Origin of the sequence: Streptomyces sp. NPDC048612, assembly GCF_043199295.1 — a bacterium.
Taxonomy (GTDB): Bacteria; Actinomycetota; Actinomycetes; order Streptomycetales; family Streptomycetaceae; genus Streptomyces.
In genome coordinates this window covers 146816-202796 of the sequence record NZ_JBICVV010000005.1, presented here as the reverse complement: position 1 = coordinate 202796, position 55981 = coordinate 146816, and the positions used below count along the sequence as shown (strand labels likewise).

Here is a 55981-nt window from a genome sequence, read left to right as displayed (position 1 = left end):
AGGCACTGTCCCATCACCGGGCAGCGGCGGCAGACCGTCTTGGCCTCCTCGATCTGGAGCAGCGCGGGGCCGGTGTTGCCGACCGGAAAGAACAGCTCCGGGTCTTCTTCGCGGCACACCGCGTCATGACGCCAGTCCATGGTTGACCTCCGTTCTCCGCGGCGGGGCGCGGTTGGGTGAGTGCGGGCCCGGTGCCGGGGCGGCCCGGCTGATGCGGCAGCCTCCTCGCCCGGACACCTGCTGTCCTCGCGTGCCCGATCCTGCGCACACAATGCACCGCTGTCCCCAACGAACACATTCCTCCGCAAAGTGATCACAATTCGGTCCGTCCCGGGCCATGGCGAGGGGCCGCCCCCGGGCTCGGCCACGACGCGGGACCGGGGCCCCACCCTCCACAGGAACAGGGCAGATGTCGAGGACCAAGGTCAAGCAGCCCTGCCGAAAGGTCACTTGACCACCGTGAACAACCGTGAACTGATGGGGCCCGTAGACGACGGGGAGGGGCGACATGCTGGACGGGCTGACCGAGTACTGCACGGAGGCGCTGGCGGAACACGGGTGTCCGTCGGTCTCCGTCGCGGTGGCCGAGCGCGGAGCGGTGGTCCTCGCCGCCGCCTACGGGGCGGCAGACGTCGCCACCGGCCGTCCGGCCACACCGGACACCGCGTACGGGCTGGCGTCCGTCACCAAGCCGATGACGGCGACCGCCGTCTGCCACGCGGCCGACGAGGGGCTCCTGGACCTGGACGCACCCGTGCCGCTCCCGGGCGCCGACCACCGGCCGGCCGCCCCCACCGTGCGCCAACTCCTCCAGCACCGCGGCGGCTTGGGACCGTACTACGCCTGGGACTACGGCGACGGCGAGCGGGTGCCCGACCCGGACCGCTACACCGTGCCCTTCCGCACGCCGGGCACCGGCTTCGGCTACGCCAACCTCGGCTACCGCCTCCTCGGCCGACTGCTGGAGCGGGCCACCGGCCAGGACCTGGCCACCTGCGTCCGCGAACGGGTCTTCGCGCCCCTCGGGCTCACCGGCTGCCACCTCGGCCGGACCTACCCGGGCCCGGCACCGTCCGCGCTGCGGTACTCCTCCGGCGGACGCGCCTACCCCGACTACGACTGCGGCCACCCGGGCGCCACCCTCGGCTGGGCCCCGGCCGGTGAGCTGGCGCTGTTCGCCCAGTCGTACGACCGGCTGCTGAAGCCGGAGACCGCGGCGGCCGTGCGGCAGGCGCTGCCGGTCAACGAGCATCTGGGGTACGGCCTCGGCTGGTGCCTGTCCTCGGGCGACGGCCCGCTGGTGCAGAGCCACGGCGGTGGCGGGCCCGGAGTCGCCGCGATGACCCTGGTGATACCCGAGCGGGCGCTGTCCGTCGCGGTGCTCACCAACTCCACGGACAAAGCGGCCCGCGACGCGATCCTCCGCCATGTCCTGGCGGAACTGGCCCCGGACTGCACCACCGAGTCGATCACACCGGTGACCCCCGATCTGCCGCGCCCGATGACGCTGCCGGAGGGCGCCTGGACCGGCCGGATCAGCGCACCCGAGCGGGAGGTGCCGGTCACCCTCCGCGTGCTGCCGGACCGTCGGGCCGAACTACGGCTGGCCGATACGAGCGCCACCGCCCCGGCGGACGCCTCGGAAGCCTGGGACCTGCGCGCGGCCTTCCCGCTGCAGCTCCCGACCGCGGACGCCCGGATCAACAGCCCCGAACTGGTGCTGAACCTCAGCCTCGTGGAGGGCGCGCTGACCGGTGTGGCCCACGCCTGCAAGAACGGCGACGCCGAAGGCCGGCTCGGCAACTTCCTGAGCCACCCCTGCCGGCTGGAACCGGCCTGAGCGGCCGTCCCACAGACGACGGCGGTCGACGGCCCGCGGGCCGTCGACCGTTCATCCCGCTTCCAGCAGCTCCGGGGACGACCGGAACCCGGCCCGGCGCAACCGGGCCGGCACGGGAGCGTCAGCGGCGCGAGTCTGCCGAACCCGGACGTCTGTGGTCATCGGACGAGTCTCGCGCACCCGGGCCTTCTCCCGCTGCCGAATTCCTGACGGTGCGGGCCCGCTCGCGGCGGCACCGGGCGCGGGTGCGCCGGCGGGCCGTCCCCCGCGCCGCCGGCCGCAGCAGCGAGGCGGATGCGGGAAGCCGCCGCCGGGACTACGGTCGACGCCTCGGCCCGGCGCAGGCCGGTCGGGCCGCTCTGACCAGGAGGTGGAACCGGATGCTGGTACTCGGGCGTTCGCAGGTCGAGGAGTTGCTCGATCTGGACGCGCTGATCGACGCGTTGGCGTCGGCGATGACGGATCTCAGCGCGGGCCGCGCGTCCAGTCCGGACCGCGTCGCCGCGACGGTGCCGGAACGGGACGGGTTCCTGGCGGCCATGCCGGGCTTCGTTCCGTCAGCCGGGGTGCTCATGAGCAAGCTGGTGTCCGTCTTCCCGCACAACGGCGGCACCCCGGTGCCGACCCACCAGGCGCTGATCGTCGCCTTCGATCCGCACACCGGCGAGCCCACGGCGCTGCTGGACGGTACGGCGATCACCGCGGCGCGGACCGCCGCCGGTTCGGCGCTCTCGGCGCGGCTGCTGGCCCGCGAGGACGCCTCGGTGCTGGCCGTGCTGGGCACTGGAGCGCAGGCCAGGTCGCATGCCGAGGCGATGTGCCGGGTGCGCCCGATCCGGCAGATCCGGGTGGCCGGCCGCGACCGGACGAAGGCGGCCGCACTGGCCGGCGAACTGTCCGCCACGCTCGGGGTCCCGGTCGAGGCGGCGGCCGGTTACGCCGAGGCGCTCGACGGGGCCGACATCGCCGCCGCGGCCACCCACGCCGTCGACCCGGTGATCCGCCGTTCCTGGCTGACACCGGGCGTGCATGTGACCTCGGTGGGCTTCAACCCGGAGGGGCGGGAGGTGGACGACGCCACGGTCGCCGAGGCGCTGGTGTGCGTCGAGTCGCGGCAGGCCGCGCTGGCCCCGTTCCCCGCGGGCAGCAACGACCTGCTGCGCCCTCTCCGGGACGGCGTCATCACGGACGACCACGTCCACGCCGAGCTGGGCGAACTCCTCGCCGGCAGCACACCGGGCCGCTCCTCGGACGACCAGATCACCCTCTACAAGTCGGTCGGCGTCGCGGTGCAGGACGCCGCGGCCGCGGCCCTGGTCGTGGCGGCCGCCCGGGAGCGGTCGGTGGGGGAGGAGATCCGGCTGGCGTGACGCGGCAGGCAGCGCCCGCGTGCTGGGCGCCCGTTCCACAGGCCGTGGGACGAGCGCCCGGGGGCGGCTTCCTGTGTCAGCCGTGCAGCCAGGACAGGTACCAGTCCCGGAAGTCGGGGCCGGGGCTGATCTGCCCCCAGGTCATGTCGTCGAACCAGACCTGACCGGCGGACGGCCCGGTCACGACGAGCCGGACGAATGCCCCGCACCCCGACTCGGTGATGACCAGCGACCCGGCCACCCTCGTGCGCTCCGCCTCCTCGTCGCATCGCTCGGCCGGACTGCCCTGCCACTCCTCGGAGAGCGGGAACGGCGCCGACAGGAAGCCCGGACGCCGGTCCAGTTCCCGCAGATCGTCGACGGCCTCGTCACTCTCGGCGGGGACGGGCTCGTCGAGTGGCAGCAGTCCGTATTGGGGGCCTGCCCCGGAGCCGCCCACCTGGGCGAGGAACGTCCGGTAGGCAGCGGGCAGTCTGACGGCGTACCGCTCCTCGAAGGCGCGGAGCGCCGCCTCGGGCAGCGGCGGGCTCAGCCGGTAGCGGTGCTCGTCGGCGCCGAACCGGGCGCACTCCGGGTCCTGCTGCGCCAGTTCCCCGAGCCGGGCCCGTATCGCGTCCGTGTCCCAGTCCCGCGCCGGTCCTCCCTGAGGACCTCGATTGCTCTGCATCTGCCGGCTCCCTCTTCCTGTGCCGACAGTATTCTCGCAGGTCAGCGCCCGTACGTTCGCCGGCACAGCCGCAGCAGATCCGCCCGGACCCGGCCGGCGGCCATCCGGCAGACCACCCCCGCGTCCATCGTCGAGCGGGGCCGCGGCCGCCGGAGCGTACGGGGCGGTGTCTCCGCGTGGTGCCGCTGCCTCGGCGCCGTGTGTACCGGCACCCGACGCGGCCTCGACGGTACGGAGTGAGCGGGCCGCGGCACCGGCCGCCCCACGGACCGCCGTTCCGCCCGCTTACCCGGCGGGGTGTGCCGGGCACCAGAATGTGCCTTCCCGGACGCCGCGGACCGCTTCGCTCGCTTCCGTACGGAAGCGACATCGACCAGCCGCTCCCGGGGCGACCCCTCGGTGGGCATCAGCAGCGGTGAGGGCCGGGCCGGGGCCACCGTGCGTCCGCCCGGTGCGGGGCCGGGGTCGTGCCGGGGAGCGTCGGCGGGAAGGGACATACAGCCGCCGACGGCCAGGAGAACGGTTGTCGCTGCGACGAGGCGAAGGAGGAGAGGGCGCACGCCTTCACGGTGTCGGAGGCCCGTGAGCTGTCCAAACGACGCGCCGGGCCTCCACGCGGACGAAGGACACATACGAACTCCCGTGGCAGTCCCGCGCCGACGCGCAGCGGGCCGGACGCCAGGGCTGCGGCCGGTCCGTCAGGATCTCAACGCCCGTCGCTCACATGGGCAGTGAGCGCAGCCGCACCGGTCCCGGCGGCCACTCCGCCCCCTCTCGCAGGGGCGTCCACAGGGTCTCCAGTGGCATGACCGCGGTGGTGTCCCCGGGCTGCTCGACCTCCACGTCCGCATCCAGCCGCCGCCAGCCGAGCCGCTCGTACAGGGGCAGGAGAGGTGACCGGCAGAAGAGGAGACCGTACCGGGGGCCGATCGTGCGGGCGTGCTCCAGGGCGGCGGTCATCACGCTCCGCGCCAGTCCCTGTCCGCGCAGGCCGGGGGCGACGGCCACCCCGCCGACACCGACCGCCCGGGTCTCCATGGAGCCGATCGACAGCGGCACCGTCACCAGGCCGGTGTGCGCCACGAGACGGCCGTCCCGTTCGATGCCGAAGTGCTCCTGCTTCGCCCGCCACGTCAGCCCGGTCCAGGCGACGCCGAAGGCGTCCTCGCCCTCACCGAGGATCTCGGTCAGTTCCGTCTTGGTGAACCGCGTCAGCCGGACCACGGCCGGTGGAGCGGAAGGCAGATGTGCTGTCATTCCCCGCATCATGCTGCCCGCACCCGTCGGCGGCAAGGCTGCCACCACGTCACCGGCCGCTGGTCGCCGCCCAGTTCACGGTGGTGTGGAGGCACAAGGTCCGGCCTGGCGCCTCTCCGGGAGGACTTGCCTCGGTGGCGCCCTACAGCCCGAGGTCCGGTCCGAAGACCTCGTAGTGGATCGCCGCGGACGGGACGCCGGACTCCAGCAGTTGCGCCCGTGCGGCCTTCATGAACGGCACCGGCCCGCACAGATAGGCGGTGGTGCCGGCCGGAATGGCCAGCCGCGTCAGATCCATCAGCCCGGTGCGCACGGTCACCGCGTCGACGGCACCGCCCGTCTCCCGGCCCGCGCCCTCCTCCTCGTCCGGCGCTCCTTCCTCGTACCAGATGTCCATCGTCGCGTCGGCGAGCTTGCCGGTGAGCCGCCGGAGATCCGTACGGAACGGGTGGGTGGCGGGGGAGCGGTCGGCGTGCGCGGTGAGGATGCGGCGCCGGGAGCCGGTGGCGGCGAGATGCGTGAGCATGGCGGCCATCGGGGTGCAGCCGATGCCCGCCGAGGCGAGGAGCAGGGGCCCGTCGCCGTCCTCGGGCAGCACCACGGCACCGAACGGCGGGCTCACCTGGAGGATCTCGCCGCCGTGCACCCGCGAGTGGAGGTACCCGGACACCTCGCCCGCGGGGCTGTCGGCCGGGGCACCGGGCCGCCCGCCGGCCGCCACCCGCTTCACGGAGATCTGGAGCCCGCCGTCCGGCTGCCCGGAGAGGCTGTACTGACGTATCTGCCGTGCGCCGTCCGGGAGTTGGACCTGTACGGAGACGTACTGGCCGGGCCGGGACGCCGGTACGGGGGCACCGTCGGCTGGCCGCAGGAGGAAGGTGGCCACCTCGTCGGTCTCCTCGATCCGTCCGGCCACCCGGTAGGGCCGCCACACCGCGCCGTCCCGTACGCCGGCCTCCGCCGCGAGCCGCTGCTCGACGGCGATCAGGGCATGCGCCATCAACCAGTACACCTCGTCCCAGGCCCGCACCACGGCGTCGGTCGCCGCCTCGCCCAGCACCTCGGCGATGGCCGCGAAGAGGTGTTCCCGCACGATCGGGTACTGCTCGGGACGCACCCCGAGAGAGGCGTGCTTGTGCGCGATCCGCGCGAGCAGCGTGTCCGGCCGGCTGTCCGGGTGTTCGAGGAGATGACGCGCGAAGGCGGCGATGGACCCGGCGAGGGCCTGCCGCTGGCTGCCGTTGGCCTGGTTGCCGCGGTTGAAGAGATCACGCAGCAGCTCGGGGTGGGCGGTGAAGAGCTTCTCGTAGAAGAGCGCGGTGATCTCCCCGATGGCTCCGCTCACGGCGGGGAGGGTGGCACGTACGGTCTCGGCGGACTTCGGCGACAGCATCGACGGCTCCGGATTCTCGAAGGTGAGGAAGGAGGAAACTGGCATCTGAGATGCGTATTTTTGTCCGTGGTAACGGTGCGGCGTGCGGGCGGGGTTGGGGGGGGCTTCCGGCGGCTTCAGATCCACCGGCCCCTGGCGGGCGCCGGGTGACTCAGTCCCGGTCGGGCGTGGATGTCAGGCTGAGCAGCAGTGGACCGGTCGGTGATTCGACCAGGTCGGCGATGGAGAGCGGATCGAGTGAGACGTAGAACGCTTCCTGTGCCGTCCGCAGCGCGCCGCGCAGCCGGCAGCCGCCGCGCAGTGGGCACGGTGGATCGTCCTCGCACCCCACGACATCGTCGACCCCCTCCAGGTCCCGCACCAGCCGACCGAGTGACCCCGTACGCCCCGCGGTCGTCAGTGTCAGCCCGCCACCGCGTCCGCGCCGCGCCTCGACGGCGCCGAGGTGCTGGAGTTTGCTCACGACCTTGGCGGCGTGGGTGTACGGCACCTGGACGGCGCTCGCCACCTCGCGGGTGGTGGGCGCGTCACCGGAGTCCCCGAGTACCGCCAGGCGCATGGCGACGCGGAGGGCGATGTCGGTGCTTTTGGTCAGTCGCACACGAGCACTCTATAGAAGTTGCATCCAAGATGCCAATTAAGTCCTCGGGGTCCCGATCACGCGCCGCGCCCTCCCTGCCCCGCCGCTCACTTCCCCCCGGCGGACTGTTGTTGGAGGTAGGCGGCGACGTCGGCCACGTCGTCGCCGATGGACAGGACGCCGTTGATGTCGGCGTCGGGGGTGGCGGCGCCGTTCACCCCGGCGAAGAAGACGTCGAAGTGCCCCTTACGGGTCTCCAGGTAGCCGCCGGTGGTTTCGGCGCCCACGGCCAGGCGGTCGTTGAGGAAGTCGCCGCCCGCCGCGGTGCCGGTCTTGGCGAAGACCTTGCCGCGCGAGGGGCAGCTGCGGCAGGAGTCGGCCAGTGAGCCGTCGACGCCCAGGATCGGCAGTGCGGTGCGGAAGCGCCGTGCCTCGGGGGTGCGCTGCCAGTACGTCAGGATCTGCGCCACGGCACGAGGGGTGGTCCGGTCGGCCGGGTTGCCGCCGCGGCCGTCGGCGAGCTGTACGGCCTTGCGGTCCACCTGCGCGCCGTCCAGGAACTTGGCGAGGACCGGGAATCCGTCCGCGCAGTCGGTGCTCCCCGCACTGGTGGCCATCAGGCACACCCCCAGGTTCGCCCCGAGGTTGTGGCTCACCTTGAAGATGAGCTTGGCGTACTGGGCGAAGACGGGGGAGGTGTAGCGGGCCACGGTGGGGGCGCCCTGGTAGGTGCGCGGCAGCCGGCGGACGGGGTTGGGGCCGACGGCCTTCGCGCGGACCTCGACGCCGGCCCGCTGGAGCGCCTCGATCAGGGCGGTGCGGCCGAAGGCGTTCGGGTCCTTGACGGGCGAGATCCGCAGGACGGGGGCCGAGCCTTCGGCGATGGTGCCGGACAGCTGGATACGGGTGCCGTCGGCGGAGCTGCGCACGGTGATGTCGGACGGCCGGCCCGCCGCGACCGTGCGGACGGAGGAGGTGACGTGGTAGGGCGCGACCTTCGGGCGCCAGTCCAGCCCGGCGGGGGTGCCCGCCGCGGCGCCGGGCGTGGTGAGCAGATCGATCACGTTGTCATTGATGATCAGCGGTGTGGGTACCGGATCGAGGGCGGGGTCCGGCCGGAACAGCCGTGCGTCGACGACCACATCGCCGTCGACCCGCCGGATTCCCGCGGCACGCACCTGCCGGGCCAGCTGGTCGATACCGGCCAGCGGGTTCTCCGGCGTGAGGGTGGCTCCGGGGATGTCGTTGGCGTAGGTGTGGTCGATGGTGGTGTAGGCGACGGTGCCGTCCTTGCGCGTTCTTCCGCCGAGGGTCAGATCGCCCTGGGCGACCAGGTCCAGGTCGCCCTTGAGGGTCGCGTTCCGGCGCTGTCCGACGGCGTGCACGGGCGTGACGAAGTGGTGGTCGCCGCCCAGGGTGTGCCAGGCGCCGCTGACGCTGAACAGCTTGGCCGTGGAACCGGGGATGAAGAACTGGTCGGCGTACTGGGACTGGGTCACCTTGCCCGTCCGCGGGTTCTGCTGGAACAGCCCCCACTGGGCGTGCCGGTACTCCGGCTTCCGCATGATCGCGGTGATCCGCGGGTCGAGCGCCCGGGGCGTGGCGGACGGCGCCGCCTGGACCAGACCGGTGATGACGACGCCGACGGCCAGCAGCACGCACAGGGTCCCGGCGATCCGCCGTCGGGCCGGCCGCGGTGTGACGGAGGGGGGCATACAGACTCCACCATTGGTGTTGTTCTGCGGCATATCTGTCGATATGCACCCCCTGACGGTACTGCCCTCCCCCACCGCGGGGCCGCAGCGCGTCGGCCGGGGTCCCCCGGACGCCTCAGCGCGCCGCTCCGGACGGCGGGCGTGGGGCCCGGGTCAGGCCCGCCGGAGGAGGAGTTCGGTGTTGCGGTCCGCCGGGGTGCCGGCCATGGCCTCGTGGACCGTGCCGGTCATGCCGGCGAGACCGGGGGCGTTGTAGGACAGCTCGCGGTAGAGGGACGCGAGCCCGACGGACGACAGGTCGTCGAAGTCCGTGCGGTGCGGTGCGGCGGACTCGATGAGGGTGGTGAACAGGGACAGCGTCCCGTCGTGGTTGTCGGCGAGTTCGACGACCCGGGCATGCTGCGGATAGTCCACGTGGGAGGCGGTGTTGACCTCCCAGAAGGAGCGGGCGGCCGTCGGGTGGGCGTGCGGGGTGACACGGTTGACGTGGCTGTGGCCGTTGATCCACGCGACCACGTTCGGGAACCGGCTCAGCAGGGCGATGACCTCCTCGCCGTCGTGCCGTGTCTCCTCCGCGCGCGCCGCGTCGGGCCGCCGGGTCATGCTCGGGCTGTGATGGTGGCTGAACACCAGGATGTGGGCGTCATCGGCGCCGGCGTTGCGTACCGGCCGGCCGTCCGTGTCGTAATGGCGGGAGCTGTGGGCGGCCAGCGTCCGTTCCAGCCACCGGAGTTGCTCGGTGCCGAGTGACCCTTCGTAGTGGCCGCTGCGGTAGGTGGTGTCGATGCTGATGCCGATGACTCCCTCGGCGACGGTGAAGGAGTAGTGCATCCGGTCGCCGTCGAGGTGGTTGTCGGTGTAGCCGTGCCCGACGGGTCCCGCACCGGCGAAACCCGGGTCCAGATGGGCCCGCAGATACTCGTGCGGGGTGGCCATGCGCCGGCGCTCGTCGGGTGTCACGGTCCGGGCGCGGGCGGCGTTGCGGGCGAGGATGTCCTTGAGCACGGTGCTCTTGGGATCGTCGCCGGAGTCCAGCACCCTCGCGAACGCGGCGACATCGGCGTCCGGTACGGAGAACAGCTTGCGCGCCCCGGTGATGTACTCCGTCAGGACCGGGTCCTGCGGGGCCAGACAGCCGCCCGGCAGGTCGTCGTGGTTGCCGGGCGTCGAGTACCAGGGCATCCGCAGACCGGGACTGACGACCGGGCGCATCGCGGCGTCGAGGTAGCCGGGCAGATGCGGCAGACCCCGCTTCTTGTCCTGGTCGCGCAGACCGTCGTCCGGGTGCCAGTACAGCGGGAGACCGGAGTTCTGCACGCCCTCGAAGGAAGCCGGGTCCCCGGTGTTGGGGGTGATGCGGCCGCCGCTCATCAGGGTGAGGAACCACTCCAGCTCCACCATCGAGTGGTTGTCGATGTTGTCACCCGTGGACATCACGAACGCCGGTGGGCGGCCCGTGTGCGGTCCGCCGCCGAGCGCGTTGGCCTGCTCCACCAGCGAGACCGAACCGGCCACCGACAGCGCCTCCTGGGCCCGCCACGACCCCGGCGACCCGGCGCGCAGGAACTCGGTGCGCAACGGGCTCTGGACATCGACCACATGGAGGTCGGTGAACTGGAGGAAGCACGCCAGGGCGGTCCGCCGGTCCTGGCGTCCGGACGCCGCGGCGGCGAGTTCACCCCGGACGACGAGCGGCCAGCCGGGGCCGGACGTGAGGCGGCGGTAGCCGCCGGTGCCGACCGGGCGCGCCGTGGTGTCCAGCGTGGTCGCTCCGTACGGCGCCGCCCGGTGAGCGGCGGGGCGGGCCGGCGCCGGGCGGGGCGGCGTCTGTGCGTGCCCGGCGTCCGGTGCCGCGCTGCTGCTGCGCCGGCCCGGCAGTGCCCAGGTGGCACCGGCCGCGGCGACGGCGGCACCGGAAGTGAGGAGAAAGTGACGGCGGTTGGTGGGGATCTGGATCATACCGGCCATGCGGCCCTCCGTGCCGTGGCGGATGCCCGACCACAGCGGTGTCACCAAGCGGAATGTCTCATTCCAGAGAGTGGGCGGGGAGCGTGACCGGTAGCTGAACGAACCCGGAACGCGGTACACCCATTGCCTGTCGGCTGCCCCCGGCCGCCCGGCGCCCGTCACGACCAGGAACCCCCGGCCCGGAGAAGCTCACATGGCCACGCGATGTCCGGTACATCTGTCGCAGGGAAACCGGGGGAGAAACCGACGCCCCGATGCCCCGGCGTCCCGATGACCGATGACCGAGTGCCGCCGTCCGAATGCCGAGCTCGCCGCCCGACGACTGCTCCCCGCCGTCCGCCGTCCGCCGTTCGTCGACCGCGACAACGACAACGACGCGCGCACCTGTCTCCCGCCCTGTCCGGCCCCGTCTCCACACAGCAGGAGAGCCCATGACCAGCAGCACTACCGCCCCTATCCGGATCACGTCCTACGGCGCCCGCTGGGGTGCCCCGCCCCGGCATGGCACCGGCGCGCTCGTGCTCGACGTCCGGGACCGGATGTGGGACCCGGCCGACTCCGCGATCACCGCGTCACTGGTGCCACTGACGGGTCTGCACCGCGAGGTCCGTGACTACGTCCTGTCCGCCCCGGACGCCCGGCAGACCGTCGAGCACACCGGGCGTCAGCTGCTCGCCCTGCACCGGGCCGGCGGCGGCGAGACGGTGCACCTGTACGTCGCCTGCTGGTACGGCCGCCACCGGGCCCCGGCCGTCGCCCGCGCGGTCGGTGACTGGCTCGCCGAGCGCGGGACCGCGGCCGATGTCGAACACCGCGATCTCGCCCGCCCCTTGATCCACAGTGAACCCGTCAGACAACTGGAGGCCTGTGCCTTCTGCCGTATGGCCGCCGGTACGGAGCCGACCCCGCTCGTCCGGGACTGGCCGGAAGCCTTCGCGATCGAGCCCCGCCGTCCGGTCACGCCCGGACACCTCCTGGTCATTCCGCGCCGCCATGTCCGGGACGCGACGACCGACCCGGCGGTGACCGCCGCGGTGATGCAGCGCGCGGCGGAGCTGGGCGCGGAACTCGCCGGGGATCTGAACCTCATCACCGCCGTCGGCCGGGCGGCGACGCAGACGGTCTTCCACGCCCATGTCCATCTGATCCCCCGGCACCACGACGACGGACTGCCGCTGCCCTGGGCCCCTCAGGGGCGGTGAACTCCGCCCGTCCGCCGGTCCGCCCGTCCGCCCGCCCCGCACGGGGCAGCCGGGCCGGCCGGGTGAGGGCGGCCCCCGGCCCCCGGTCACCCCGCCAACGGCTCTCCTCCCTCCCAGGCCCCGGCCGAGCGGCGCCCTTCGCCGGTTGCCGGGGCCGGGCGGTGGCCCAGGTTGAGGGCGGTGCGCAGGTCGACGGAGGGGTCGAGCGCGGCGTCGATGCGGGCGTGGAGCAGGGGGCCGCCGCTGAAGCCGGTGGTGCCGAGCGCCTCGTTGAGCCTGGCGGCGGCCGCCGCGGTGACCGTGATGCCGGTGTTCATCCGCAGCGTCGCGGTGGCGGTGTCGATGGAGGGGGTGATGCCGGGCCGGGTGAAGGTGCCCACGGTCTGCCTCGGGCCGCCGTCGATCCGGGCCCGCAGGGCGCCCTGGCCGAGGTCGGCGGTGAAGTCGGTGATCTTGACGACCTTCTTGGTGCCGCGGTGGACCAGTGCGATCCCGGCGTCGGCGAAGCGCAGTTCACCGCCGACCTTGCCGCCGCTGTTGGTGACCGCACCGCCCTTGACGCGCAGGTTGATCCCGTCGGCGTCGTGGTGCGGAGTGACCGCGCCCTGCGCGTCGACGTCCGCGATCACCACGCCCTGCGCCTTGAGCGCGGCGAGCAGGGCGGGAGGGGTGGCGAAACGGGCCGAGCCACCCTGGACGGGGACCTCGGTGTGGCCGGCCGGGCGGGCCTCGGGTGACCGGCCGCCCGTCGGCGGGGCGGTGGCGGAGGTGGCGGAGGTGGCGGAGGACTGTGCCGGGGCGGGGGCGGCGGTGAGAACAGCGGTGGTGAGGGTCAGAACGGCAGCGGTGGCGAGATGGCGAGCGCGCATACGAGTCCCTTTCTCCGGTGCGGCCGGGTGCCGGAATCGGGCGCCGGGAGACCGACTGCCGGCGCCCGGCCGACGAAGCACCCGATCTGTGATCATCTCGTCACCCTAAGTGCTTGGCGCGTGCCGCGGGCGTCTGTCGATGCCGGTGGGTGCCGGTGGGTGCCGGTGGGGGAGCGCGGAGGTGATGGGGGCCGCCCTCGGCCCCGGGGCTGGGCCAGGAGCCTGAAATCCACGGCTCGGGGGAGTCGTACGGTCCGGGCGGCCGAATGCCGCGAACGGGGTGAATGTGATCAACGCTCTCGGGCTTCGCCCCGGGCGCGGCCGCCCTACGTTGGGAGCCATGAAGGTTCTCATCATCGGCGGCAGCGGGTTCCTGGGGACGGAACTGGTGCGCCAGGCGACGGCCGCGGGCTGGGAGACGGCCGCGACGTACCACTCCCGCCACGGCAGCGTCCCTGGGGTCGCGTGGTACCGGCTCGACCTGCGGGTCCCCGGGCAGCTCGACGAGGTGCTGGCCGCGGCCGCGCCCCGCGCCGTCGTCAACGCCACGAGCGGGCACAGCGAGTGGGCGGTCACCGCCGAGGGCCCGATCCGGGTGGCGAGGGCGGCGGCGCGCCGCGGTTGCCGTCTGGTCCACGTCTCCAGTGACGCCGTGTTCTCCGGCTCCCGGGTGCACTACGACGAGACCTGCCCGCCCGACCCGGTCAGCCCGTACGGCGCGGCGAAGGCGGCCGCCGAGACCGGCGTGCGGTTCCTGGCACCGGCCGCCGCGGTCGTCCGCACCTCACTGATCATCGGGGACGGCGGGTCCATGCACGAGCGACTGGTGCACGGACTGGCCGCCGACCCCCACGACGGCGTCCTGTTCACCGATGACATCCGCTGCCCGGTGCAGGTCGCTGACCTGGCCTCCGCGCTGTGCGAACTCGCCGTCTCCGACCGGGCGGGGACCTTCCACGCCGCCGGGGCGGAAGCCCTCAGCCGGCACGAACTCGGCGTGCTCATCGCCCGGCGCGACGGGCTCGACGCGACCCGGCTGCCCGCGGGGCGCCGGGCGGATTCCCGCATCCCCGGGCCCCTCGACGTCCGCCTCGACAGCACCGCCACACAGCGGCGCCTGCGCACCCGGCTGCGCGGAGCCCGGGAGTTCCTCCACGTCCGGTGAGGGGCGTGTGGCGCGCCGCCGTCCGACTTCGGTGGCCGGGGCGAGTCGTCTCCACCGGCCGTCCGGCGGCGGGCGCCCGCAGCGCCAACAACGCTGACCGGCCAGGAAATTGGCCGTAGGAGGGTATGGCCCCGTCGGTCACCCGTCGGTAACTTGTCCCTGGCCCGCCGGCGGTGTCCCTGCCGTGCGGCCGCTCGCCGGACCGCGCCGGTGAGTACGTCCGACGAAGCAGGCAGATGACGTGCAGCCGTTCCTACGTTCCGTGTGCCGTGTCCTGGCGATGTGCCTCGTCCTGACGGGGCTCGCCGTCCCCGGCGCGGTCGCGGCGCCCGCTGCGCCGGAGGCCTCCGCGGCCGAACCGTCAGCCGCGTCCGCCGGGAAGGCCGCCGAGGCGTGGACCGCTCCGCTGTCCACCCGAGGCCGCTACATCGTCGATGCCGACGGCCGGCGATTCCGGCTGAAGTCCGCCAACTGGGACGGGGCGCAGGGCTCCTGGAACGGCTCGGGCGACATCGACGACCCGGCCAACCACCATGGTGGCCAGAACGCGCACGGCATCCCCGTCGGTCTCGACCGCGTCCGTATCGCCATGCTGCTCGACGACTTCCGCGCGCTGGGCCTCAACAGCATCCGGCTGCCGTTCTCCAACGAGATGCTCCACGCCACGGCCCCGGTGCCGGACGCCGCGGTCGCCGCCAACCCGCAGCTGCGCGGCAGGACACCACTCCAGGTCTTCGACGCGGTGGTCTCCGCCCTGACCGCGGGCGGCTTCGCGGTCGTCCTCAACAACCACACCAACACCACCCGGTGGTGCTGCGGGCTCGACGGCAACGAGCGGTGGAACAGCCGCCAGACCACCCGGCAATGGGCCGATGACTGGGTCTTCATGGCCCGCCGCTACCAGGACAACGGCCGCGTGGTGGGGGCGGACCTCTACAACGAGGTGCGCCGTGACGTCCTGGACGACCCCAACTGGGGCCTGGGCGACGCGCACGACTGGCAGGCCGCCGCGCAGGAGGCCGCCGACCGGATTCTCACCGAGGCCAACCCCCGTCTCCTCCTCATCATCGAGGGCATCAACTGGACCGGAGTGCCCCTGGACGGCCTCCCGCACGGCCGCCCCACCCTCGCCCCGGCCCGTACGCTCTCGCACACCCTCGTCACCTCCGGGAAACTCGTCTACTCCGCCCACTTCTACGGCTACACCGGCCCGCACCACAGCGGCGCCACCGGGATGGGGGAGACCCACGACCCCCGCTACCAGGACCTGAGCCGTGACCAGTTGCGCGCCGTACTGCGCGACCAGGCCTTCTACGTCTCCGAGGAGACCGGGAAGCACTTCACCGCGCCCCTGTGGATCAGCGAGTTCGGCACCGGTTCCGAGGAGTCAAACCCGGCCGCCCGCGCCTGGTTCGGCAATCTCACCGACTATCTCGCCGACACCGACACGGACTTCGCCTACTGGCCGCTCGTCGGCTGGAGCACCGACAGTCAGGGGCGGCCCGTCGGGGACACCTGGGCCCTGCTGGGCTACGACCGTACCGGCCGCCGCACCGGAGTCCTCGACGGCGGCGACTGGCGGGCCACCGCCTGGCACCGGCTCATGACCGCCCCGCAGAAGACGGGCCCGGTGCCGGCGACCCCCGCCTGGCACATGCTCACCACCGACCACCGCGACTTCGTCCAGTCCCTGAGCGCCCGGTCCCTGGGCGACTGGGACAGCGGCGCCCGCAAGGCGGCCTGCCCGGACGGTGAACGTCTCATCGGGATCAGCCACACCCGGGGCCGCGGGCTGTGCACCGACGCGCCCACGGCCGGCGATCTGCGCAAGCCCGGCAGCGTCCCCACCGTGGTGCGCGACGAGCGCCATGTCCCGGCCGGCGGCGACTGGGCCCCCGGCTACAGCAAACTCCAGTGCCCCGACGGACACTTCCTCACCGGCTACAGCCTGCGGGGCGCGAAGCTCTCCGCCGCACTGTGCACACCGGCCCGCACCGCACTGGGCACGGACGGGAGCACCCTCTGGTTCGACCGCGGGGACAACCGTCCGCCCGGCGACCCCGGAGGCGACTTCGCCCACGGCCACTACAAGGGGCAGTGCCCCTCCCGCTCCTATGCGGCCGGCCTCGCCTACACCAGCCGCCTCGGACACCTCGGCCGCCCCGACGCCCTGCTCTGCCGGCCCCTGACCTGACGGATAAGAGGTCGACGGGGACGGCGGGCCGGGATATCAAGGGACGCCGCCCACGACACCGGGACGGCCACGATCCCGAGCGATACGGAGGCACCCCGTGAGCCCACGCAGGAAGCATGCCGACGCGGTGCGGCTCGACGTCCCGCTGGTGCGCCGCCTGATCGGCGCGCAGTTCCCCGCGTGGGCGGACCTGCCGGTCACGGCGGTCGACTCCGCCGGGACCGCCAACGCCATGTTCCGGCTCGGTGACGCCATGGTCGTACGGCTCCCGCGCACCGAGGGTGCCGCCGACGACGTGGCAAAGGAACACCGCTGGCTGCCCCGGCTCGCCCCCGCGCTCCCGGTCGCCGTACCCGCACCGCTCGGGCAGGGCACACCCGCCGCCGGCTACCCCTGGCCGTGGTCGGTCTACCGCTGGCTCGACGGGGAGAACCCGGCCGTCGGCCACCTCTCCGCACCCCGCTCGCTCGCCGCGGATCTGGCGGCATTCGTCACCGCCCTGCACCGCATCGACCCCACGGACGGGCCTCCGTCCTACCGCAGCGAACCCCTGGCGGAACGGGACGCGGCGACGCGCGCCGCGGTGGCGGAACTGCACGGCCTGATCGACACGGACGCGGCGCTCGCCGGCTGGGAAGCGGCGTTGCGGGCGCCCGCCTGGACCGGACCGGCCGTCTGGCTCCACGCCGACCTGCAGCCCGGCAACGTGCTGACCGTCCGCGGCCGGCTCGGCGCCGTCATCGACTTCGGCTGCCTCGGCCTCGGCGACCCCGCCGTCGACACGATCGTGGCCTGGTACCTGCTGCCCGCCGAGGCACGCGGCCTCTTCCGCACGGCCCTGGGCGCGGACGACGCGACCTGGGCCCGCGGCCGCGGCTGGGCGCTGTCGGTCGCGCTCATGGAACTCCGCGCCTACCGCGACAGCAACCGGGTGATGGCGGCCATCGCCCGGCATGTCATCGAGGAGATCCGCGCCGAGGAGGCGCGGGCAGCCGTCTGAACGGGGGTGATGGCCCGGCCCGCGGGTGACCGTTGCCCGCGCTGATCGTTCTCCGGTGATGAAACGTATCGTCACCACCTCGCTCCTGGTCCTGTCCTGCCTGCTCCCGGCCGCTCCGGCGCAGGCCGACGGCCCCGAGCGGATGCCGCAGGTGGCAGGCCGGGGCCTGGTCTCCGCCTACCAGGCCCTGAACTACGACACCTCCGTCCGGCTCCGCGACGGACGCGGCGCGGGCCGCCATGTGCTGTGGCCCGGTAGCTGGAAGGTCTGCTCCCAGGCTCCGGAGGCGGGCACACCCCTGGAGGGCCGGCCGGCCACGCTCACCGTGGTCAAGAACCATGAGGCGTGCCCGGCCTGACGCCCAGAGCCGGTGGTGCCGCGCCGCTCAGCCGCGCGGGAGACGGCCCTTGCTCTCCATGGCGGTGCGGACCCGCTCCTCGGCGAGGCGGCGGCCGGCCGCGTGCGGGGTGATGTCCTGCTGCCGGGCCTCGTCCAGCACCGTCACGGTGTTGGACCGCAGCCGCGCCGAGACCGACTCGAAGATGCTCGCCGTGCCGGGCCGGAAGCCGGAGTAGCGGGCATCCATCGCGAAGGCGGCGGCGACCACACCACCGGCGTTGGCCACGAAGTCGGGGAGCACGGTGATGCCCCGCTCGGCGAGGACGCTCCGGGCGTCCGCCGAGGTCGGCAGGTTCGCGCCCTCCACGATCAGCTTCGCCTTGATCTCGTGCGCGGTGCCGCGGTGGATGACGTCCTGGAGCGCGGCAGGCACCAGGACATCGCAGTCCACGGTGAGTTCGGCCCCCGCGGGCAGCGCGGTGCCGGCCGGGTGGCGGGTGACGAAGTGGTCGCCGTGCTCGTCCCGCGCCGCCAGCAGGGCGCCCACGTCGAGCCCGCTGGGGTCGTACCGCACCCCGTGCGCCGTGGACACCGCCACGATCGTGGCCCCCAGCTCCGTGAACCGCTGGGCGGCCGCGCTGCCGACCGCACCGAAGCCCTGCAGGGCGACCCGGGACCCGGCCAGCGGCAGCCCCTGGTGCCGTGCCGCGGCGTCGGCCGCCTCCGCCACGCCGTAGCCGGTGACCCCGAGCTTGTCGTAGGCCACCCCGCCGAGGTGCTCGGGAGTGCCGACGGCGGCCCCGCGGTCGCCCAGCTCGTCCTGGATGATGGCGGCGTCACTCTCGGTCAGGCCCATGTCGAGCCCCATCACATACTCGCGGGGCACCTCGTTGGACAGCGCGCGGGCGAAGGCGCGCAGCACCGCCTCCTTGTCGCGGGCGGCCGGATCGGCGACGATGCCGGCCTTGGCGCCGCCGTAGAAGAGGTCGACGGCCGCCCACTTCCACGTCATGACCCGGGCCAGCCGCGAGACCTCCTCGACGGTCACACCGGGGCTCATCCGGGTGCCGCCCTTGCCGATGCCGCGGGCGGTGTTGTCGATCACCAGGACGCCCTTCATGCCGGTGCGCCGGTGCGAGACGACGACGGTCTTCTCGGGGCCCCACTCGTCGATGAGGGAGAGTGCGTCAGTCACGGGTGTGTTCCTTGTCGGTAGGAAGCGAAGGGGAGCCGGATCGGGCGGAGGGGGCGGCAGGGGGCAGCGCCTGGGCGATCAGCTGGGCGAGATGGGTGCCGCTGCGCGGGGTCTGCTGGGCGATCTGGGTACGGCAGCTGAAGCCGTCGGCCAGGATCTGGGTGTCCGCGGGGGCCGAACGCACCGCCGGGAGCAGGACCTGTTCGCCCGCGGCGACCGAGACGTCGTAGTGGCCGCGCTCGAAGCCGAAGTTGCCGGCGAGACCGCAACAGCCGGAATCGAGCGCGGTGTTGTCGATGCCCATCCGCTCCAGCAGCGTGCTGTCGGCGCCGAAGCCGGTGGTGGCGTGCTGGTGGCAGTGGGTCTGGCTGAGCGAGCGGGACTCGACCCGTGGAGGCTGCCAGTCGGGGGCGTGGTGGACGAGGAGTTCGGCGAGGGTGAGCGTGGCGCGGGAGAGGGCACGGGCGTCCGCGTCGCCATCGAGGAGTTCGGGGAGATCGCCCCTGAGGGCCGCCGTGCAGCTCGGCTCCAGTCCGACGACGGGGAGGCCGGCGCCGACGGCGGGGGCCAGGGCCGCGGTGGTGCGCCGGGCGACGCGGCGGGCCGTGCCGAGCTGACCGGTGGTGATCCAGGTGAGTCCGCAGCACTGGGTGCCGTCCGGGACCTGCACCCGGAAGCCGGCGTCCTCCAGCACGGCCACACCGGCCTGGAGGACCTCGGGGCTGAAGTGGTTGTTGAAGGAGTCGACCCACAGCACGACCGGGCCACGCCGGCCGTCTCCCTGCGGCGTACGGCGGCGGAACCAGGTGAGGAAGGTCTGTGGGGCGAAGCGGGGGAGTTCCCGCTCCGGGGCGATCCCGCCGAGGCGCTTGACGGCCGGGGCCAGCCGGGACGAGGTGAGCGCGTTGACCACTCCAGGGGCCCGTGCAGCCAGCCGTGACAGCAGCGGCAGCCAGCCCATGGTGTAGTGCGAGGCGGGCCGCAGCCGCCCCTTGTAGTGGTGGTGCAGGAACTCCGATTTGTAGGTGGCCATGTCCACCCCGACGGGGCAGTCGGCGCTGCACCCCTTGCAGGACAGGCACAGATCGAGGGCGTCGCGTACCTCGGTGGAACGCCAGCCGTCGGTGATCACTTCGCCCTGCGTCATCTCGTACAGCAGCCGGGCGCGGCCGCGGGTGGAGTCCTTCTCGTCGCGGGTGACCCGGTAGCTGGGGCACATGACATCGCCGCGGTGCGCGGTGGAGCGGCACTTGCCGACGCCGACACAACGGCGGGTGGCCTTGGCGAAGTCCCCGTCGTCGGCGTGGAAGGGGAACACGGTGGCCAGCGGCAGCGGCGTGCGGTGCGGGCTGACGCGCAGGTTGCCGTCGAGCGGCAGCGGCCGGACGATCATGCCGGGGTTGAGGCCGTTGTCGGGGTCCCAGACGCCCTTGAACTCCTCGAACAGGGCGATGACGTCGGGGCCGTACATCAGCGGCAGCAGCTCGGAGCGGGCCTGCCCGTCGCCGTGTTCGCCGGACAGCGAGCCGCCGTGGGCGGCGACCAGCCGGGCGGCGTCGGTGACGAAGGCGCGGAAGACGGCGGTGCCCTGCTCGGTGCCGAAGTCGAAGTTGATCCGGACGTGCAGACAGCCCTCGCCGAAGTGCCCGTAGACGGCGCCCTGGAGTCCGTGGCGGTCCAGCAGCTCGGTGAACTTCCGCAGATAGGAGCCGAGTTGCTCGGGCGGGACGGCCGCGTCCTCCCAGCCGGGCCAGGCCTCCGAGCCTCCCTCAGCCCTGGGGGGCTGGGAGGTGCCCCCAGGCATACGGGTGGCCAGCCCCGCACCGTCCTCGCGGATGCGCCACAGGGTGCGGGCGCGCGCGGCATCGGTGACGACCTCACTGCCGGTGCATCCCGCGGCCTGCCGCGCGGTCTCGGCCAGCTCCTCGGCCTGCCGGGGCAACGCGTCCGCGGTGCCGCCGAGTTCGGCGAACAGCCAGGCCCGCGCGGCCGGCAGGGTGTCGATCGCGGCCCTGGTCGCGGGCCGGGTGACGATGTCGGTCAGCGCGTGGTCGAGGCCCTCCAGCGCCAGCGGCTGATGCTTCAGCAGGGCGGGGACCGCGTCGGCCGCGGCACAGGCGTCCGCGAACCCCAGGACGACCAGGGCCCGTGCCGGGGGCGGGGACACCAGACGGACGGTGGCCGAGAGGACGACGGCCAGCGTGCCCTCGCTGCCGACCAGGGCCCGCGCGAGGTTGAAACGCCGCTCGGGCAGCAGCTGTTCCAGTGCGTAGCCCGACACCTGCCGCGGGAACTGCCCCAGTCCGGTGCGCAGGGTCGCCAGATTGCGCTGGGCGAGCCGGTGCAGGGACGCGATCAGCCCGCCGCGGTCACCGCCCGCGGCGATCGCCTCGTCGATCTCCTCCGTGGTCATCTCCCCGAGCCGGACCACCGTGCCGCGGTAGGTGGCCACCTCCAGTTCCAGGATGTTGTCCGCGGTGCGGCCCCAGGCGAGGGAGCGCGAGCCGCAGGCGTTGTTGCCGATCATGCCGCCCAGCGTGCAGCGGCTGTGGGTGGACGGATCGGCGCCGAAGAGCAGCCCGTGCGGGGCGGCGGCCTCCTGCAGAACGTCCAGCACGAGGCCGGGCTCGACGGTCGCGGTCCGGGCCCGCGGGTCCAGGGCGAGCAGCCGGTGGAAGTGCCGGGAGAAGTCCAGCACCACGCCCGGTCCGACGGCCTGCCCCGAGGTGCTGGTGCCCGCGCCGCGCGCGGTGACCGGCACTCCCAGTCGGCGGCAGACGCCGAGCGTGTTCAGGATGTGCCGCCGCTCGCGGGGGAAGACGACGGCCAGCGGGATCTGGCGGTAGTTGGAGGCATCGGACGCGTACTGTGCCCGGCGGCCGGCGTCACCGGCGACCTCTCCGCAGTCCCCCGCGCCGAGCGCTTCGGCCACCGCTGCCGCGTCGAGGCCCTGCGCTGTTGTGGTCACCGTGCTTGCTCCCTTGTGCCGACCGAGATCACGTTCCGCCTGGTGGGACCACGATGTGCGCAGGACGGGGGGTGGGACAAGGCCCAGCAGGGCGAAAGTATTGACGCTTGAGGGCAATGAATGCTTATGCTCGCCTCCCGCGTCCCTGGGAGCCTGCCGTGCTGAAAACCCTGCATCTGCTCACGCTCAAGGCCGTCGTCCGCAGCGAGTCCTTCGCCCTCGCGGCCCGCGATCTCGGCTACACCGCCTCCGCCATCTCGCAGCAGATCTCCGCCCTGGAGAAGGAGACCGGGCTGGTGCTCTTCGAGCGGGAGGCGCACGGCATCCGCCCCACCGCGGCGGCCCACCGGCTGGTCGATCTCAGCACCCATGTGCTGGCCGCCATGGACGATCTGGACCACCAGGTGCAGGAACTCGCCACCGGCGCCACCGGCCGGCTGCGGCTGGGGAGCTTTCCCACCGCCGACGTCCGGCTGGTGCCCTCGGCGCTGTCCGCCCTCGTCGAGACCCACCCGCGCGCCCAGATCCAGCTGGAGGAGGCCGAGCCCGAAGAGCTGCTCGCCGCGCTCAGCCACGGTGAACTGGACGTCGCGCTGGTCTACGAGTACGGGCTCAGCCCCCGCCAGTGGCCCGCCGGACTGACCCGCCATCACCTTCTCCGGGAGGACCTCCTGCTGCTCAGGGCCCGTGGCAGTGGCCTGAGCGCACAGTTGCCCCAGCTGTCCGGCGCTCGCTGGATCACCAGCCGGGAGGACACCGCCGGGGCGCGGTCGTTCGTCCGGCTGTGCGCCGCAGCGGGCTTCGAGGCGGCCGTCGCCTTCCGCAGCAACAACTACGCCGTGGTGCGGGAGCTGGTGTCCGCCGGCCTCGGCGTGGCCGTGGTCCCGGCACTGGGCCACCAGCCCAGCGAGGGCGTCGAGGCGACCCGCCTCACCCAGCGCTCCGCCCACCGCCAGGTGATGGCGCTGCACCGCGGTGAGAACAGCAACCCGCTGCTCCCGGCCGTGCTCAGCTGTCTGCGCCGCGCGGTGCCGTCCGGCGATCCGCATCTGCATCCGGCGGAGGCCGGCTGACGGCCCCGGACGGAGGCGGGCTCCGTCCCTCCCGGGGAGGGGGGAGGGACGGAGCGCCGGCAGGGGCGGCCGGCCGCCCGTCACGGCACAGGCGTGGGCTCGGCCTCGTCGGATTCGGACATGTCGTCCAGGGCGTCGAGATCCACCGAGCCTCCCGGCATGACCTGCCGGGTGCGCCGGTAGCCGTACGCCGCGTAGATGACCAGGCCGACGAGTAGCCAGCAGCCGAGCCGCACCCAGGTCTCCCACTGGAGGAACGACATCAGCCAGAGCGAGAAGACGATGCCGAGCACGGGCACCACCGGCATGCCCGGACACCGGAAACCCCGCTTGAGGTGCGGCTTCTTGTAGCGCAACACCAGCACGGAGGCGGAGACCACCACGAACGCCAGCAGCACGCCGATATTGGTGAGTTCGGCGACGGCGTTGATCGGCAGCACCCCCGCCAGCACGGCCGACACCGCGCCGATCAGCCAGGTGGCACGGTGCGGCACCTTGCGCTTGGGGTGGATGGCGCCGAACCAGGCGGGCATCAGACCGTCCCGGCTGAGGGCGTACCACAGCCGCGAGGCGCCCATCATGAAGGAGAAGGTCACGGTGACGATGCCGATGACCGCGCCGACCGCGATCACATTGGCCAGCCCGCTGAGCCCCACGCTCTGGAACGCGCTGGAGATCCCGCTCTTCGGGTTGATCTCGCTGTAGTGCTGCATACCGGTGAGCACGACGCAGACCAGCACGTACAGCACCATGGAGACCGCCAGCGACAGCATCATCGCCTTCGGCAGCTTGCGCCGGGCCTCCAGCGACTCCTCGGCGGCCGTACTCAGCGCGTCATAGCCGAACACGGCGAAGAAGACCGTCGCCGCCCCGGTGAACGCCCCGCCGAGACCGAAGGGCGCGAAGGGCTGCAGATTCTGGCTGTCGACCTTGGTGAAGCCGACCACGATCACCAGCAGCACGATCGCGATCTTGACGATGGTCAGCACCGTCTCCACCCGCGCCGAGGTGCGGGTGCCACGAGTGAGCAGCCAGGCCACGCCGAGACAGATCGCCACCGCGAGCAGATCGATCCGGTGGCCGGTTCCGGTGCCGGGGGCGCCCAGGGCCCAGGTGGGCAGATGCACGCCGACGGCCTCCAGCAGGAATCCCAGGTAGCCCGACATCCCGATCGCCACGACGGCGACGATGGCGGTGTACTCAAGGAGCAGGTCCCAGCCGACGATCCAGCCCACGATCTCCCCGAGCACCGCGGCGCAGTAGGTGTAGGAGGAGCCGGCTTTCGGCACCATGCCGGCGAACTCGGCGTAGGCGAAGGCCGCGCAGAGCGACGCGGCACCGGCCACCAGGAACGAGATCAGGACAGCGGGACCGGCCACGTCCCGGGCGACGGCCGCGGCCAGACTGAAGATGCCGGCCCCGATGATGGCGCCGATGCCGATCATCGTCAGCTGGGTCAGGCCCAGGGTGCGCACCATGCGCGCACCGGTGGGCTGTTCCTTCGGAAGTGTGCGCCTGAAGACCCCCTCGGGGCCTCTTCCCAGCAGCGCGGGGAGTGCGGATTTCGGGGTGTGATGGGGGGACATCGATCGCTCCCTGTCAGGCAGCGGCGGCACGACGGGCCACCGTCGTGGCGTGGGTCACCACTGGCCTGAAACCTTCACTCACGATCCGCCCCGGCAAAAGAGACCGCAGCGCGACAACTTGCGGTGCTGAGCACAAGGAAATCTGGCGAACCCGGGCCGCAGGGCGAGCAGGCCGGGCTCTTGTGTAGAGGGCACCTTGTTGCCCGGGGTGGGGCAACTCATGCCGGGCGTGCGGGTGTTGAGCGGGGAGCTGTCCATGGCGCGAACCGCTCGGGAGATCTCGCCGGGCGTCCGTCCGGGGTGGGTGTGTCAGAGCATGGCGAGCCGGTCCACCAGCAGCTCCACCCTCCGCTCGGTGTCCTCCGGCGGCAGCCGTCCCGCTCGGGTCAGGGTGGCCAGCCCGTGCAGGGCGGCCCAGAACACCTCGGTGAACAGCGCCGGGTGGACGCCGTCCCCGGCGACCTCGCCGAGGCTTTCCAGCAGGGCGGCGAACGCGTCCTTCAGCGGCTCCGGGGTGTCCTCGTCCGCGAACGCCAGGCCGCCGTCGAGCTGGAACATGGCGTCGTAGACCGCCGGGTTGCGTGCGGCGAATGCGAGGTAGGTGCGGGCGAGGGCGGTAACCCGGGCGCGAGGTCCGTCCGCGGCGGAGGTCGCGGCCCGCAGCGCCGCGGCCATCTCGGCGGCGCCGTTGAGGGCGACGGCGCCGATGATCTCCCGCTTGCCACGGAAGTGGCTGTAGAGGACGGGCTGGCTGTATTCGATGCGCTCGGCGAGCCGGCGGGTGGTGACCGCGTCCCAGCCCTGCTGCTCGGCGAGTTCGCGGGCCGTCGCCACGATGAGGCGCTCGCGCTCCACCCGTTCACGCTGCTTGCGTTCCTGTACCGACATGGTTCGACCCTAGCACCGCTAGACAAGCGAGCGACAGCAGCACTAGCGTTGCCTCAATATCTAGCAGCACTAGATTGCAGGAGGGTGTCATGCTCAACGCACTCGAGGTGTTCACCATCGTGGTCGTCGGCGTGATGGTGGGGGTGGAGTTCTCCGTCGCCTTCGTCATCAATCCGATCCTCAACGCACTCCCCGGCGACGCTGACCAACTCGGCCGCGCCCACGGGGGCCGGCTGCTCGGCGCGGTGATGCCGGTCTGGTACATCACCTCGCTCGTCCTGGTCGCGGTCTGGGCCGTCGCCGGGTGGCACCACCACGGCACCGGCCTCGTCGTCACCGCCGGCGCGCTGCTGATCCTCAGCGTGGTCATGTCGATCCTGCTGCTCGTCCCGATCAACAACCGGGGCAAGACGTGGACCCCGGACAACCGGCCCGCCGACTGGAAGCAGCAGATGAACCGCTGGGACCGCCTCCACTACGTCCGCGTCGCCGTCATCATCACCGCCTTCGCCCTGCTGGTCGCCGCCCTGGACGGCGCCGCGTAAAAACCGGCACTCGACGAGTCGCGCTACGACCCGCCCGCACTGGGCAGTTGCTGTCGGGATCACCGTGCGGACCGGTGGCAACGGCTCGATCCGAGCCCACTGCACGCCGCCCAACGCCGTCCCTGGACCGGCGATCGGATGATCCAGGCGAAACGGCCTAGTCGACGCCGGGCGCGGCGCTTTTCCTGCCCCGCGCATCGGCGACGGCGTACGGCAGTCCGGGGAGGAGCAGCACCGGGGCCGCCCACAGGGGCAGGGTGAACAGCGCCCCGTCGCCGCCCAGCCACAGGGAGAGCAGTACTGCGGCCAAGCCGGCGGCAAGGGCGACCGCCAGGGTCCTGCCGAGCCCCAGGCTGCCGCGCCGTAGCTCCCAGGCGACCGTGACCGCTGCGAGGACGGCCCAGAAGGCGACATCGTCCACGCGCACGACCCGTTCGGTGGTCCACCGGACCAGACACGTGATCAGTAGCAGGCAGCCGATCACGAAGCAGACCATCGCCGCCGTGCGCAGCAGTCGGCGGGCAAACGGAGTGCGGGCCCGCGCCCAGGACGCGGCGAACTCCTTGACGTCGTCACCCACGACGTCCTGGGGCGTGCGGCCTGCGGCCGCCGCGTCCTCCAGATGGGCGGAGAGCTCGTCGAGCATCTCCCGGACAGATCCGTCGTCGATGCCGCGGTACTCCCAGTTGCTGCGGCAGACCGCGAGTATCTGCCGGCTCGTCATGGTGCGCTGGTCCGTCATGGTGCGCTTTCCCCCGTGGATTCGGTGGCGTCCAGAATCCGCCCCACACGCCCGCTGAAGGCGTGCCACACGGCCCGGCCGCCCGCCAGTTCGGCCCGTCCCGCTTCGGTCAGGCGGTAGTACTTGCGTGGGGCACCACCGCTGGCCGACGGGGCGCGGAACGAGGAGATGACCCCGTCCCGCTCCAGTCGGGCGAGCAGCGGATAGATACTGCCTTCGCTCACGAGGTCGAGCCCATTGTCGGCGAGTGCCGCCACGAACTCGAAGCCGTAGCGCGGCCGTTCGGCGATCAGCGACAGCAGGCACAGATCGAGCACCCCGCGCAGCAGCTGACTACGACGCTGGTCACCGGTGGCGGGCAGCCCCTTTGTCATGCGGTACAAGATAGTGGCCATTGTCATGCGCCGCAAGATACTTGTGGCGCATGACAATGGGGCAATGGGTCTCTCCGAGGCTCAGGTACCCGCGGCAGGTCCGACTTCAGAAAGGGTCGGCCCGGGCAGTCCTAGTCGGCCGGGGTGTTCCGTGCCCCGGACACCGCCCGCAGGACGTCGACCAGAGCCGTCACCGTGGGGCGGTGCTCGACGGAGGAGCGGAACATCACCACGATGTGCCGCTCGATCCGCTCCCGCAGCCGCACCACGTCCAGCCGGGAGGCCCGCAGGCCGAGCATCAGGTCCGTCACCGGGCTCACCCCGATCCCGGCCTCGACGAGTGCCAGGGTGGCCGCGGTGTCGGTGACCTCGTGCTGCACCCGCGGCTCGACGCCCGCCCGTCGGCAGGCGGTGCGGACCGCGCGTCCGTAGTAACTGTCGGCCGACGGCAGAATCCAGCCGAGGTCCTGGGTCTCCGCCAGGCCGGTCACCTCGCGGCCCGCCATCGATCCGGCGGGCACCGCCAGCGAGAACCGTTCGCGGTACAGCCGCCGCACCCGCAGGGCGGGCTCACGCGGGATCGGCACGTCCGGGTAGTCCAGGCCGAGTGCCAGGTCCACCGCGCCGGACGTGACGGCGTCGTGCACCTCGTCGACATCCATGTCGCGGCTCTGCACCGTCAGCCCGGGATGGGCCCGCCGGGCCTCCTGCAGCGCCGGTGGCAGTAGCTCGGCGGCCGCCGTGGCGAACAGCCCCACCTGGAGGACGCCGGAGATCTCGTGCCGGGTGCGCTCCAGGGCCTCGACGGCCTCCGCCTCCGTGGACAGAATCCGCTCCGCGTGCCGCGACAGGGTCCGGCCGGCATCGGTCAGCTCCACCCGCCGCCCGACCCGCCGCAGCAGCTCCATGCCCGCCGCCTTCTCCAGCGCGGCGATCTGCTGCGACACCCCGCCGGGCGTGTATCCCAGGGCCTGGGCCGCCGCGGTGATCGTGCCGCGCCGGGTCAGTTCCACCAGGGACCGCAGCTGGGCACTCGTCCAATCCATATAGAGATCCTAATAGATCAGACGCAGTAACTGTTCGTAGACGTCAACGGTTGGAGTCCTGCACGATGACGGGCAGCTAGCTGATCAGCTCTTCTCGCCATGCACTGACAGCCCAGCCCCGGTGCCCGGCACACGCCCACCGGCACCGGGCCGGGCCCTCGGAAGGGATCGGCCTCTTGTCCATGTCATCCACCTCCCGCACCGTCCCGCCCACGGCCGACGTGGTGATCGTCGGCGGCGGTGTGATGGGCACCAGCATCGCGTTCCACCTGGCCGAGGCCGGGGTGACCGACATCGTCGTCGTCGAACGAGGTGAGCTGGGCAGCGGCAGCTCGGGCAAGCCGATCGGCGGCGTGCGGGCGCAGTTCTCCGACCCGCTCAACATCGCCCTGGGCAGCCGGAGTCTGCGCGCCTGGCAGGACTTCCCCCAGCGGCCCGGCGCCGACATCCGGCTGGACGGCGTCGGCTATCTCTTCCTGCTGACCAGCGACCGGCAGGCCGCGGACTTCGAGAGCAGCGTCCACCTCCAGAACGAGCTGGGCGTCCCCAGCCGCATGATCGGCCCCCGCGAGGCACAGCAGCTGTGTCCCTACCTCAGCACCGACGGGCTGGTGGCCGCCGCCTACTCACCGACCGACGGCCACGCCCGGCCCGGACTCGCGGTCCAGGGCTATGCGCGCGCCGCCGCGCGGGCGGGCGTGGCCTTCGCCCCGCACACCGCCGTCACCGGCCTCGACACCACCGGCGACCGGGTCACCGCCGTCCACACCGACCACGGCCGGATCGCCTGCTCCACCGTCATCTGCGCCGCGGGCGCCTGGTCCGCACGGATCGGCGAGATGGCGGGCGTCCCCCTCCCGGTGCGCCCGGTGCGCCGCCAGCTCGCCTTCACGGCGCCGCTCACTCCGCCCGCCCCGCGCATCCCCTTCACCATCGACTTCGCCTCCACGGCCTACTTCCACAACAGCGACGACGGCCTGCTCTTCGGCCTCGCCGACCCCGGCCAGGCCGACGGCTTCGACACCACCTGGACACCGGACTGGCTCCCGCTCTTCCGCGCCGCTGTCCGCCGCCGGGCCCCCGCCCTCGCCGGCCTGGAGACCACCGACGGCTGGGCCGGACTGTACGAGGTCACCCCGGACCACAACGCCCTGATCGGACGCTCCGGCACCCTGCCCAACTTCCTGTACGCCACCGGGTTCTCCGGCCACGGCTTCCTCCAGGCCCCCGCGGTCGGCGAGATCATGCGCGACCTCCACCTCGGCCGCGCCCCGTTCGTGGACGTCACCCCGCTCAGCGCCGACCGGTTCACGACCGGTGCCGACATCCGCCCCGAAGCACACGTGGTGTGAGTTCCCCCGACCGAAAGGCAGACCCGTCGATGTTCAGCCAGTGGCAACTGCGCGCCGCCTTCGCGCGGCGGCTCTCCGAGATGTACGGGCGGGAGGTGCCCGCCTACACCACGCTCGTGGACGTCTCCCGCGAGGTCAACGAGGAGGTGCTGCGCGAGCAGGGCGCCGACGCCGAGCGCCTCGGCTCCATCAGCCGGGTGACCGCGGAACGGCACGGCGCCATCCGGGTCGGCACACCCCGCGAACTCGAACAGGTCGCCCGCATCTTCGGCGCCCTGGGCATGCACCCGGTCGGCTTCTACGACCTGCGGGAGGCCGCCGCCAGCGCGGTCCCCGTCGTGTCGACCGCCTTCCGTCCCGTCGACGGCGGGGAGCTGGCCCGGAACCCGTTCCGCGTCTTCACCTCCATGCTGACCCCGGCGGACCCCCGGTTCTTCGACCCCGAACTCCGCGACCGGCTGGAGGACTTCCTCGCCGGACGCCAGCTGTTCCCCCCGGAGCTGCTGGCTCTCGCCGACCGCGCGGAGGCCGCCGGGGAACTGTCCGACACGGACGCCGAACGGTTCCTGCACCTCGCCGTGCAGGCCTTCGAACTCTCCCCGGAGCCCGTCGACAAGGCCTGGTACGAAACCCTGGAGCAGGTCTCCGCCGTCGCCGCTGACATCGGTGGCGTGCGCAGCACCCACATCAACCACCTCACCCCCCGCGTCCTCGATATCGACGCGCTCTACCGGCGGATGACCGAGCGCGGCATCGAGATGATCGACACCATTCAGGGGCCGCCCCGGTGGCAGGGCCCCGATGTCCTGCTGCGCCAGACCTCGTTCCGTGCGCTCGCCGAGCCGCGGGCCCTGCGCACCCCGGACGGCAGCGTGACCAGCGGCGCCCTGCGGGTGCGCTTCGGTGAGGTCGAGGCCCGCGGGATCGCCCTCACCCGCCAGGGCCGGGCCCGTTACGACGCGTTGCTCGCCCGGGTCGACGAACGCGCCGCCCGCGACCCGCAGGCCGACCGGGCCGACGTCGCCCGCGCCCTGTGGGCGGAGGCCTTCCCCGACACCGAGCGCGCCCTCGCCGCCCAGGGCCTGGCGCACTTCACCTACCACGTCGCGTCCGACCGCCCGGCCGACGGCAGCCGCCCGCCCGCCGACCTCGACGCCCTGCTGGAACAGGGCTGGGTCCGGGCCGAACCCCTCGTCTACGAGGACTTCCTGCCGCGCTCCGCGGCCGGCATCTTCCAGTCCAACCTCAGCGACGAGGGCTCCAGGCACCACGACCGCACTGGCATCGCCTACGACAGCGCCTGGCTCTCCGGCGCCATCGGCCGTGAGGTCCTGGACCCCTTCGACCTCTACGAGGAGCAGCAGAACCGCTCCCTCGGGCGGGTCGCCAGGGAACTCGCCCTGGACGGCCTGCCCGGCTGACCCGGCTCACCCGGCCGATCCGTCACCCCACCCCTCCCCACCCAAGGAGCATCATGACCGCCACCGCCCTCCCCACCACCGAGGACCTGCGCACCCGCGCCCTTGCCGCGCTCGGCCGCGTCGGCGTCACCGTCCCGGAAGGCGAGGACTTCCACGCCCGCAGCCCCATCACCGGGGAAGACCTCCTCGGCCTGCGGGCCGCCACCGCGGCCGACGCCGAGGACGCCCTCGCCGCCTCCCGCGAGGCGTTCCTGACCTGGCGCACCACCCCGGCGCCCCGGCGCGGCGAACTCGTCCGGCGCCTGGGGGAGTTGCTGCGTGAGCACAAGAGCGACCTGGCCGACCTCATCACCATCGAAGCGGGCAAGATCCGCTCCGAGGCGCTCGGCGAGGTCCAGGAAATGATCGACATCTGCGACTTCGCGGTGGGCCTGTCCCGCCAGCTCTACGGGCGCACGATCGCCTCCGAGCGCCCCGGGCACCGCCTCGCCGAGACCTGGCACCCGCTCGGCGTGGTCGGGGTGATCTCGGCGTTCAACTTCCCCGCCGCCGTCTGGTCGTGGAACACCGCCGTCGCCCTGGCCTGCGGCGACACCGTGATCTGGAAGCCCTCCGAGCTGACCCCGCTGATCTCGCTGGCCTGCGACCGGCTGCTGGACCGGGCCGCCGAGGAGACCGGAGCCCCGCGCGAGGTGCACCGCCTGCTGCTGGGCGACCGCGCCGTCGGCGAGAAGCTGGTGGACGACCCCCGGGTCGCGCTGGTCAGCGCCACCGGCTCGACCCGCATGGGACGCGAGGTCGGCCCCCGCGTCGCCGCCCGCTTCGGCCGCACCCTGCTGGAACTCGGCGGCAACAACGCCGCCGTCGTCGCCCCCTCCGCCGACCTCGACCTCGCCGTCCAGGGCATCGTCTTCGCCGCGGCCGGCACCGCCGGGCAGCGCTGCACCACCCTGCGCCGCCTCATCGTCCACCAGGACATCGCCGACACCCTCATCACCCGGCTGACCGCCGCGTACCAGAAGCTCCCCATCGGCGACCCCTTCGACGAGACCACCCTCGTCGGCCCCCTCATCACCCCGCAGGCCCTGGCCACCATGCAGGACGCCCTCACCCGCGCCCAGGCGGAGGGCGGCAAGATCCTGGCCGGCGGCAACCGGCGCCTCACCGACGCCGCGCCCCACGCCGGCTACGTCGAGCCGGTCATCGTCCGCGTCGACGCACAGACCGACGTCGTCCGCGAGGAGACCTTCGCCCCGATCCTGTACGTGCAGACCTACGAGACCCTGGAGGAGGCCATCGCCCTGCACAACGACGTCCCGCAGGGCCTGTCGTCCAGCATCTTCACCCGGGACCAGCAGGAGGCCGAGCTCTTCCTGTCGGCGGAGGGCTCCGACTGCGGTATCGCCAACGTCAACATCGGCACCTCCGGCGCCGAGATCGGCGGCGCCTTCGGCGGGGAGAAGGAGACCGGTGGCGGCCGCGAGTCCGGCTCCGACGCCTGGCGCGCCTACATGCGCTCCGCCACCAACACCATCAACTACTCCAGCCGGCTCGCCCTCGCCCAGAACGTCAGCTTCCTTTAGGCACCGGCCGCTTGACGGCCCGCCGTCCGCATGAGCGGAACCCGTGCCCCCGCCCCGCTTCCGAGCCGGGGCGGGGGTTCGCCGTGTTCACCGGAGGCCGGGCCGGCCGGGTCCGGCAGCGGCCACAGGCGCCGGGAAGTGCCCGGATATCGGGCGCCGGCTGCCGTTTTCCGTCAAACACCGCTCCGCGCGGAGACATCCGTTGACGCCGGGGGTGCCGCGTGTGATGGTACGGCGGCTTGGGTCATGGACATGTCTTCTCCTGTCGCGCACCAGCCCCACCTGGTCGGCACCGGCCGGACGACACAAGGCGCTGCCACGGCCCGGCGCTCCACCAGAACCTCCGTCGGTAGCACTCCCTACCCCCTCAAGGAGCCATGGTGTTTCGAAGATTCGCGGTGGCCGGGATATCCCTCGCCGCCACCCTCGGAGCGGCCGCCCTGGCCGTAGCTCCCCCGGCCGCGGCCACCTCCCGGAACCACCCGACCGCGATCTCGGCCGACCGGGCCGTGAGCGCCGCGCCCGGTGCGGCGGCCCGCGGCCTCGCCGCTGCCCCGGACATCGATGTGGCCAAGGTCCAGGCACATCTCACCGAGCTGAACAACATCGCCACCCGCAACGGCGGCAACCGCAAGTCCAGCGGACAGGGCTACCGGGACTCCGTCGCCTACGCCAAGAGCAAGCTCCAGGCGGCCGGTTACACCGTCACCGAGCAGCCCTGCACCTCCGGCTGCGCCACCGGAGCCGGCCCCAACCTGATCGCCGAATGGCCGCAGGGCGACGCGAGCAAGGTCTATATGTTCGGTTCCCACCTCGACAGCGTCGGCGCCGGACCGGGCATCAATGACAACGGCTCCGGCTCGGCCGCACTGCTGGAAACCGCGCTCACCCTCGCGGAACAGCACCCCACCATGGCGTCCCGGGCCCGCTTCGCCTGGTGGACGGACGAGGAGCAGGGCCTCAACGGCTCCGACTTCTACGTCGGTTCGCTCTCCTCCGCCGAGCGGTCGAAGATCAAGGCCTACTACAACTTCGACATGATCGCCTCGACCAACGGCGGCTACTTCATCAACCATGTCACCTCCGCCGCGGCCCAGCCGATGAAGGCGTACTGGGACTCCCTCGGCCTCCAGCCCGAGGAGAACACCGAGGGCGCCGGCCGCTCCGACGACTACTCCTTCGAGCGGGCCGGCATCCCCACCTCCGGATACGCGATGGGCGCCAGTGCCCGGAAGACCTCGGCGCAGGCGGCCAAGTGGGGCGGCACCGCCAACCGCGCCTACGACCCCTGCTACCACCAGTCCTGCGACACCACCAGCAACATCAACGTCACCGGACTGAACCGCGCCGTCGACGGCATCGCCGCCACCCTGTGGCAGGTCGCGGTCGGCGACTCCACCCCGGCGAACGACTTCTCGCTGGCCACCAGCCCGGCCGCCGGCAGCGTCGACCCGGGCGCCTCGGCCACCGCCACCGTCTCCACGGCGACCACCAACGGCTCAGCGCAGACCGTGAAGCTGTCGGCCACGGGCGCCCCAGCCGGAGTGACGGTGTCCTTCAACCCGGCCTCGGTGACCTCCGGCAGCAGCTCCACCATGACCGTCGCCACGACCTCCGGCGTGGCACCCGGCACCTACCCCCTCACGATCACCGGCACCGGGTCCGTCACCCACAGCGCGACCTACACCCTGACCGTCAAGGGGTCCGGCGGCTGCACCGGCCAACAGCTCCTGGCCAACGGCGGATTCGAGAGCGGCACCACACCCTGGACGGGTGACACCGGCGCGATCGGCGCCCATTCCGGTCAGTCCGCCCACAGCGGCAGCCGGTTCGCCTGGCTCGGCGGCTATGGTTCCTCCGCCTCCGACACCCTCAGCCAGACGGTGACCGTGCCCGCGGGATGCGGCAAGGCCACCCTGTCCTACTGGCTGCACATCGACACCGACGAGAACGAGCGCGTCGCCTACGACACCTTCAAGGTCAAGGTGGGCAACACCACCCTGACCACCCTCTCCAACACCGACGCCGCCGGCGGCTACACCCAGCGCAGCGTGGACCTGAGCCCCTACATCGGCCAGCGCATCACCCTCACCTTCACCGCCACCGAGGACAGCAGCCTGCAGACCAGCTTCGTCGTCGACGACGCGACGCTCCAGACCGGCTGACCAGACGGCGCCGGGGGAGCGGGCTCTGTCGTGCCCCGCCCCTCCGGCGCCTCCGCATGTCTGCTGACCGTCCGCCACCTCCGGGGGGGCGGGCCGTCCCGGCCGAGCGGGTCAGGCCGCCGTCTCGCCCGTCGGGAAGCAGGCGGCGGTGTAGTGGCCCCGCTCGCCGGTGGCCGTCCAGCCACCGGTGCCGTGACCCGGGTCGGTGAGGGCGAAGCCGTTCTCGCGCAGTTGCCCGCGGAGTGCGTCGGCGGGGAAGCCGGTGCCGTCGGGGGTGTCCTCGACGGGCCACAGCGTGACGAGCAGCGCCTCGGTGTCACCCCGTTCGGGCTCGCGGTCGAGGCTGGCGATCTCGAGGTGCCAGCGGCCGTTCCGGACGAAGGCCTCCGCGCGGAACGCGGCTCGCACCGTCCGGGCGTTCTCATGGGTCTCGGTCATACGGGGTGAACTCCTGTCGTGGGGCAAGGCGTCGTGGGGCAGGGGAGTGGCCGGTGTGTGACGCTCCGGTGGGCGGTGGGCGGTGGGCGGTGGGCGGTGGACGGTCGGCGAAGCGCGGTGGGCGGCCTCGGAGTTGCGCCGTCCGCGTGGCAGGGCGCCGCGCCGTCACATCGTGCGCCACCTGGCCATCGTGAACGAGAAGAGGCCGAACAGGGCGAGTCCCGCGGCGGTCGCGGCGAGCAGCCAGGGACCGGCCGAGGTGTCTGTGAAGGAGCGGAGCGTGTCATCCATGCCCTTGGCCCGGTCGGGGTCGTAGGTCACCGCGGCCTTGACGACGAACACCCCGGCGACCGCGAACACCCCACCGCGGGCGAGGCCGCCGGTGATGCCCAGCACATCGACCCCGCGCCGCTGCCGGGCCGACATGCCGCTCCGGTCGAGATGCTTGTGGAACTTCCGGAGAGCGGCGCGCACCGCGATCCAGGCCCCGGCGGCGGCAATGCCCACTCCCGCCGCCGCCACCAGCCAGGGGCCGCCGGGCAGGCCCAGCGCCTGGGCCGTGGCGTCCCGGGACTGCTGGTCGCTGGCCCCGCTGCCGCTGCTCTTCTCCCCTGCGGCGAAGGACATGACGGAGAACGCCACCACGGCGTAGAACACGGCACGGGCCAACGACAGCAGCCGCGTCCCGGTCTTGTGCCCGTCGGGCCCGGCCGCCCCGAAGCCCGCTTCGGACAGGCGCCACAGCGCCATGCCCGCCAGGCCCAGGCCGAGTGCCCAGATCAGCACGCCGCCGAACGGCCGGGCGGCGATCTCCGCCAGCGCCCCGCCCCGATCGGCCTGCTCACCGGAGTCACCGAACGCGATCCGCAGCGCCAGCACCCCCACCAGCAGGTAGATCACGCCCCGTGCCACGAAACCACCACGGGCCGCGATCCGGACCGCCGGGCTGCGGGCGGCACGGCGGGCCGCGGCCCGTCCGGTGAGGGGTATCGCGCTGGTCGGGTGCATGGGGTGCCTCCAGAGGCTCTTCCGGTGCCGTCGAGGGTGCACACCGTTTGCCCCTGGCCACGGAACGGAAACCACCGGGCCCGCCGCCCCCGGCCGCTCCGCCTCCCCCGACTCACCGTCACTCCGCACCGCCACGACGACGCCCTGCCACCTGGCCCCTGGCACGGACGCCTCACCGGGCATCGGTGTCGGGAGCCGTCCAGGCGGTGGGCAGCGCCGTGGCGGGAGTGGTGTGTTCGGGGAGACCGGCGAGGGCCTCGACACGGGCGGGGCGGTAGGGGGTGGGGCCGCTCCATTCGAGCAGCAGCACGGTGGCGTCGTCCTCCAGCCGACCGTTGTGGTATGCGAGATGACGGCGGATCAGCCGGCGCAGCGTCTCGGGCACCGGCAGTCCGTCGGCATGGTGCTGGAGGAGGAAGTCGGCGAAGCTCTCCAGGCCGAATTCCTGTCCGGTGTGGTCCCGCGCTTCGGTGATGCCGTCGGTGTAGAGCAACAGCCGGTCGCCGGGCTCCAGTTGGTCCCGGCGGAGCGTCGGCGGCACACCCAGGTCGGTGCCCATGGGAGGGGCGGGCGAGCAGGACAGGGTCAGGGCTGTGCGCCCGTTGCGGATGATGACCGGTGGCGGATGTCCGAGGCTGGTCCAGGTCAGCACTCCGGTGCCGGCGTTCAGCTCGGCCAGGAGGCCGGTGGCGAAGCGGTGCGAGCCGAACTGCTCCACGAGGGCCCGCTCCACGGCCTCGGCGATCTCCAGGATGCCGCAGTCCCGCCGACGGTGGTTGCGGCTGGCGGCGAGCGCGAGATTCGCGGTCAGTCCGGCGGCCGTGTCATGGCCCATGGCGTCGAAGAGCGCCAGGTGCACGGTCTCCTCGGCGATGGCGTAGTCGAAGACATCGCCGCTGACCTCGTAGGCGGGCTCCATCACCGCGCTGATCAGCACCCGGTCGGTGGCGAAGGTCCGGGGCGGCATGACGCGCCACTCCATCTCGGCGGCCACGTTCATCCGCCGGCGCCGCACCAGCCGGGCGTAGGTGTCGCTTCCCCCTCGCTTGCTGACCACCATCAAGGCGATGAGTCCGCCGAGGTTGCGCAGGTCCTGGGCCGCCTGGGCGTCCATCTCCGTGTCCGGGGCGCCGGTGGCGCGCAGCACCCCCAGCCGTTCGGTGCCGTCGAGCATCGGCACCCACCACTGGCCGCTCTCGGAAGTGGTGCCCGCGACGATGCCCCCGGTCTGGAACGCCCGGCCGGCGAGCGTGCCTTCCACCCGCACCACGTCCGGCGCCGGTTCCTGTTCTCCTTCGGGGCCGGTCGCCCGGCCCCGGAGCCGGCACAGGATCACCTGCTGGAGATCGGCGAGGTAGATCTGCACATCCAGCCAGCCGACCTTGGCCGCGTGCTTGGCGACCAGGTCCGGGATCTGCTCCAGGGTGACCACATGGCTCGCGGCGACAAGGTCACCCAGCATCCGCCCCCGGGCGGCTGGACTGCTCATGGCGGCACCTTTCCTCGGGCCTGGGCCCACCGGGCCGTCCGCCCGTGGGCTGTCCCTTCACAGCATCGCCGGCTGCCCTGCGGCCAGGGACGATGCCCGTGCTGTCGATCCCTGTGCTGTCGATACCTGTGTTGTCGATGGTGACACCCGGACGGAGCCCGCCGACAGCGACACCGCGGTGCGACACATGAGTGACCCCTCTGCGTGGCGGACGGTGGCCCTGCGTGACGGCATGCGGCGCGTCGCGGCCGAGAGGTGGCCCGCTCATGAGCGATGCCCCCGAACACCGGCCGGACCCCCTGGCGCGCCGGCCAGGCCACCGCTACAGCGCCAGCCGGGCCACCGCCCCGATCTCCAGCGCCACGTAGAGGGCGCCGTCCGGCCCGAAGGCGAGGCCGTGCGGTTCGGACGAGGCGACCGGCAGCTCGTACTCCTCGATACGGCCGTCAGGGGATATGGAGCCGACACGGTTGGCTCCCCACTCGGTGAACCAGCAGTCGCCGCCCGGTCCGGCGACGATCGCATGGGGCCGGGACGCCGGGTCCGGGAGGGGGAACTCGTCGATCCGGCCCTCGGTGGTGATCCGGCCGATCTGGCCGGCCCCTATCTCCACGAACCAGAGTGCGCCGTCCCCGCCGCAGGTGATGCCGACCGGTGCGGCGTTCCGGGTGGGGAGGGGGTGGAGGGCGATCTCGCCGTCGAAGCCGATACGACCGATCGCATGGCCTTGATTGAGCGTGAACCACAGGGCGTCATCGGGACCGGTGGTGATCCCGGAGGGGAAGGCGCCACTGACCGGCAGCGGATACTCCGTCACCTGGCCGTCCGTGCCCATCCGGCCGATCCGGTCGCTGTGCAGCTGGGTGAACCACAGCGCGCCATCGGGGGCGGAGGCGATACCGAAGGGGCCACTGTCCGGGGTGGGCAGCGGAAACGAGGTCGCCCGGCCGGTCACGGTGATCCGTCCGATCCGGTGGTCCCGGTTTCGGGTGAACCACAGCGCACCGTCGGGCCCCGAGGTGATCACCGACGGTCCGCAGGTCGTGGAGTCGAGTGTGTAGCGGTCGAGTTGACCGTCCGGCGTGAGGCGGGCGATCTGACCGGCGTGGACCAGGGCGCACCACAGGGCGCCATCGGGACCGGTGGTGAGGGCGTACGGACCCGCGTCGGCATCGGAGACAGGGATCTGCCGGAACGCGGCGGAGTGTGGGGTCATTGCCGGGGAGGCTCCTTTCGGCGGGGGAGGGGTGGGAGCGGGACGAGCCCACAGACGACGGAACGGCTATCGCAACATCAGTTGCATTAATGATGCTGTCATGACGCCATCGCAGAAGCAAGAAGTTTTCTGCCGCGACCTTCGCCTCCACCTCCGCCTCCACCCCGTCACCGGCCCCGTCAACAGCGCGCACTCCGCCGTCAGTTGCACCCATGAGAACCACCGGACATGCATGTGACACCGGCGGGTAGGGGACCGTGCGACGGGGGCTCAGCAACAGGCAGGAGCCAGAGCATGAGGAGCAACAGCACCACGGCGGCGGGAATGGAGCCGGAGACCATGTCGAAGGTGTGTGCCGTTCCGGAGCCGACGGTGCTGCCGCGCATCCCGGCTCCGCAACGCGTCGCCCCCGCCGACGCCCGCGAGTTGTCCAAGCTCTTCCTCCAGCGCCTGGAGGAGGTGGAGGAGGGCACGCAGGAGTACCAGTACGTGCGGAACACCCTCATCGAGATGAACCTCTCCCTGGTGCGCTACGTCGCCCGCCGCTTCTCCAGCCGCAGGGAGTCCATGGAGGACGTCCTGCAGGTCGGCACGATCGGTCTGATCAAGGCCATCGACCGCTACGACCCGTCCCGTGACGTGGAGTTCACGACACTGGCCGTCCCGTACATCCAGGGTGAGATCAAGCGGTTCTTCCGCGACACCACCTGGTCGGTACGGGTGCCGCGGCGCCTTCAGGAGCTCCGGATCGACCTCTCCCGGGCCCGGGAGGAGCTGGAGGGGCAGGGCAGCCACGAGCCGTCCGTCGCGGAGCTGGCCGACCATCTCGGCATGACGGAGGACGAGGTGGCGGAGGGCCTGGTGGCCTGCAACGGCTACGACAGTGACTCCATCGACCGGCCCATCCAGGCCGGTGGTGGCGGCAAGCAGGAGACCGGACTCGTCGCCGACCTCATCGGCACCGAGGACCCCGCCCTCGCCCTGGCCGAGGACGTCCAGGCCCTCAAGCCCCACCTGGCCAAGCTGGAGGACCGGGACCGCACCCTCCTCCAGCTGCGCTTCGGGGCGGAGATGACACAGGCCGAGATCGGCGAGGAACTGGGCCTCTCCCAGATGCATGTCTCACGCCTGCTGACCCGCGCCTGCACCACCCTGCGCCAGGGACTGCTCGCCGAGGGGTAGGGCGGCCCGCGGCGCCGGTGGCGCAGCAGCTGCCCCCGTACTCAGCCCGCCCGGCTGCTGCCCTTCAGACTGCCCCAGCCGTGCCGGCCGTCGATACGGCCTCCGCCCCGGTGGCCCGCCGTCCTACTCCGCGGCCACCGGCCTGGACGGGCACCGGCCGGCCGGTGCGTCGAGGCCCTCCGGTACCGCCGCGGCGACGGCCGGCTTACGGAGCAGGAGCATCGCGGCGTCGTCATGGAGTTCTCCGCCCACATGCGTGAGCAGATCCTCGTGGAGCGCGGCGAGGGTGCGTGACGGCTCCGCCGAGAGGTGCCGGGCCAGTCGCTCCCGGAGGGGATAGAACTCCCGCTGGTGGTCGCGGGCCTCGGTCACACCGTCGGTGTAGAAGAGCAGCTGGTTGCCGTCGGCCAGCGCTACCTCCTGGAGGGCCGGGACCTCCCCGGCCAGGGACCGCAGGCCGAGTGGCGGGGCCGGCCGGGCGGGCTCCACGGGCAGCACGCCCGACTCCTGGACCAGCAGCGGCGCGGCATGCCCGCAGTTGACCAGCTCCATCCGGTCGGCTTCCGGGTACCCGGCGATCACCGCGGTGACGAAGTCGTCCGGGCCGAGATTGCGGGCCAGGCTCCGTTCGATGCGGTGGACGACGTCGAGGAGGTCCGGCTCGTCGTAGGCCGCCTCCCGGAAGACGCCCAGGACCAGGGCGGCGACCCCGACCGCGGGCAGCCCCTTGCCGCGTACGTCGCCGACGATCAGCCGGATGCCGAAAGGGGTCGGCACCAGCGCATAGAGGTCACCGCCGATGCGTGCCTCGGCCGCGGCGGCGCTGTAGTGGACCGCCGCCTGGAAATGCCCCACGGTCGCGGGCACCGGCTTGAGGAAGGCGTGCTGGGCGGCCTCGGCGACCGAGCGGACCGCGGCCAGCACCTGTTCCCGGCGTCTGCGCAGGGCGCCGGCCAGACTGCTGGCCAAGGTCACGGCGGTCAGCGCGGACAGGACGATCGCCAGCTCACGATCCGGCGTGCCGGCATGCACCCCGATGGCCGTGCCCAGGCCCACGGCCAGCGCGCCGATACGCAGCACACCCCACGGTCCGCTGGTGGCGGCGGCCAGTGCGGGGCCGACGGCGAGCAGCGGCAGCCAGCTCATCCCGGTGTCGTCCGCCAGGGCCAGGCACGCGACGGCGGCGGTGAGCAGAAACGGCACCGCGGCGGCGAAGTGCCGGAGGGCGCCCGCACCGCCCGACGGCGCGTCGCCCCGGGACCGGAGGGGGCGCCGGGCGGTCATCCGCAGAGCGGAGAGGCGATGCGCTCGCGGCGACTGCGGCCGGTGGGCGTGGTGATGGATTCGGGCTGGGCGCATGTCCTAGTCCACCGCTCGCTTCCTACTCACGACACGTACGTGCCTAAATGTCCGTTTCATCTAGGAAACGGGGAGCGGAGCGGCGGCCGCAAGGACCGGAATTTCAGATAGTGAGCGACAGTCCCCTGGTCACCCGGCCCGCCGCCGGGATCAGCCGGTTCCGGACCTCGTCGACCCGGGCGACCCGGTCCGCCCGGAGTGACACACCGAGGGAGCCGAGCATCTCCCCGCTGTACACCGGCACCGCGACACAGAATGTCCCGAGCGCGTACTCCTCCATGTCCGTCACCGCCGGCGCCAGCGGTGACGTGCCCAGTCGTCGGAGGAGTTCGGTGCGGCCGGTGATGGTGCGCGGGGTGAGATCCGCGAGCGGGTGCCGTGAGAGGTAGTCGTCGCGGGCCTCGTCGTCCATCTCGCGCAGTACGCACTTGCCCAGCGCGGTGGCGTGCCCGGCGTCCTCGAACCCCACCCAGAGGTCCACCCGCGGCGCCCGGGGGCCGTCGACGATCTCGACGACCCGGATCTCGCCGTCCTCGTAGAGGGTCAGGTAGGCGGCCGCCGAGAGGTCGTCCCGCAGTGCCGCGAGCGCGGGCCGGATACGGCTCAGCAGCGCCTGGCTCCGTCCCCCGGAGTGCAGCGTGCCCAGCTTCTCGCCCAGGACGAAACCGCCGTCGCCCAGCTTCCGGATGTACCCGTCGTGCGCCAGCGTGCGCAGCAGGTGATACGTGGTGGCCAGGGGGAGCCCCGTCTCCCGTGCCAGCTGCTTCGCCGGGGCACCGCCCTCGTGGGCGCCGACGGCCTCCATCAGCCGGAAGGCCCGCTGCACGGAAGCGATGAGAGTGGGGCCCTCTCCGTTGCCCATACCTTCAGCCTGCCCCCGCCGCCGCGGCCGGGCAAGGCCTGCACCCGGTCAGCGCTTCGCCCGACGAGCCGTCTCCCCTGACGTCTCTCGCCGCTCTCGCAGTCCACACGTCAGAACATGTATTCGATTCTGGGCGTACCCTGGCGGCATGGCCACGCACCTCCAGGGCTCGCTCTTCGACCAGACCGACGAGATCCGGCTCGGTCCGCTGCGCGGGATACGCCGGTCCGCGCTCGGTGACGGTGCCTGGGTCGATCTGCTGCCCGGGTGGCTGAGCGGCGCCGATGCCCTCTTCGAGCGGCTCGCCGCGGAGGTCCCCTGGCAGGCCGAGCGCCGGCGGATGTACGAGCAGGTGGTGGACGTGCCGCGGCTGCTCGCCTTCTACCAGGCCGATGACGCGCTGCCGCACCCCGTCCTGGACGAGGCCAGGACCGCGCTCTCCGCCCACTACGCCACCGAACTCGGCGAACCGTTCACCACCGCCGGCCTCTGCTACTACCGCGACGGCCACGACAGCGTGGCCTGGCACGGCGACCGGATCGGCCGCGGCAGGCGCGAGGACACGATGGTCGCGATCCTGTCCGTGGGGGCGCCGCGCGATCTGCTGCTGCGCCCGCGGCGCGGCGGGAGCTCCGTACGGCACCCGCTCGGGCACGGTGACCTGCTCGTGATGGGCGGCTCCTGCCAGCGGACCTGGGAGCACGCGATCCCCAAGTCCACCCGGGCGACGGGGCCGCGGATCAGCGTTCAGTTCCGGCCGCACGGCGTCCACTGAACACGGCCGCGACGGCCCGGCCGCGCAGCACAGGGCCCCCGAACCGCAAGCGGCTCGGGGGCCCGGCAACTACTGGTGCGCCGTGATCAGTGTCTGTGGCACACGAGGTGGCCGCGGTGCCAGGTCCGGGTCCAGTGGCCCGGGTGGCGGTGACCGTCGCGGTCGCGCCAGCCCGGGTGCCAGACCCGGACCCAGTGACCGTGAACCATGTGACAGTGGCCCCGGTCCACGTGCCTCGTGGGCGAGTGGTCGCCGGGGTGCGACGGCGTGGCCGAGGCGGCTCCCGCCGAGGAGAAGGCGGCACCTCCGGCGAGGGCCAGTGTGGCGGCGCCGAGAGCGAAGGCGCGCTTGAACCCGTCAATCATTTCGGATCATGCCTTTCTGCGTTGCCGTGATGTGAGCTGCCCCGCCGTTGGCCGGGCAGGAATGACCATGCACCTGTGGCGCTCACTCCATCCCGGCAACGCCCATGGTTTTACACAATGCAGACAGAAGCCCGAGAAAAGCAGAAATCCTATGAATAGGGCCGAGGTTCGCTAAACCGCAGGATGCGGGCACGTCCCGGTCGTTCTGGCCGGGGCGTGCGGGGAATCCGGTGCGCCCCCGGGCCGGGCCGCCTCACTCCCGCGTGTTCTCCTCCAGCAGGGCCACGATCGCGGCGTGCCCCGTCTCCAGGTGGTACTCGGCGCCCGGCCTGCCGTCCGGCGCGCAGATGACGAGCTCGACCAGTTCGGTGCCCTCGGGGCGCGGGCTGCGGCGCACCTCGCACCGGGCGTCCGGGGCAGCGCCCAGCCTCCGGCGCAGTTCGCTCTCGATGTCCTTGCCGCTCTCGGCACGGGCCAGGTGCCAGGCCGTACGGCCCTCCGCATCCGTGAGCCGCGGATCGGCGCCATGGCGCAACAGGGCCCGCACCACCGCGATCGACCCCCGCGCGGCCGCCGCCATCAACGGGGTGCGGCGGGGATGGCCCATGTCCGGTTCGGCCCCGCCGTCCAGCAGGAGCTGGGCGGTCCGGTGGTGGCCGTTGTCGGCCGCCCACATCAAGGCGGTGGACGAAGTGCCGTCGTCCTCCCTCAGGTTGGGGTCGGCGCCGTGTTCGAGCAGTGCGCGCACCGTCTCGTCATGACCCCAGCAGGCCGCCGCACACAGGGGCAGTCCCTCACTTCCCGGTTCGCCCCTGCTCTCCGTGTCGGGCGCGGCGCCCGCCTCCAGCAGCCGCCGCACGATGTCCGACCGCCCCGAGACCGCGGCCACGTACAACGGCGTCTCCCCGTCGGCGTCCGGCGCGGACGGCGAGGCACCTTGCCGCAACAGCGCCGCCACCGTGTCCGCCCGGTCCTGGTGGATGGCGGAGATCAACTTCGGGGTCAACGCCTCGTTCATGCAGGGTCCTTCCTCGGGAAAGCCGGCTGCGGCGCAGCGTATGACGACCCCGCCCGAGGGCGCGGCGGCCATGGCGCGCCGGGCGACGGCGGGGTGGGCGGGGCGGTGCCGTACGCGCGGCAGGACGAGCCGGAATTCGCATGCCTGCCCGATGAGAGATCGCTAGGGTGTGCGGAATGACGCTGCATCTTGTTCAGGTGAACTTCAAGGCCGGGGACGACTCGGCGCTCGGCCGGTTCTGGGCGGAGGTGCTCGGCTGGGATGTCTCCAGCGAAGGGCCCGGCGTCACCAACCTGGTACCCGTGGGCTTGGACTGGCCGGACCCGTCCGCCGTCTGCGTCGATCTCGTCCGCGTCCCGGACCCGGAGACGGTGAGGTACCGCGTGCACCTCGAACTCGCCACCACCTCCGACGCCCATCAGGCGGAGTTGGTCGCACGTCTGAAGGAACTCGGGGCGACGTCCGCCGATGTGGGCCAGGGCGACGTGCCGTGGACGGTGATGGCCGACCCGGAAGGCAACGTGTTCAGCGTCCTGGAGCCCCGGGAGCTCTACCGGGACACCGGGCCGATCGCCGCCGTGGTCGTCGCATGCCCCGACCCGCGGGCCATGGTCCGGTTCTGGGGCGAGGCGATCGACTGGACCGTGCACGAACTGACCGACGACCGCGCCCTGTTGCGCTCCGTCAAGGGCGTCGGGCCGTACCTGGAGTTCCGCCGCACGCCTGACGACGAGGTCGTGTGGAGCCGTATCCATCTCGACGTGATGTCCGACCCCGTCGACGATCAGGCGAAGGAGGTCGCCCGTCTCGAAGGCCTCGGCGCGACACGGGCCGACGTGGGTCAGGGCGACGTCTCCTGGGTCGTCCTGGCAGACCCGGCGGGCAACGAGTTCTGCGTCCTCGGCCGCGGCTGACGCGGAACTCCGCCCGCGCCCACCGCATCCGCAGCCTGCTGAAGTTGCGCTTCGCAGCATCAGCAGGGAGGAACTGGCCCAGGACCAGGACCAGGAGCTTTAGCGAGGTGTGCTGCCGGACAGGCCCCTGGTCCCGAAGAGCAACCCTGGTCACCGACCCGCCAGTTGCTCCACGGCCGTCAGGACCCGGCCGGCGCCGTCCTCGGTGCCGAGCAAGGTGGCGACCTGTCGGGCGCGGTGGCGGTACCGGGGGTCGTGTACGGCCTTGCGGAGGGCTTCCGCCAGGTTCTCCGCGGAGAGTCGCCGGAAGGGGAGCCGTCCCGGGCTGACCCGGAGTGCGGTGAGGCGCGAGGCCCAGAAGGGCTGGTCCAGCATCATCGGTACCGGGACCGCCGGTACGCCCGCGCGCAGTCCGGCCGCCGTGGTGCCGGCCCCCGCGTGATGGACGACGGCCGCCATCTTCGGGAACAGCCAGGCGTGCGGCACCTCGCCGACGGTCAGTACCTCGTCCCCGGCCACCGACAGGCCGGAGTCCGCCGACAGGCCGGACCGGCCCGTCTGGACGATGCCGCGCACTCCGGCGAGTTTCAGGGCGCGCGCCACCAGGCGCCCGAGCCGCTCCGGGTCGGTGGGCTCCATACTGCCGAACCCCACGTACACCGGCGGCGGACCGGCGTGCAGGAAGTCCGCGAGCCGGGGCTCCGGCGTCCAGTCGGCGGCCTCCGACGGCCACCAGTAGCCCGCCACGTCCATGCCCCGCCGCCAGTCGACGGGGCGGGGGACCACCACCGGGCTGAAGCCGTGCTGGACCGGCCAGGTGGCCTGACGCCGTTCGAGGACGGCCTGGGGTACGCCCAGTTGGCGTTGCAGATGGTGCACGCCGGGGGCGAAAGCGCGGGCCAGCAGGGACTCGGCGCACCGTGCCGCGGCCCGGTTGGCGAACGGCCCCATCGACGGCATGTCGAAGATGACCGGCGGGAACTCCCGGGTGGGCGCGAGGGGTTGGAGGAAGACGCCGAGGCAGGGCAGCCTCAGCCCCGTCGCCGCCACGAGACCCAATGGGGCCAGACTGCTGGACAGCAGCACGACTTCCGGCCCCGACGCACAGGCCTCCGCCACCGCGTCCGCCATCTCCGGCGCCAACTCCCGTGCCAGCTTTATCTGTTCGACCTTGGAGAGACCGGCCCCGGCGGCCTTTCCGGGCCGGTTGTCCTGGGGGGCGGCCGCCGCTGCGGTGGCGTAGCGGTCGAGTGGAAGCGGACGGAAGCCGAGGCCGCTGCGGCGGACCGTCTCGGCCGAGCGTGCGTGGGTGGCCACCACCACCCGGTGTCCGGCTTGCCGCAGCCGGGCGCCGAGGCCGGTGTAGGGGGCCACGTCCCCGTGCGAACCCGCGGTAGCGATGAGGATGTGCATGGTCGGCAGTGTTCCGTTCCCTGAGTTCCGGCGATTCCGAGCGCGCAGGGCTTCACCCGGGTGGGCTAGCCACCGCGGCGCCCCGGAGCCGGAAACGCTTGTGGTCGTGCGCCGTTGTGCAGGCCGGCGCGGTCAGTCCCGGCGTGCGATCACCCGGTAGGCGTTGGACAGCCGGGTGCGCCGGGTGAGGGGCGCCAGCAGGATGTCGATCCCGAAGAGGACGAGCAGGGCGGGCGCGGCGGCCAGCAGGGACAGCCCGCGGACCCAGCGGCTGACCGGTCCGGGCTTCCTGGGCAGCCAGGGCAGGTCCTCGCCCGGTAGCACGGAGTTCAGCACGTTCACGGCGGCGGAGGTCAGATCGGTGGGGATGTGGGGTTCCCGCCGGTCGGTGGCCACCACGGTGAAGCCCTGCTCGGTCAGTGCGGCGCAGAGGTTGTCCAGGGGGATGAGGTGCAGGTGCTGGGGCTGGAGCCACGGCCCCCACCAGCGGCCCAGCAGCCGCGCGGCGGCGGACTGGGGGTCGGGAACCTCGATCAGGAGGTGCCCGCCCGGCCGGAGCGCCGTGTGCGCGGCGGCCAGTTCCTGCCGTGGTGCCAGCGTGTGCTCCAGGTAGTGGTACATGCTCACCACGTCGTACTGGCAGGTGAACTGGCCCGCCAGACCGGCGAAGGAGCCCCGGTAGGCACGGGAGATGCGCCCGTTGCGTGCGCCGATGTCGACGCCCTCGCCCCAGTCGAGCCCGTGGAATTCGGTCCGCGGGTGGATGCGCTGGGCCTCGGCGCAGAAGTGGCCGTGGCCGGTGCCCACGTCCAGCCAGCGTGCGGGGCGGCCGAACGGGAGCAGGGCCCGTGCGCGGGTCCGGTAGAGCTTGACGGCGAGCGGTGAGGCGGCCATCCGCGCCATCGTCGCCTCGCCCAGCCCGTCGTAGCAGTCGCGGTAGTAGAAATCCAGGCCGTCCGCGCTTAGCCGCGGGTTCTGGAAGACGTGCCCGCAGTTGCGGCACTGGTCGAGGACGAAGCTTCCCGGTTTCCGCTGGGGATGGTTGGTGGTGCGCAGACGCCGGCGCAGGCGGGTGGAGTCGCACCACGGGCAGGTGGTGCGCTCCGGATCGAAGAACCGCCCCAGCCCGTGCGCCAACTCCTCCTGGTAGCGGGGTCTGTGGGCGGCGATCCGCGCGCTTCGCTCGTTCGTCACGGGGCACTCCTTTCTCAGTTGTCGTCCTGGTGGCGCGGGCGTGGCCGTCGGATGCGGCGGTGCGTGCGATACGCGAGGCCGGCTCTCCGCGGCCGGAGCGCGAACCGGCCGAGCCGGACCAGCGGGCTGTGGCACGCGACGGCGGGCCGGGACGTCGTCGTGATCGCGCACCGTGGCGGGAAGGCCCGGCGCGGCGGCTGCGCCCGTCGCCGGCCCGGGCAGCGTCCGGCGCTCATGAGGCCGCGGCCGCACGGGACCGGGCGCGGGCGCGCGAGGTGGAGAAGCGGCGCACACAGGGCCGCTCCACCCCGGCGTGCAGCAGCCACGACACCAGCAGGACGAACGGCAGGGCGAGCAGCACCACATCGAGGTTGCTCCAGCCATGGCCTCTCAGCCCCAGGTACAGCAGCCCCAGCACCAGGAAGTGGACCAGGTACATGGCGTAGGAGAGTTCACCGAGGAACACCACCGGCCGGGCGCGCAGCACCGAGCGCCGGTCACGCAGATCCAGCTCCGCGGTCGCGTACACCAGCATGACGAGCGGGGCCACGGTCGACGCCGCGTACAGGAAGCGCTGCGGCAGGATCTCGGGGTTGATGACGACCGCGCCGATGACGCCCAGCGCCGCCGGGATGACGCCGATCCGTGGAATCCGCAGACCGGACGCGGCGATCCGCGCCGCGATCATGCCGAGGACGAACTCGGGCAGCCGGGTGACCGGCAGCATGTACAGGAACCAGTACTCGGGGAACGACGCCCCGTCCGGGTTGACCACGAGCGCGCAGAACACCGGCCACGACCAGACCACCGCGAGTGCCGTTGCCGCGCCGATCAGCAGCCCACGCGGCGACAGCCGTTTGATCCAGGGCAGCATGACGGGGAAGAGCAGGTAGAAGAAGACCTCGGCCGCGAGGGACCAGGAAACGGGGTTGCCCGCGGAGACGAAGAGATGGCTCGGCACCCAGGTGTGCACCAGGAAGAGGCTGGAGAGCCCGGCCGCGATCCCGGCACCGCCGGTGAACGTCGACGCGCCGGTACCGATGAGCGCGGCGATGATCACGCACCAGATGACGATGTGGTTGGGAAAGATCTTGACGGCCCGCCGCCGCCAGAAGGCGCGTGCGGTGTCGTCCGGGTGGGCGGAGTGCGTCAGCACATAGCCGCTCAGAATGAAGAAGAGCGACACCGCACTGCCGCCCACCCACACCTCGGGCCCGAGGTTCTCGGCGAGATCCGGGTCGATCATCAGCATGCTGTGCGTATAGAGCACCGCGACGGCGGCGGCGAAGCGCAGACCGGTCAGTGAGGACAACCGCTTGGGGGCGGGAGACGTACCGTGCGCGGCCGGGGGAGGCGCGCCGCGCTGACCGCCAACGGGGCGTCCCGGCACGGCGGTTGGCTCGGACGACGGACCGGAGAGATGGTGCACGAGAGGCCTCCTGCGGCGAACGCCCGGGCCCGTAGCACCACTGATTGACGTATGGCTGCGCCGGTGGGTCGCCCGGGAACGGATGGGAAGGACTGGCTCCTTGCCCCGTGCGGAGGAATGGGCGGCCCCGTCGCGCGGATAGCACGATTGACCCACCGCGGCACGCCCCCTGCATAGGGCGGTGGAGCGATTTCACTCATACGGTCCAGCGCTCGGCGAGCCCGCCGAAACCGCCGCCGTACAGGTGATTCCCGCGGACCTGTGGCCGGGCGGGTGTGGTGCGCGCAGCGGACAGGAAGAGATACGTCCGCGCCGCGATGTCAGGCCCCCGGGCCGCGGGCGGTGCCGACAGCCCCTCCAGGTGGGGCAGGCGACGAAGCAACCGCATCCGGGCCCGACACCCTCGCCCGGTCCGACCCCACCCGAGGTCCCGAGTTGAAGCACACCCGCGTACCGATGTCCCGCACCGTCCGCACCGGTGCCGGTCTGATGGCGGCCCTGACCGCCGCCGCCCTCACCCTGCAGACCGCCGATGCCGCCCCCGCCGAGGCGGCCCCCGACCCCCCGACGGCGAGCGCTGCCGGACAGCGCGCCAAGGGCATCAGTTCCACCCTCGGCGCCGACGGGGCCGGCGCCTACTACGACGCCGCGCGCCACAAACTCGTCGTCAACGTGACCACCGAGAACGCCGCGGCCAAGGCACGGGCGGCCGGTGCCGAGGCCAGGGTCGTCAAGCACTCGCTCGCCTCCCTGGACGCCGCCCGCGCCACCCTCAAGAAGCAGGCCACCATCCCCGGCACCTCCTGGGGAATGGACCCCAGGACCAACCAGGTGGTCATCACCGCCGACCGCACGGTCCGCGGCGACAAGCTGGAGCGGCTCAAGCGGGTCGCCGCTTCGCTCGGGGACCGGGCCACCGTCCGGCAGTCGGCGGACACCCTCCGGCCGCTGATCGCCGGCGGCGACGCCATCTGGGGGACCGCGGCGCGCTGCTCGCTCGGCTTCAACGTCACCAAGGGCGGACAGCCGTACTTCCTGACCGCGGGGCACTGCACCAACGCCGTACGGAGCTGGTCCGCGACGCAGGGAGGTGACCAGATCGCGGTGACGGAGGCCGGGACCTTCCCCGGTGACGACTTCGGGATCGTGAAGTACACCGCCGCCGACGTCACCCACCCCGGCGCGGTGGACCTCTACAACGGCAGCATGCAGGCCATCACCCAGGCGGGCGACCCGATCGTCGGTCAGAAGGTGCGGCGCAGCGGCGGCTCCACACACGTACGGGACGGTGACGTCGTCGCGCTCGACGTGACCGCCAACTACCAGGAGGGACCGGTCGACGGTCTGATCCAGACCACCGTCTGCGCGGAGGCCGGGGACAGCGGCGGCTCGCTCTTCGAGGGCGACACGGCCCTCGGCATCACCTCGGGCGGCAGGGGCGCCTGCTCCTCGGGGGGTATGACGTACTACCAGCCCGTGCGCGAGGCCCTGGAGAAGACCGGAGCGCAGATCGACTGACCCGCTCGGCCTCCGGAGCGCACGACGACTTCCGGAACCGCGCCCCCAGAGTGGCCCAACTCCGCCCCTGTGCAGGCCGCATGAGGTGACCCCGCCCGGTCAGTGAAAGAGTGTCCCGTCGAGCGAGGACGGGGCCCTTTCACGGGCCGGGGCAGGACAAGGTGGGGACGTCATGAACGCGCAGGGGCAGGGGAACGACGGCCGGGAGGCGGGGGGCCGGCTCCTTCCGGATGACACGGTCCCGCTGCGGCCACGGCTGGGGAAGCCGTACCCGACCGAGCCGCGCGGGGCGCACGACGGCCCGGTGGCGGACGGAGAGCCGCCCGCAGCGGCGCCCCCGGCCCCCTCCGGTGAGCCGATATCCGGTCCCAAGCGCGGCGGCGCCTCGGGCCTGCTCAGGTCCAGCGCCGTCATGGCGGCGGGCACCCTCGTCTCCCGGGCCACCGGATTCCTCCGCACCCTCGTCATGGCCGCGGCGCTCGGCGTCGGCACCCTCAACGACTCCTACCAGGTCGCCAACGTCCTGCCCGCGATGATCTACTTCCTGGTCGGCGGCGGGGCGCTGAACGCCGTCTTCGTACCGCAGCTCGTGCGGGCCATGAAGGAGGACGAGGACGGTGGCGAGGCGTACGCCAACCGTCTGATCACCCTGGTCCTGGTGGTCCTGGCGGGCGTCACGGTGCTCTGTGTGCTGGCGGCTCCGCTGCTGGTGCACATGATGTCGCCGGGGATCGCCGCCGACCCGCGGCGGATGGCCGTCACCGTGGAGTTCGCCCGCTACTGCCTGCCCACCATGTTCTTCATGGGCGCCCACCTGGTGCTCGGCCAGATCCTCAACGCCCGGGGCCGCTTCGGCGCGATGATGTGGACCCCGGTGCTCAACAACGTCGTGATCATCGCGACGTTCGGGGCCTTCATCTGGGCCTTCGGCGGCGTCACCGAGTCCGGCGTCAGCTCCTCCACCATCACCCCCGAAGGGGTACGGCTGTTGGGCCTCGGCACCCTCCTGGGCCTCGCCGTACAGGCGCTGGCGATGCTGCCCGGTCTGCGCGACGCCCGGTTCACCCTCCGCCCGCGCTTCGACTTCCGCGGCCACGGTCTCGGCAGGGCCATGGGACTGGCCAAATGGACGCTGCTCTTCGTGCTCGCCAACCAGCTCGGCCAGACCGTCGTCATCCAACTGGCCACGGAGGCCGGGTCCCTCGCCGAAGACGCCGGGCACACCGGCGCCGGCATCACCGCCTACACCTACGCCCAGCTGCTGTGGCAGATGCCGCAGGCCATCATCACCGTGTCGGTCATGACCGCGGTGCTGCCACGGATGTCCCGCGCGGTCCAGGACGGGGACGCGGCAGCGCTCCGCGAGGACATCTCCCACGGCCTGCGGACCTCCGCCGTCGCCATCGTGCCCTGCGCGTTCGCCTTCCTGGCGCTGGGCGTGCCGATGGCCACCCTGCTCTACGCCGGCACCGACGCCGAGGGCGCCCGGGGCATCGGCTGGATGCTGATGGCGTTCGGCCCGGGGCTCATTCCCTACTCGGTGCAGTACGTCGTGCTGCGCGGCTTCTACGCCTACGAGGACACCAGGACCCCGTTCTTCAACACCGTCATCGTCGCCGCGGTGAACGCCGCCGCGTCCGGGGCGTGCTTCCTTCTCCTCCCGCCGCGCTGGGCCGTCGCCGGTATGGCCGCCTCCTACGGGCTGGCCTACGCGGTCGGCGTCGGCACCGCCTGGCGCCGGCTGCGCAAGCGGCTGGGCGGCGACCTGGACGGGGCACGCGTCCTGCGGACCTACGCCCGGCTGACCGCCGCGGCGCTCCCGGCGGCACTGGCCGGCGGCGGGGTGGCCTACGCGGTCACCCGCGCCCTCGGCAGCGGCCTCGTGGGCTCCGGGGTGACGCTGCTGGCCGGCGGCGGTGTCCTGCTCGGTGTCTTCGCACTCCTGGCGCACTGGATGAAGGTGACGGAAATCGGCGCCATGGTCGGCATGGTCCGCGGACGCCTCGGCCGCTGAGCCCGGACGGGCCGCCGGGGCGCCCGACGGGCCGTTCGCCGTCAGCCGGTGAAGTGGCGGACGTAGCGCTTCTGCCAGGGGGTTTCGACGGCCCGCGGATGGTAGTTGCGGCGTACGAAGTCCACTGCCTCGCCGGCCGGTACGCCGTCCAGCACCGCCAGACAGGCCAGCGCGGTGCCGGTCCGGCCGCGACCGCCGGCGCAGGCGAACTCGACGCGTTCGGCCCCGGCACGCTCCCATGCCGTGCGGAGCACCTCCCGGGCCCGGTCAGGGCTGCTGGGCAGCCGGAAGTCGGGCCAGCGCAGCCAGACGGACTCCCAGGGGACGTCGGGCGGCTGCTTGCCCAGGAGATGGACGGCGAGGTCCGGCGCCGGGCCCGCCGGCAGCGGTCGGCTCAGGCCCCGGCCCCGGACCAGGCGACCGGAAGGAAGCCGCAGGACCCCGGCATCGGTGGCGTTCCAGGTGTGGGTCATCCGCTCACCGTAGTCGTGTGCCCGATCAAGGACGCGGCCTTCAGGGGTAGTTGACGGTATCCGTCGGCCCGGGGCGGCCGGGTGGCCGGTATGCGGCGGCGCTCGGCGTATCGGGGGTGGCGCCGGGCGGCGGCGCCGGTGTTCTGCGAGGCCGCGGATGCGCGCTCTGCCATTCGAGTGAGTGGGTGGCACGGCCCTTGCAGGCGCGCTCACCCCGATGGGTAACTGGTCATATTCCAATCCGGTGGGCTGCCCATTCCTCTCGGGGGAGTGGTAACTGGCCTGCCGTTCTGTCCGATTGAGCGTGCAGGCAGTGATGCGGCCCTGGCATCGCGGCAGCGCGTCTCCCACGTCTGAGGAAGTGCATTCACCATCCGGTGCCCGCTCATGGGGACCGGATGGTGCGGTAGCTCACGTCACCTCTTTCTGGGGGCGTCATGCGAACTGTCCGCACGTTGCGATCCATCCTCGGGATCTGTGCGCTGACCTTGGGAATGACCGCGGCCCTGGCCGCGGCCCCGACCACGGCACACGCGCAGACCCCGGTGCTGTGCAGTGAGAACGCGCTGGTGAACGCGATCAACGCGGCCAATGCGGCCGGCGGGGACACCCTGGCCCTCGTTCCGTTCTGCACCATCCAGCTCACCAGTGCTCACGGCAGCTCGCCCCACGGGCCGGTGGGGCTGCCGCCGATCACCACCCCGATCACCATGGTGGGGCTGGGAGTCACCATCACCCGTGCCTCCAACGCGCCGGCCTTCCGGATCATGCAGGTCGAGGGCGCGGCGAACGTGCCCGGCACCAACGGCCAGTTGAGTGCGGTGGGCATCACCCTCCGCGGCGGCAGCGCGGTGTCTCCCTATCCGGGAGGCGGCCTCTCGAACCTGGGCGGCACGGTCTCGCTGCTCTCCAGCGCCGTCACCGGCAACACCGCCGTCGCCGGGGGCGGACTCTACAACGACAACGGCAGCATCACGCTGACCACCAGCTCCGTGACCGGTAACCAGGCGACCTCCAGCGGGGGCGGCATCTACGTCAACTCCGGCGGTGTGTCGCTGCTGGGTACGGCGGTGCGCAACAACACCCCGGACAACTGTGCTCCGTCAGGCAGCGTCATGGGCTGCACCTGACGGTCCGGCCGAGGTCTCGGCCGACTGCTCCATCACGCAACCCCCCGACCGGCGACGGTGAACGGCCGACCGGTCGCGGTTCAGCACCCCCTCTCACACACCTCATCAAAGGAGCATCACCATGCCCATCTCCCCCAACCAGGGATCGACCGGCGGCGGGACCACGGTCACCATCACCGGCACCAACCTCGCCGGCGCCACCGCCGTGAAGTTCGGCACGAAGAACGCCACCATCACCGCCAACACGCCCACCTCGGTCACCGTCACGTCGCCCTCCGGCTCGGGCACCGTACCGGTGACGGTGACCACACCCGGCGGTACCAGCAACCCGCTGCAGTTCTTCTACGTCGGCGCGCCGTTCAAGTCCACCCTGTCGCCGGTGAGCGGTGTCACGGCGGGCGGTAACACCGTCACCATCACCGGGACCGGACTCAGCTCCGCCACCTCGGTGTCGTTCGGCGCCAACAGCGCGACCCCGACCGTGGTCAACGACGGTCAGCTGACCGTCACTGTTCCGGCGGGCGCGGCGGCGGGTCCGGTCGGCGTCTCCGTCACCACTGCGGGCGGCACCAACAACGGCTTCTCGTACACCTACATCGACGCGCCCACGGTCGTCAGCCTGAACCCCACCTCCGGTCCGACGTCCGGTGGCACGGTGGTGACCATCACCGGCACCAACTTCAGCACCACGCAGTCGGTCGACTTCGGCGGCACGCTCGCACCGTTCTCCGTCATCAGCGACACCAGCCTCTCGGCCGTCACCCCGCCCGGAGCGGCCGGTGCCGTCGACGTCACCGTGACCACCGGCGGTGGCACCGCCACGGCCGACGACGCCTACACCTACGTCGCCGGCCCCGGCATCTGACCGGACCCCGAGCCGCCGCCCGCCCGGTCCTGCGACCAGGCGGCGGCGGACCACCCGCCCGGGCAGGGACCTTCCCTGCCCGGGCCCTCTCCCCTCCCATGACGAGCCCCGGCCCGGCGCTACTGCTCAGGGCCGGCCGGGGCTCAATGCCCACGAAGGACCATGGCCGTGAATCGCTCCGCACACTCGCCCGTCCCCTCCGCCGCACTGTCCCTGGCCGCCACCCCCACCGTCACCTCCGTGTCCCCCAACTCGGGTTCCACCGCGGGGGGCACGACGGTGACGGTGACCGGTACCGGCTTCACCGGCGCGACCGCCGTCCGCTTCGGCGCCACGCCGTCCCCGTCCTTCACCGTCAACTCCGACACCCAGATCACCGCCACCAGCCCGGTCGGCAGCGGCACGGTACAGGTGACCGTGACCACCCCCAGCGGCACCAGCAACCAGTTCGTCACCTTCTCCTACGTCACCGCGCCCGTTCCGGTGTTGTCGTCGGTGAGTCCGAGTTCGGGGCCGTCGTCGGGTGGGACGGTGGTGACGTTGTCGGGTTCGGGTTTTTCGGGTGCGACGGCGGTGCGGTTCGGTTCGGTGTCGGCTGTGTTTACGGTGAATTCGAGTTCGCAGATCACGGCGACGGCGCCGGCGGGTTCGGGGACTGTGCAGGTGACGGTGGTGACGCCGGGTGGGACGAGTAATGGTGTGGCGTTCACGTATGTGTCGGTGCCTGTTCCGGTGTTGTCGTCGGTGAGTCCGAGTTCGGGGCCGTCGTCGGGTGGGACGGTGGTGACGTTGTCGGGTTCGGGTTTTTCGGGTGCGACGGCG

The 55981-nt window shown here is 72.4% G+C and carries 48 protein-coding genes (1 of these 48 only partly in view); 21 read left to right on the top strand and 27 right to left on the bottom strand.

The genetic code is table 11. The features are described from left to right. Positions 1-140, bottom strand: partial view of a WhiB family transcriptional regulator gene (locus ACGFN2_RS11080; protein WP_362607133.1) — the 5' portion only. The gene continues 118 nt to the left of window position 1, outside the view; 140 of the gene's 258 nt are visible here — the first part of the coding sequence; the start codon lies at positions 138-140; the stop codon falls past the left edge of the window. Positions 141-508: 368 nt separating this feature from the next. Between ACGFN2_RS11080 and ACGFN2_RS11075 the strand changes: the two genes are divergently transcribed. Continuing rightward, the gene (locus ACGFN2_RS11075) at positions 509-1840 is read left to right on the top strand and encodes a serine hydrolase domain-containing protein (protein WP_393359270.1); all 1332 of its coding nucleotides are present in this window, start codon (positions 509-511) and stop codon (positions 1838-1840) included. A gap of 380 nt (positions 1841-2220) precedes the next feature. Beyond that, positions 2221-3210, top strand: a complete 990-nt coding sequence (locus ACGFN2_RS11070) for an ornithine cyclodeaminase family protein (RefSeq protein WP_393359268.1) — start codon at positions 2221-2223, stop codon at positions 3208-3210. 76 nt (positions 3211-3286) lie between these two features. Here the strand turns inward: ACGFN2_RS11070 and ACGFN2_RS11065 are convergent, their stop codons facing one another. The 6 genes from ACGFN2_RS11065 to ACGFN2_RS11040 all read right to left on the bottom strand — a co-directional run bounded on the left by ACGFN2_RS11065 (position 3287) and on the right by ACGFN2_RS11040 (position 10790). Next, positions 3287-3877, bottom strand: a complete 591-nt coding sequence (locus ACGFN2_RS11065) for an SMI1/KNR4 family protein (RefSeq protein ID WP_393359266.1) — start codon at positions 3875-3877, stop codon at positions 3287-3289. Positions 3878-4597: 720 nt separating this feature from the next. Then, complete coding sequence (locus tag ACGFN2_RS11060) at positions 4598-5134, bottom strand: GNAT family N-acetyltransferase (protein WP_393359264.1); 537 nt, start codon at positions 5132-5134, stop codon at positions 4598-4600. Positions 5135-5276: 142 nt separating this feature from the next. Then, entirely contained in the window at positions 5277-6527 is a 1251-nt protein-coding gene (locus ACGFN2_RS11055; protein ID WP_393359458.1) for a globin domain-containing protein, read from the bottom strand. A gap of 151 nt (positions 6528-6678) precedes the next feature. Further along, the gene (locus ACGFN2_RS11050) at positions 6679-7128 is read right to left on the bottom strand and encodes an RrF2 family transcriptional regulator (RefSeq protein ID WP_393359262.1); all 450 of its coding nucleotides are present in this window, start codon (positions 7126-7128) and stop codon (positions 6679-6681) included. Between the two features lie 86 nt (positions 7129-7214). Continuing rightward, a complete protein-coding gene (gene dacB / locus ACGFN2_RS11045; RefSeq protein WP_393359260.1) occupies positions 7215-8822 on the bottom strand; it encodes a D-alanyl-D-alanine carboxypeptidase/D-alanyl-D-alanine-endopeptidase in 1608 nt (535 codons plus the stop codon). A 153-nt stretch (positions 8823-8975) separates the two neighbouring features. Then, entirely contained in the window at positions 8976-10790 is a 1815-nt protein-coding gene (locus tag ACGFN2_RS11040; protein ID WP_393359258.1) for a TIGR03767 family metallophosphoesterase, read from the bottom strand. Between the two features lie 431 nt (positions 10791-11221). Here ACGFN2_RS11040 and ACGFN2_RS11035 point away from each other — a divergent pair, with 431 nt between their 5' ends. Next, positions 11222-11992, top strand: coding sequence for an HIT domain-containing protein (locus ACGFN2_RS11035; protein ID WP_393359256.1), 771 nt, complete (start codon positions 11222-11224; stop codon positions 11990-11992). A gap of 86 nt (positions 11993-12078) precedes the next feature. On the opposite strand, the gene ACGFN2_RS11030 is transcribed toward ACGFN2_RS11035, so the two are convergent. After that, the gene (locus ACGFN2_RS11030) at positions 12079-12861 is read right to left on the bottom strand and encodes a hypothetical protein (RefSeq protein ID WP_393359254.1); all 783 of its coding nucleotides are present in this window, start codon (positions 12859-12861) and stop codon (positions 12079-12081) included. A gap of 340 nt (positions 12862-13201) precedes the next feature. On the opposite strand from ACGFN2_RS11030, the gene ACGFN2_RS11025 reads away from it, so the two are divergent. The 4 genes from ACGFN2_RS11025 (at position 13202) to ACGFN2_RS11010 (ending at position 17578) form a co-directional block, all read left to right on the top strand. Then, a complete protein-coding gene (locus tag ACGFN2_RS11025; RefSeq protein WP_393359252.1) occupies positions 13202-14026 on the top strand; it encodes an SDR family oxidoreductase in 825 nt (274 codons plus the stop codon). Between the two features lie 280 nt (positions 14027-14306). Then, entirely contained in the window at positions 14307-16220 is a 1914-nt protein-coding gene (locus tag ACGFN2_RS11020; RefSeq protein WP_393359457.1) for a cellulase family glycosylhydrolase, read from the top strand. Positions 16221-16317: 97 nt separating this feature from the next. Then, positions 16318-17220 carry an aminoglycoside phosphotransferase family protein gene (locus ACGFN2_RS11015; protein ID WP_393359250.1) on the top strand — a complete coding sequence of 301 codons (903 nt, stop codon included), beginning with the start codon at positions 16318-16320 and terminating at the stop codon, positions 17218-17220. 58 nt (positions 17221-17278) lie between these two features. Further along, positions 17279-17578 carry a hypothetical protein gene (locus ACGFN2_RS11010; RefSeq protein ID WP_393359456.1) on the top strand — a complete coding sequence of 100 codons (300 nt, stop codon included), beginning with the start codon at positions 17279-17281 and terminating at the stop codon, positions 17576-17578. Positions 17579-17605: 27 nt separating this feature from the next. Here the strand turns inward: ACGFN2_RS11010 and ACGFN2_RS11005 are convergent, their stop codons facing one another. Both ACGFN2_RS11005 and ACGFN2_RS11000 read right to left on the bottom strand, forming a co-directional pair. After that, positions 17606-18754, bottom strand: a complete 1149-nt coding sequence (locus ACGFN2_RS11005; RefSeq protein WP_393359248.1) for a Glu/Leu/Phe/Val dehydrogenase — start codon at positions 18752-18754, stop codon at positions 17606-17608. Then, entirely contained in the window at positions 18747-21722 is a 2976-nt protein-coding gene (locus ACGFN2_RS11000; protein ID WP_393359246.1) for an FAD-binding and (Fe-S)-binding domain-containing protein, read from the bottom strand. The genes ACGFN2_RS11005 and ACGFN2_RS11000 overlap by 8 nt, the downstream gene beginning before the upstream one ends. A gap of 158 nt (positions 21723-21880) precedes the next feature. Here ACGFN2_RS11000 and ACGFN2_RS10995 point away from each other — a divergent pair, with 158 nt between their 5' ends. Next, positions 21881-22795, top strand: a complete 915-nt coding sequence (locus tag ACGFN2_RS10995; RefSeq protein ID WP_393359244.1) for a LysR family transcriptional regulator — start codon at positions 21881-21883, stop codon at positions 22793-22795. 80 nt (positions 22796-22875) lie between these two features. Here the strand turns inward: ACGFN2_RS10995 and ACGFN2_RS10990 are convergent, their stop codons facing one another. After that, complete coding sequence (locus ACGFN2_RS10990) at positions 22876-24273, bottom strand: amino acid permease (RefSeq protein ID WP_362607203.1); 1398 nt, start codon at positions 24271-24273, stop codon at positions 22876-22878. Positions 24274-24690: 417 nt separating this feature from the next. Continuing rightward, positions 24691-25269: a TetR/AcrR family transcriptional regulator gene (locus ACGFN2_RS10985; protein WP_362607157.1), complete on the bottom strand. Its 579-nt coding sequence runs from the start codon at positions 25267-25269 to the stop codon at positions 24691-24693. 89 nt (positions 25270-25358) lie between these two features. Between ACGFN2_RS10985 and ACGFN2_RS10980 the strand changes: the two genes are divergently transcribed. Beyond that, the gene (locus tag ACGFN2_RS10980; RefSeq protein ID WP_393359242.1) at positions 25359-25814 is read left to right on the top strand and encodes an anthrone oxygenase family protein; all 456 of its coding nucleotides are present in this window, start codon (positions 25359-25361) and stop codon (positions 25812-25814) included. 157 nt (positions 25815-25971) lie between these two features. On the opposite strand, the gene ACGFN2_RS10975 is transcribed toward ACGFN2_RS10980, so the two are convergent. From ACGFN2_RS10975 to ACGFN2_RS10965, 3 genes are all read right to left on the bottom strand, one after another. Further along, complete coding sequence (locus ACGFN2_RS10975; protein ID WP_393359240.1) at positions 25972-26556, bottom strand: hypothetical protein; 585 nt, start codon at positions 26554-26556, stop codon at positions 25972-25974. Beyond that, positions 26553-26930, bottom strand: a complete 378-nt coding sequence (locus ACGFN2_RS10970) for a PadR family transcriptional regulator (RefSeq protein WP_362607162.1) — start codon at positions 26928-26930, stop codon at positions 26553-26555. The genes ACGFN2_RS10975 and ACGFN2_RS10970 overlap by 4 nt, the downstream gene beginning before the upstream one ends. Before the next feature lie 131 nt (positions 26931-27061). Continuing rightward, positions 27062-27976, bottom strand: coding sequence for a LysR substrate-binding domain-containing protein (locus ACGFN2_RS10965; RefSeq protein WP_362607164.1), 915 nt, complete (start codon positions 27974-27976; stop codon positions 27062-27064). Between the two features lie 182 nt (positions 27977-28158). Here ACGFN2_RS10965 and ACGFN2_RS10960 point away from each other — a divergent pair, with 182 nt between their 5' ends. The 4 genes from ACGFN2_RS10960 to ACGFN2_RS10945 all read left to right on the top strand — a co-directional run bounded on the left by ACGFN2_RS10960 (position 28159) and on the right by ACGFN2_RS10945 (position 34497). Next, complete coding sequence (locus ACGFN2_RS10960; protein ID WP_362607165.1) at positions 28159-29328, top strand: FAD-binding oxidoreductase; 1170 nt, start codon at positions 28159-28161, stop codon at positions 29326-29328. Positions 29329-29357: 29 nt separating this feature from the next. Further along, positions 29358-30749, top strand: coding sequence for a VOC family protein (locus tag ACGFN2_RS10955; protein WP_362607167.1), 1392 nt, complete (start codon positions 29358-29360; stop codon positions 30747-30749). 53 nt (positions 30750-30802) lie between these two features. Continuing rightward, positions 30803-32332 (top strand): aldehyde dehydrogenase family protein, encoded by a 1530-nt coding sequence (locus tag ACGFN2_RS10950; RefSeq protein ID WP_362607169.1) that lies wholly within the window; start codon positions 30803-30805, stop codon positions 32330-32332. Positions 32333-32709: 377 nt separating this feature from the next. Beyond that, the gene (locus ACGFN2_RS10945) at positions 32710-34497 is read left to right on the top strand and encodes a M28 family peptidase (protein ID WP_393359237.1); all 1788 of its coding nucleotides are present in this window, start codon (positions 32710-32712) and stop codon (positions 34495-34497) included. Positions 34498-34608: 111 nt separating this feature from the next. Here ACGFN2_RS10945 and ACGFN2_RS10940 read toward each other — a convergent pair whose 3' ends face one another. The 4 genes from ACGFN2_RS10940 to ACGFN2_RS10925 all read right to left on the bottom strand — a co-directional run bounded on the left by ACGFN2_RS10940 (position 34609) and on the right by ACGFN2_RS10925 (position 38648). Next, positions 34609-34935 (bottom strand): hypothetical protein, encoded by a 327-nt coding sequence (locus tag ACGFN2_RS10940; protein WP_362607172.1) that lies wholly within the window; start codon positions 34933-34935, stop codon positions 34609-34611. Positions 34936-35100: 165 nt separating this feature from the next. Next, positions 35101-35943, bottom strand: coding sequence for a DUF1206 domain-containing protein (locus ACGFN2_RS10935; RefSeq protein ID WP_393359235.1), 843 nt, complete (start codon positions 35941-35943; stop codon positions 35101-35103). Positions 35944-36115: 172 nt separating this feature from the next. After that, on the bottom strand, positions 36116-37405 hold the full coding sequence (locus ACGFN2_RS10930) for a PP2C family protein-serine/threonine phosphatase (RefSeq protein WP_362607205.1): 1290 nt from the start codon (positions 37403-37405) through the stop codon (positions 36116-36118). 349 nt (positions 37406-37754) lie between these two features. Beyond that, a complete protein-coding gene (locus tag ACGFN2_RS10925) occupies positions 37755-38648 on the bottom strand; it encodes a virginiamycin B lyase (protein WP_393359233.1) in 894 nt (297 codons plus the stop codon). A gap of 294 nt (positions 38649-38942) precedes the next feature. Here ACGFN2_RS10925 and ACGFN2_RS10920 point away from each other — a divergent pair, with 294 nt between their 5' ends. Further along, positions 38943-39830: a SigB/SigF/SigG family RNA polymerase sigma factor gene (locus ACGFN2_RS10920; protein WP_393359231.1), complete on the top strand. Its 888-nt coding sequence runs from the start codon at positions 38943-38945 to the stop codon at positions 39828-39830. A gap of 123 nt (positions 39831-39953) precedes the next feature. Here the strand turns inward: ACGFN2_RS10920 and ACGFN2_RS10915 are convergent, their stop codons facing one another. Both ACGFN2_RS10915 and ACGFN2_RS10910 read right to left on the bottom strand, forming a co-directional pair. After that, entirely contained in the window at positions 39954-41189 is a 1236-nt protein-coding gene (locus tag ACGFN2_RS10915; protein ID WP_393359229.1) for a PP2C family protein-serine/threonine phosphatase, read from the bottom strand. Between the two features lie 103 nt (positions 41190-41292). Next, a complete protein-coding gene (locus tag ACGFN2_RS10910; protein ID WP_362607176.1) occupies positions 41293-42051 on the bottom strand; it encodes an IclR family transcriptional regulator C-terminal domain-containing protein in 759 nt (252 codons plus the stop codon). 148 nt (positions 42052-42199) lie between these two features. Between ACGFN2_RS10910 and ACGFN2_RS10905 the strand changes: the two genes are divergently transcribed. Next, positions 42200-42826: an alpha-ketoglutarate-dependent dioxygenase AlkB gene (locus tag ACGFN2_RS10905; RefSeq protein ID WP_393359227.1), complete on the top strand. Its 627-nt coding sequence runs from the start codon at positions 42200-42202 to the stop codon at positions 42824-42826. A gap of 618 nt (positions 42827-43444) precedes the next feature. Here ACGFN2_RS10905 and ACGFN2_RS10900 read toward each other — a convergent pair. Next, a complete protein-coding gene (locus ACGFN2_RS10900) occupies positions 43445-44209 on the bottom strand; it encodes an ankyrin repeat domain-containing protein (RefSeq protein ID WP_362607179.1) in 765 nt (254 codons plus the stop codon). 176 nt (positions 44210-44385) lie between these two features. Between ACGFN2_RS10900 and ACGFN2_RS10895 the strand changes: the two genes are divergently transcribed. Continuing rightward, positions 44386-45123, top strand: coding sequence for a VOC family protein (locus ACGFN2_RS10895; protein ID WP_393359225.1), 738 nt, complete (start codon positions 44386-44388; stop codon positions 45121-45123). A gap of 150 nt (positions 45124-45273) precedes the next feature. On the opposite strand, the gene ACGFN2_RS10890 is transcribed toward ACGFN2_RS10895, so the two are convergent. The 4 genes from ACGFN2_RS10890 to ACGFN2_RS10875 all read right to left on the bottom strand — a co-directional run bounded on the left by ACGFN2_RS10890 (position 45274) and on the right by ACGFN2_RS10875 (position 49547). After that, the gene (locus tag ACGFN2_RS10890; RefSeq protein ID WP_393359223.1) at positions 45274-46536 is read right to left on the bottom strand and encodes a glycosyltransferase; all 1263 of its coding nucleotides are present in this window, start codon (positions 46534-46536) and stop codon (positions 45274-45276) included. 132 nt (positions 46537-46668) lie between these two features. Further along, positions 46669-47730 carry a class I SAM-dependent methyltransferase gene (locus ACGFN2_RS10885; RefSeq protein WP_362607184.1) on the bottom strand — a complete coding sequence of 354 codons (1062 nt, stop codon included), beginning with the start codon at positions 47728-47730 and terminating at the stop codon, positions 46669-46671. 232 nt (positions 47731-47962) lie between these two features. Continuing rightward, positions 47963-49042, bottom strand: a complete 1080-nt coding sequence (locus ACGFN2_RS10880; RefSeq protein ID WP_393359221.1) for an acyltransferase family protein — start codon at positions 49040-49042, stop codon at positions 47963-47965. 313 nt (positions 49043-49355) lie between these two features. Beyond that, the gene (locus ACGFN2_RS10875) at positions 49356-49547 is read right to left on the bottom strand and encodes a hypothetical protein (protein ID WP_362607187.1); all 192 of its coding nucleotides are present in this window, start codon (positions 49545-49547) and stop codon (positions 49356-49358) included. A gap of 68 nt (positions 49548-49615) precedes the next feature. Here ACGFN2_RS10875 and ACGFN2_RS10870 point away from each other — a divergent pair, with 68 nt between their 5' ends. Both ACGFN2_RS10870 and murJ read left to right on the top strand, forming a co-directional pair. After that, the gene (locus tag ACGFN2_RS10870; protein ID WP_362607188.1) at positions 49616-50677 is read left to right on the top strand and encodes a S1 family peptidase; all 1062 of its coding nucleotides are present in this window, start codon (positions 49616-49618) and stop codon (positions 50675-50677) included. A 172-nt stretch (positions 50678-50849) separates the two neighbouring features. Next, positions 50850-52691, top strand: coding sequence for a murein biosynthesis integral membrane protein MurJ (gene murJ / locus ACGFN2_RS10865; RefSeq protein ID WP_393359218.1), 1842 nt, complete (start codon positions 50850-50852; stop codon positions 52689-52691). A gap of 41 nt (positions 52692-52732) precedes the next feature. Here the strand turns inward: murJ and ACGFN2_RS10860 are convergent, their stop codons facing one another. Continuing rightward, positions 52733-53164, bottom strand: coding sequence for a protein-tyrosine phosphatase family protein (locus ACGFN2_RS10860; RefSeq protein ID WP_362607191.1), 432 nt, complete (start codon positions 53162-53164; stop codon positions 52733-52735). A gap of 455 nt (positions 53165-53619) precedes the next feature. On the opposite strand from ACGFN2_RS10860, the gene ACGFN2_RS10855 reads away from it, so the two are divergent. From ACGFN2_RS10855 to ACGFN2_RS10845, 3 genes are all read left to right on the top strand, one after another. Beyond that, positions 53620-54294, top strand: a complete 675-nt coding sequence (locus ACGFN2_RS10855; RefSeq protein WP_362607193.1) for a hypothetical protein — start codon at positions 53620-53622, stop codon at positions 54292-54294. Positions 54295-54415: 121 nt separating this feature from the next. Then, the gene (locus tag ACGFN2_RS10850; protein WP_362607195.1) at positions 54416-55159 is read left to right on the top strand and encodes an IPT/TIG domain-containing protein; all 744 of its coding nucleotides are present in this window, start codon (positions 54416-54418) and stop codon (positions 55157-55159) included. 162 nt (positions 55160-55321) lie between these two features. After that, positions 55322-55981: IPT/TIG domain-containing protein (locus tag ACGFN2_RS10845; protein WP_393359453.1), on the top strand; the 660-nt coding region annotated here is incomplete at its 3' end.

What these genes read in the sequence shown, in the direction of transcription:
- ACGFN2_RS11075 (WP_393359270.1), top strand. Translation starts at nt 509, where the DNA reads ATGCTGGACGGGCTGACCGAGTACTGCACGGAGGCGCTGGCGGAACAC.
- ACGFN2_RS11070 (WP_393359268.1), top strand. Translation starts at nt 2,221, where the DNA reads ATGCTGGTACTCGGGCGTTCGCAGGTCGAGGAGTTGCTCGATCTGGAC.
- ACGFN2_RS11065 (WP_393359266.1), bottom strand. Translation starts at nt 3,877, where the DNA reads ATGCAGAGCAATCGAGGTCCTCAGGGAGGACCGGCGCGGGACTGGGAC.
- ACGFN2_RS11060 (WP_393359264.1), bottom strand. Translation starts at nt 5,134, where the DNA reads ATGACAGCACATCTGCCTTCCGCTCCACCGGCCGTGGTCCGGCTGACG.
- ACGFN2_RS11055 (WP_393359458.1), bottom strand. Translation starts at nt 6,527, where the DNA reads ATGCTGTCGCCGAAGTCCGCCGAGACCGTACGTGCCACCCTCCCCGCC.
- dacB (WP_393359260.1), bottom strand. Translation starts at nt 8,822, where the DNA reads ATGCCCCCCTCCGTCACACCGCGGCCGGCCCGACGGCGGATCGCCGGG.
- ACGFN2_RS11040 (WP_393359258.1), bottom strand. Translation starts at nt 10,790, where the DNA reads ATGGCCGGTATGATCCAGATCCCCACCAACCGCCGTCACTTTCTCCTC.
- ACGFN2_RS11035 (WP_393359256.1), top strand. Translation starts at nt 11,222, where the DNA reads ATGACCAGCAGCACTACCGCCCCTATCCGGATCACGTCCTACGGCGCC.
- ACGFN2_RS11030 (WP_393359254.1), bottom strand. Translation starts at nt 12,861, where the DNA reads ATGCGCGCTCGCCATCTCGCCACCGCTGCCGTTCTGACCCTCACCACC.
- ACGFN2_RS11025 (WP_393359252.1), top strand. Translation starts at nt 13,202, where the DNA reads ATGAAGGTTCTCATCATCGGCGGCAGCGGGTTCCTGGGGACGGAACTG.
- ACGFN2_RS11020 (WP_393359457.1), top strand. Translation starts at nt 14,307, where the DNA reads ATGTGCCTCGTCCTGACGGGGCTCGCCGTCCCCGGCGCGGTCGCGGCG.
- ACGFN2_RS11010 (WP_393359456.1), top strand. Translation starts at nt 17,279, where the DNA reads ATGAAACGTATCGTCACCACCTCGCTCCTGGTCCTGTCCTGCCTGCTC.
- ACGFN2_RS10990 (WP_362607203.1), bottom strand. Translation starts at nt 24,273, where the DNA reads ATGGTGCGCACCCTGGGCCTGACCCAGCTGACGATGATCGGCATCGGC.
- ACGFN2_RS10985 (WP_362607157.1), bottom strand. Translation starts at nt 25,269, where the DNA reads ATGTCGGTACAGGAACGCAAGCAGCGTGAACGGGTGGAGCGCGAGCGC.
- ACGFN2_RS10980 (WP_393359242.1), top strand. Translation starts at nt 25,359, where the DNA reads ATGCTCAACGCACTCGAGGTGTTCACCATCGTGGTCGTCGGCGTGATG.
- ACGFN2_RS10975 (WP_393359240.1), bottom strand. Translation starts at nt 26,556, where the DNA reads ATGACGGACCAGCGCACCATGACGAGCCGGCAGATACTCGCGGTCTGC.
- ACGFN2_RS10970 (WP_362607162.1), bottom strand. Translation starts at nt 26,930, where the DNA reads ATGACAAAGGGGCTGCCCGCCACCGGTGACCAGCGTCGTAGTCAGCTG.
- ACGFN2_RS10965 (WP_362607164.1), bottom strand. Translation starts at nt 27,976, where the DNA reads ATGGATTGGACGAGTGCCCAGCTGCGGTCCCTGGTGGAACTGACCCGG.
- ACGFN2_RS10960 (WP_362607165.1), top strand. Translation starts at nt 28,159, where the DNA reads ATGTCATCCACCTCCCGCACCGTCCCGCCCACGGCCGACGTGGTGATC.
- ACGFN2_RS10955 (WP_362607167.1), top strand. Translation starts at nt 29,358, where the DNA reads ATGTTCAGCCAGTGGCAACTGCGCGCCGCCTTCGCGCGGCGGCTCTCC.
- ACGFN2_RS10950 (WP_362607169.1), top strand. Translation starts at nt 30,803, where the DNA reads ATGACCGCCACCGCCCTCCCCACCACCGAGGACCTGCGCACCCGCGCC.
- ACGFN2_RS10945 (WP_393359237.1), top strand. Translation starts at nt 32,710, where the DNA reads ATGGTGTTTCGAAGATTCGCGGTGGCCGGGATATCCCTCGCCGCCACC.
- ACGFN2_RS10940 (WP_362607172.1), bottom strand. Translation starts at nt 34,935, where the DNA reads ATGACCGAGACCCATGAGAACGCCCGGACGGTGCGAGCCGCGTTCCGC.
- ACGFN2_RS10935 (WP_393359235.1), bottom strand. Translation starts at nt 35,943, where the DNA reads ATGCACCCGACCAGCGCGATACCCCTCACCGGACGGGCCGCGGCCCGC.
- ACGFN2_RS10930 (WP_362607205.1), bottom strand. Translation starts at nt 37,405, where the DNA reads ATGCTGGGTGACCTTGTCGCCGCGAGCCATGTGGTCACCCTGGAGCAG.
- ACGFN2_RS10925 (WP_393359233.1), bottom strand. Translation starts at nt 38,648, where the DNA reads ATGACCCCACACTCCGCCGCGTTCCGGCAGATCCCTGTCTCCGATGCC.
- ACGFN2_RS10920 (WP_393359231.1), top strand. Translation starts at nt 38,943, where the DNA reads ATGAGGAGCAACAGCACCACGGCGGCGGGAATGGAGCCGGAGACCATG.
- ACGFN2_RS10915 (WP_393359229.1), bottom strand. Translation starts at nt 41,189, where the DNA reads ATGCGCCCAGCCCGAATCCATCACCACGCCCACCGGCCGCAGTCGCCG.
- ACGFN2_RS10910 (WP_362607176.1), bottom strand. Translation starts at nt 42,051, where the DNA reads ATGGGCAACGGAGAGGGCCCCACTCTCATCGCTTCCGTGCAGCGGGCC.
- ACGFN2_RS10905 (WP_393359227.1), top strand. Translation starts at nt 42,200, where the DNA reads ATGGCCACGCACCTCCAGGGCTCGCTCTTCGACCAGACCGACGAGATC.
- ACGFN2_RS10900 (WP_362607179.1), bottom strand. Translation starts at nt 44,209, where the DNA reads ATGAACGAGGCGTTGACCCCGAAGTTGATCTCCGCCATCCACCAGGAC.
- ACGFN2_RS10895 (WP_393359225.1), top strand. Translation starts at nt 44,386, where the DNA reads ATGACGCTGCATCTTGTTCAGGTGAACTTCAAGGCCGGGGACGACTCG.
- ACGFN2_RS10890 (WP_393359223.1), bottom strand. Translation starts at nt 46,536, where the DNA reads ATGCACATCCTCATCGCTACCGCGGGTTCGCACGGGGACGTGGCCCCC.
- ACGFN2_RS10875 (WP_362607187.1), bottom strand. Translation starts at nt 49,547, where the DNA reads ATGCGGTTGCTTCGTCGCCTGCCCCACCTGGAGGGGCTGTCGGCACCG.
- ACGFN2_RS10870 (WP_362607188.1), top strand. Translation starts at nt 49,616, where the DNA reads ATGTCCCGCACCGTCCGCACCGGTGCCGGTCTGATGGCGGCCCTGACC.
- murJ (WP_393359218.1), top strand. Translation starts at nt 50,850, where the DNA reads ATGAACGCGCAGGGGCAGGGGAACGACGGCCGGGAGGCGGGGGGCCGG.
- ACGFN2_RS10860 (WP_362607191.1), bottom strand. Translation starts at nt 53,164, where the DNA reads ATGACCCACACCTGGAACGCCACCGATGCCGGGGTCCTGCGGCTTCCT.
- ACGFN2_RS10850 (WP_362607195.1), top strand. Translation starts at nt 54,416, where the DNA reads ATGCCCATCTCCCCCAACCAGGGATCGACCGGCGGCGGGACCACGGTC.